We start from the raw sequence: 57,671 nt of genomic DNA, 5'->3' as shown, positions 1-57,671 counted from the left end.
AAGCTGCTTATGAATATACTCAATTGCACCAACATCTAAACCGCGAGTGGGCTGGAATGCAATGATTAGATCGCTGTTTCTATTTAATTCTCTAGCGATAATTGCTTTTTGCTGGTTACCTCCCGATAGGTCGCTAGCTGGCAATGCAGGGCTAGTAGTTCGAATATCGAATTTTTTAATTAAATCTACGGCATGCTTCAAGATTGCTTGATGATTAATGATGCCATGATTAGAGAAGGGACGTTGGTAGTAAGTTTGCAGCGCTAAGTTATCAGCTAATGACATGTGAAGAATTAAGCCATATTTTTGCCGGTCTGCAGGAATATGCGCTACGCCAGCTTCGGTGATTTTGCGAACTTTTTGGTTGGTTAAATTTTGACCATTAATTAAAATTTGCCCTGACTTAACATGGCGTAAACCAGTGATTGCTTCAACCAGTTCATCTTGTCCATTGCCGTCAATTCCGGCTAGCCCTAAAATTTCACCTCCACGGATTGAAAGGGAAAGGTCTTTAACGCTTAAGGCACCGTGATTTCCTTTTACCTGTAAGTTTTTGATTGCTAGAATTTGCTTGCCCAAGTTAGGTGCTGGTTTGGTTAGCTTCATGTTGACATGCCGCCCCACCATTAATTCGGCTAACCGCTCATCACTAACTTGATCAACAGCAAAAGTACCAACATCGTGACCACGTCTGATAACTGTAACTCGATCTGCAACAGCCTTGATTTCTTCTAATTTATGAGTGATCAAAATGATTGATTTGCCTTCTTTAGCTAAATTTTTGAGTACTTTAATAAATTCAGAAATTTCTTGTGGGGTTAAAACAGCAGTTGGTTCATCAAAAATTAAAATATCTGCACCACGATAAAGTACCTTTAGAATCTCAACTCTTTGCTGTTGGGCGACAGTAATGCTAGAGATTTTGGCATCTGGATTAATAGCAAAGCCATATTTTTGTGCAAGAGCTAGGACCTGTTTTCTTGCCTTTTTCAGATCGATAACGGGTCCCTTAGTTGATTCATGTCCTAGAATAATATTTTCTAAAACGGTAAATGAATCCATAAGCATGAAATGCTGGTGTACCATCCCAATGCCTAATTTTTTAGCGACAGTTGGATCTTTAATATTTACTTTTTGATTATTAACCAGAATTTCACCGCTTGTTGGTTCAAGTAAGCCAGATAAAATTCTCATTAAGGTAGATTTACCCGCGCCATTTTCGCCAAGCAAAGCCAAAATTTCACCTTGATAGAGCGTAAGGTTAATATCGTCATTTGCCTTGAAACCATCGAAATCTTTGACAATATGGCGCATCTCGATTACTTTATTTCTCTGTTCTTTCATGTAAATAAATACTTCCTTAATTAACTATAGAAAAACTCTTCGCTAAAAAACGAAGAGTTCTCAAAATACTAAGCAGCTGAATTACTTAGTTGGAGCAGTAGCAACCTTAATCTTGCCATCAATAATTTGTTGACGAGCCTTTTGTACTGCTGCCCAAGTTTTAGCGTTTAAATTACCTTTGGTGATTGAAACCCCATTACCCTTTAAGCTGTAAACTAAGTGCTTACCACCAGGGAATTTACCATTGTAAGCATCATTAGCAATTGACTTAGTAGCAACATCTAAGCCCTTTAAGACGGAAGTTAAAGTGAAGTTCTCTTTCTTACCATCTTTTGACTTGTAGTTACCTAGGTTAGATTGGTCAACGTCAACTCCGATTACCCAAACCTTTTTAGCTGCTGGACGGGCTTGGTTGTAATCTTTTCCTTCTTGGAAAACACCGTTACCTGCGTTACCGGCTGCTTGGTAAATAATATCAGCGCGGTTAGCATACATTGATTGAGCAATTGATTTAGCCTTATCGGTTGAAGTGAAGTTACCGATGTATTGGGTTTGAACTGAAATCTTCTTGTGAAGAGCTTTAGCACCGTCAGCAACACCTTGCTTAAAACCGGCTTCGAATAAATCAATAATAGATGACTTAGCACCGCCAATGAAACCTACTTTGTTGGTTTTAGTGGTGTAAGCTGCGGCCAATCCGCCAAGATAAGAAGCTTGATTGCTTTCAAAGGTGGCAGAAGCGACGTTCTTAATCCCAGAGTCAACGCTATCAATGATAACGAAATTCTTTTTAGGATTCTTCTTGGCTGCTTGCTTGACTGCGTCGGCTAATTGATAGCCAACACCGAAAATGGTTTGGTAGCCGGCTGTAGCGGCTTGATCAAAGTTAGGAGTGAAGTCTGCGGCACTGCTAGACTGGAAGTATTGATAACCACCTTTTCCTTGTTTTAAACCATGTTCCTTGCCGTATGCTTTAAATCCTGACCATGCAGCTTGGTTAAATGAATGATCATCAACACCATTTTCATCTGTGATTAGGGCAATGCCATGTTTAGTATCTTTGTTGGCTGATTGACCAGACTTTTTACCCGAACAAGCAGTTAGAATCAAGCCAACTGATGCTAAAACGACACCAAATGATAAAATTTTCTTGAACTTTACGTTCATTATTTCTGTCCTCCACAATATTAATACCGAACAATTTATAAATAAGTTTATTAATTAATACGTATTTTGTCAACAAAAATATTGATCAGGCAAAAAAATAATTGATTGTAATTATAAAAAAGCAAACTATACTAGTATGCTTTTATTTATTGTTAGGATGAATGGCAACCTTAATTTTGCCTTTTAGGATATTAGCTCTAGCAATTTGGGCATCTTTCCAAGTTGAAGCTGAAATCTGTCCTCGTTCAATAGAAACACCATTGTTTTTAAGCCCATAAACTAAATTTTTACCACCAGGGAATTTATTATTATAAGCTCTATTGGCGATATCTTTAACAGAAACATTTACTCCAGTTATTACTGATGTCAAAACAAAATTAGATTTTTGTCCGCCTTTAGCAGTGTAGTTACCGAGATGAGATTGATCGACATCAACTCCGATTACCCACACTTTATCTTTAGCTGGTCTAGTTTGATTAATGGCTTTAGCTTCTTGGAAAAGACCATCACCAGCACCACCAGCAGCATGGAAGATGATGTCGGCTTTTTTGGTGTACATTGATTGAGCAATTGATTTGGCCTTGTCTGAACTAGTAAAGTTGCCAATATATTGGTTTAAGATAGTAACTTTTTTGTGCATTTTTTTAGCTTGATCTTTAACACCTTGAGTAAATCCGGCATCAAAAAGGTCGACAATATCGCCATGAGCACCGCCGATGAAGCCAACCGTGTTGGTTTTGGTTTCTTTAGCAGCTACGACACCAGCTAAGTAGGAAGCTTGTTCGCTCTTGAAATTAGCTGAGACAACATTCTTTTGTCCCTTGATTACATCGTCAATAATGGCAAAATTCTTTTTAGGATAGCGTTTGGCGGCAGAAGCTACGGCATCTTTTAAACTGTAACCAACGCCAAAGATAGTTTGATAACCAGCTTTAGCTGCCTGATCAAAATTAGGAGTGAAATCAGCAGCACTACTTGATTGAAAATATTGATAACCGTTTCGACCGCGGCTCAAGTTGTGCTCTTTGCCATAACTTTGAAATCCTTCCCAAGCAGATTGGTTAAAAGAGTTATCATTTACACCATTACCGTCAGTAATTAATGCAATAGAGTGCTTGGCATCGCTTGATTTATTATTGCTTGCACCCTGTTTTTTACCAGAGCAGGCGGTTAAAATTGCACCTAAACTCAATGCAAGCACACCAATAGATAGTAATTTTTTGACTTTTTTATTCATAAAATTGATCCTCTCTCCATCAAATGATTTTTAACACAAAACGAGATTAACAATATTTAGTGGCTATGTCAAAATTGACATACAACATAAAGTATTGATATAAAGGGATTCTTAATTGGTATAGAACACGATTATGCATTAGAGAGAGTAAGGATAATGCATAATTAAGTAAAAAAATAATAAAAAATACAATATCTTGTCATATTAGATAAAATATACCTAGATATTGTGTAATAAACTTTTTTGCTGAGAAAAAATCTTAATTATGGTTTAATTGAGTCTAAAGAATTAAGTTGGAGAAATATATGAGAAGAGAAGAAACTAAAAGATTAGCAATTACTGCTGTCTTTGCTGCTTTATTGATTGTACAGACTTTTGTGCCAAATGTTGGCTATGTAAGAATTATCCCGGCTTTGCCAGCTGTAACTACTATTCCAATGACAATTGCCGTCTATGGCACGTTAATGGGACAAAAGGCGGGTCTAGGCTTTGGCTTATTCTGGGGTATTACCAGATTGATTGTTGCATATACTCAACCTGGCGATATGGTCAGCTTAATGTTGTTCCAAAATCCGGTAATTTCATTGGTACCAAGTATTTTGGCTGGCTATTTCCCGGGAATTATTGCGAAGGGTATGAGTAAGACTAAATATGCGAAATTGGGTTATATCATAAGTGGAGCAGTCACTTCGTTAACTAATACCGTGATGGTTATTTTGCTGACGAGTATTTTCTTCATGCATGATCCAGCAAGCTTAACTCATTACCTAGGAAATTACAGTTCAGGTACGCCATTGATTTTAATTTTAATTATGGCACTGGGCATGAACGGTTTAGTAGAAGCAATTTTTACAGCCATTGTCGTTCCAGTAATTGTAACGCCACTTAACTTAGTTATGAAAAAGGCGTAACTAAAAAGTTTAATAAATTAAAAAAAAGCTCCTCAAATGCTTGATAAAACAGGCAATGAGGAGCCTTTTTTAGCTGAATTTTATGTGTTTTTTATCCTGAATTACGTAAACCGGAAGCCACACCGTTGATAGTAATTGGAATAATACTTTGGTAAACACCTTGAATCTCATCTTCACGATCACGCTTGATCATTTCTAATTGGATGTAGTTCAAAATGTTGAAGTAAGGCATTCTGTATTCCAGACTCTTCTTAAGAGTAGGTGCATCTTCGATTAATTCATCATGACCTTCAATTTGTAGGATGACTTTCTTAGTTAGTTCCCATTCTTGATTGATGATATCAAAGACTGATTTAACTTGTTCATCTTCGCAAAGATCCGCATACTGCTTGGCAATTCTCATATTTGATTTAGATAAAACCATATCAACATTGGAAAGCAGGGAGTGGAAGAATGGCCAACCTTGGTACATATTTTGTAATTCCTTCAAGTTGGCTGGATCGGCATCGATAAATGACTTGAAACCAGAACCTACGCCATACCAACCAGGGAACATTACACGGCTTTGTGACCAAGAGAAAACCCAAGGGATGGCTCTTAAGCCAGAAAAGTCAGTGAGTTTCTTTCTTGAAGCTGGACGTGAACCTACGTTAAGACCAGAGATTTCTTTGATTGGAGTTGCTTGGAAGAAGTATTTAAGGAAGTTGGGATTCTCAAATACTAGTTTCCGGTAAACTTCGTTGCTTTTAGCTACGATTTGATCCATTGAAGAACGGAAATCTGCGACATGATCTTCGCTAACGATTTGTTTAGAAGCCATTCGATCGATTGTTGCTGAAGCTAACATTTCTAGGTTGTAGTAGGCGGTGTCTTTATTACCATACTTGTTTTGGATAATTTCACCTTGCTCAGTCATCCGCATCCGATCGTTAATTGACTTGAATGGCTGTGCTGTAATTGCTTCGTATGATGGACCACCACCACGACCAACGGTACCGCCACGGCCATGCATAAAGGTAATCTTGATACCCATTTCTTCACCGATCTTAGTTAGATCCTTTTGAGCTTTATAAAGGTTCCAGCATGAAGCTAAGTAGCCACCGTCCTTATTAGAATCTGAGTAGCCTAACATAACTTCTTGATAATTATTTTGAGAAACAAGCCACTTCTTGACTATATCAAAGCTTAAGAATTCCTTGATTATTTCCCGGGCATTATTCAAGTCTTCAACCGTTTCAAATAGTGGTACCACTTGAATTCGGGCTTTTTGATTATCAAGTAAATCGTATTCCTTTAACATGATTGCTTGTTCTAGCATGTCTGAAACACTCTCAGTGTGAGAAATAATATGTTGCTTGATGACGTCTTCACCCAAACGGTCTTTCAATTGACGAGCAGTCTTGTAGATCTTTAATTCTTTTTGTAGTAACTCAGACTTGGATTTGTTATTGGCGTGTAAGTTACGTGGATCATTGTTCAATTCGTTGAGTAAAAGCTTGATCTTTTTGTCTTCGCTTAAATCGCTATAATTGTCACAAATTCCAGCACTCTTAAGTAGCTCAGCGACACAGGCCTCGTTAACGCTAGAATCTTGACGCATATCAATTGTAGCTAGATGGAAGCCGAAGATGTTGATAGCCTCAAGAATTTGAGTAAAGTAGCTGTCTATTACGGCGTGATCATGGTCTTCTTCAAGTGAATTTTTGATGATTTCTAAGTCGGCTTTAAATTCTTGAGCATTTTGATAACAAGGGATTTTATCAAGATTTTGGAGGTCACGTTTCTTTAAGAAAGTGTTCTTGTTAGTAATATTCAGTAATTTTTGTTCAGTGTGCACTAAACGGCTTTGAATATAGTAGAATGCCCGTCTATATGGCTCGTTAGTTCTGAATGGTGAATCATCATTAGAAAGCTCAGATAGGTGCATTACATCGTCAGATGGCTCCATATAAGAAGTAGACATGGAAATGGCTCTATAAAGCTTATTGATTTGCTTAATGTAATATTCAAAGATTACTTGGCTTTGCAAAGTAGCGCTTAGTTCTAGCGTATCAGCCGTTACATAAGGGTTACCGTCACGGTCGCCGCCGATCCACATTCCCATGGTAATTGGCGTAGCATGACTAGCGTTTAGCCCGTGTTTTTTAGCTAATTCCTTGTAACGACTAGTAAATTTGGTGATTGCAGGGATTAAAGCCTTAGGGTAGTAAGCCAAAACATTGGTAATTTCATTAGCTACCTTTAATTTGTGACCACGAATAATGTCAGTTTGCATCAAAATTTCAATGCAAGCCCGCATTTGTTCAGTCCATTCATCGCGATCAATTGTGCCATTCTTCACATCACGATAATTGCGCAAAAGTTGATGAATTTGATCGGTTAATTCCAAAATGGTTTTTCTTTGTACTTGAGTAGGATGGGCAGTTAAAACGGGTACTACATTTACATGTTCAAGGATTTCTTCGGCATTTTTCTTTTGGGCTACAATGTCAATTGTGTCACTCAATTTACCTAGATAATCTTGATGAGTATTGTTAAGCAAATTAACTTTACTTGCTAGTTCTACATCCTCTGAAATGTTGATCAAGAGTGGGAGAGTAGCAAAATAACGTGCAACAACAATCATTTCGCGATTGTTAAGACTAGCAATTTGCTTTTCAAGTTCTTGATAATCTTTGGCGGCAGAGATTTTAATTAAGTTTTGGATCTTATCGAAAGCTGCTTGACCGATTACTTGCTTAGTTGATTCATTCAGTAAATCAGTTAAAACTTTGCTTTCTTCTGCCACTACATTAACATCGCTGTTATTTTCTAATTTTTTAACAGTCATGGTGAAAAAAGTTCCTTTCTTACTTGTTTTTGCTAAAGCTAAGATACCACATATTTTGCTAAAAATTTAGGTTATTGTGAACAACGTAACAAATTCTTTATTAAATTCATTCACTCCGCAATGCAATTGCAGCATCTTTCTTTGCAGCCATTCGTGCTGGAATATGACCACCTAAGAGGGTGAGGATAGTTGAAATAATGATCAAAACAATAGCAGCAGTAGGATCTAGTTGGGCTACATTTGCCAGATCAGTAATCTTGTAAATGATACTGTTAATTGGGAATGTTAGTAGGTAAGCAATCAGAATGCCTAATACACCAGAGAAAACACCTAGGATGAAGGTTTCGGCATCAAAGACACGAGTAATGTCTTTTTTACGGGCACCTAATGCCTTGAGTACCCCGATTTCCTTAGTTCGCTCAAGTACTGAGGTATAAGTTAAAATACCAATCATAATCATAGATGTGATTAATGAAATACCAGCAAATGCGACAAGGATCGTCGTTATCCCGCTTAAGAGGCCGCCAGTCATTGTGGTAACAGCGTTTGACATGTCAGTATAGAGAATCTTGTCTGATTTTTTCTTCCCTTTGTTCCATTTGTCAAGATAATCAAGTACTTTATCTTTATCATCAAAATTGTTGGGATAAATCATGATGCCAGTAGGGATGCTGGTACCGCCAAGAGTCTGCATTGTAGCTTTCTTTTCATTGGCATTTAGTTTTTGGTTAGTTAATACGCTATGGTTACTCTTCTTTTGTGCCTTTACAATTGCAGAGTTTTTATTTTCATTAATCACGCGTTGTGAAAGTTGATCGCTATAAGCAATTCCAGTTGATAACAAGGCCATTGAATCTTCGTTTTTAGGACGAATGACACCAGCAATCTTTAGCTTGGTTTGAGCACCGTTATACATGGCGTTATTTACCTTTTTAGGAATAAACATGCCAGTTTGCAATTGCTGATAGTAATCATTGTTGGCAACTACACGAAATTGCTTATTTACTAATTGGCCGAATTTGACGTGTTCCTTATTCTTTAAATCGAAACCAAGATTTTTTAAGGCATTGATGTTAACAGTATTTTTATTGTCAGTAACTAAAACCAAGTCGGTTGCCTTAGTAGGCCAAGTGCCTGAGAGCAATTGATAGTTTTGCTTCAAAAATGAGCCTTTCTCTTTATTTAAAGTAGTGGGAAAGACACTTGAACCCAGTCCCATTGAACTCATCGCTTGGGATCTAGCAGCTAGAACAGAATTAGTCTGATCAGGATCCGTATTTGAAAATTGCACGCGTTCAATTTTTCCCTTGTTTTTAGCTAATAAATTCAAGCTTACGCCGCGTTGGTAAGACACGTTATTGGCATAATTAGGATTGATCTTCTTGATGTAGTTAACATACTTTGTGCTAATTTTATTAACGTGTTGGGCCTGTTCGCTTTGGTCTTGTTCTGCCGTTACATAGCCGCGGTTTTTGACATTTTTATCCGATTCTTTACGTGCATTAGCTGAAGTAATGTCAGTTGCGGTCTGTGAAATAGAAATCGGATATTTTGCTAAGGCCTTGCTCATTGTGGTATTGATTTGCTTTTGAAAACCATTAGAGATAGCTAAAACTACGGCAATTGAGATAATCCCGATGCTTGAAGCAAAAGCAGTTAGCAGAGTTCGACCTTTTTTTGTCATAATATTGGTGAAACTCAACTTGATGGCGTTCCAGTAAGACATCTTGGTACGCTTGAGGTTAAATTTGTCTTCTTCCTTATTAGGGCTAAAAGGATCAGAATCATGACGAATCTTACCGTCTTGGAAATTAACGATTCTTGTGGCGTATTCTTTAGCTAATTCAGGATTGTGAGTCACCATAATAACGAGTCGATCTTTAGATAGTTTTTTGATCAACTTCATAATTTGGACAGAAGTCTCAGTATCAAGTGCACCAGTTGGTTCATCACAAAGTAGAATATCAGGGTCGTTGGCAATTGCTCGAGCAATCGCTACTCGTTGCATCTGACCGCCAGACAACTGGTTAGGACGTTTATTTAGATGGTCTTTCAATCCCACTTCTGTTAACGCCGCAATTGCTTTTTCATGGCGCTGTTTTTTAGGCACACCAGACAAATTCATCCCTAGTTCCACATTGGCGATGATCGACAAGTGGGGGATTAGATTATAATTTTGAAAAACAAAACCAACGGTATTGTTGCGGTAAGCATCCCAGTCGGTCTCTTTAAAATTCTTGGTAGATTTGCCGTTGATGATCAAGTCACCTTGGTCGTAACGGTCAAGTCCGCCAATTACGTTTAACATGGTAGTTTTTCCAGAACCACTCGGACCTAAGATAGCGACGAATTCCTGATCACGGAACGAGATTGTAACGTCGTCTAAAGCGTGGGTGATGTTGTCCCCCACCTTATATGACTTAAAAATATGCTTTAGTTGAAGCATTGCATCCCTCTTTTCTAAATTACAGTAAATCTTTCTAATCCTGTCATGACTAAGATAGCTTGCAGGATAAAGAATAAAACGATTAATCCCATGATAACGAAATGACGGCGTTTATGCATGACAAACACACCGGCAAATTCGCGGATAATTGCGTTAGGCAAGTAGTAGAATCTGGTGTAAGCACCGACACCATTGGCTTTTAAACCAACTTCTTTAGCTAAAAGGCCAGCGCGAAAAATGTGGTAGTTATTGCTGAAGAAGCGTGCTTTGAAATGAGTATTACCGAAGTCTTCAGTAGCGATTTTTTTAGAAAAAAGCATATTTTGGTAAGTATTTTTGGACTGGTCTTCTAATAAAATGTGGTCAACGGGGATCCCACGGCGTTGTGCAAAACGAGACATGGCGAGTGCTTCTGAGATCTTCTCATCAGGACCTTGACCACCTGACATGATCAGAATTGGCCGCTTACGTCCCTTTTGGTATTGACGGTTAGAGTATTGAATCGCACGATTAATTCTGGCTGCCAGCAATTTAGACACTTGGTCACCGTTGATCAAGCCAGCTCCCAAAACAATCAAATAGTCTTGATGATAAGTGCGAGGATAGATTTGGTATAGGAGCAAATTTAGTAAAAAATTGTAGAGTACCAATCCTAGGTAGATTGCAATCGCTGGAATTGAAGCTAGGGCTATGCTGAGCCAGCGTGGCAAATATTTACCAGGTCCTAAAATCACGATGATACTAATAATTAAAGCCAAAAATCCAGAAATCAAAGTGAGTAAATTAGGTAGGGTATGGCTTTCATATTTCCAAACGAAATAGGCGTTCCAAAACAGAAAGATCCAAGCAAAAATTAATAGCAATGCAACGCCAAATAATGCAGCTAGAACTAGTAGGTCATAGGCACGTTGCAAGCCGTGACTCGTACTTTTGTGTACCATAACGGTGATCCAAGAGAGCATTGAGACTATAAAGATAGTAAACAAAACGCCATTAATCAAACGTCTTGGTTCGATAAGCCAAGAGATTAAAAAGACAAAAAATATCAGTAACATAAAGACTGAAATGTAGAAGAACTCACCGCGTCTCCCCAAAAAAGCGATGATCTGATTAAGCATAGATAGATACTCCTCCTTAGGTATTTTTTCTTATTTACATTATAATAGAAACAATGATTACTAGTTGAAAGAATCAAGGTGTGAATGAAAAATGAAGAGATTTGGACATTACCTGGGAAATATTGCAGGGGCTGTGTTGGCTTTGGTAATGTATTCTGAATTAGAAGTACTTTACTTTAGACCTCAGCGATTTGATTTCGGGCAATATCGCGTCTTCGTTACGGCGCTTGCTACGGTAATAGTTTTGTTTGCAATTTCCTATATTTATCGCAGGCAATTAAAAGAAGAAAATGATTGGGGCTTTGATGAAACACCACACTGGGACTGGCGCAGAATCGGAATAGCGATGATCGGTTTTGTACTGATTGTAGTAGGTTCGATTGTGATGCTTAATCTAGTTGGTGGCGGCGTTTCAAAGAACCAGGAAAGCTTGAATAAAATAGCGGAATACAATGCAGGTTTATTTAGGATCCTAGTAGTTTTCATCGCGCCATTTTGTGAGGAACATATCTTTAGAGGGATGTTTTTCAATATCTTTTTCACTAAGAAAAATACTAGAAATAAGTGGCTAGGTATTGTTGCAAGCGGATTTTTATTTGGCTATATGCATGATCCGGCATTAAGTAAGTATATCTTAGTATATTGGGTCTTAGGCATGGTTTTAGCTTGGGTCTATATGTCAACCAAGGATTTGCGCTATTCAATTTTGGTGCACATGTGCTATAACGCGTTAGGTTTTATTTAGATATTGAAACAAGTGTTTGGGAAAGAACGGCTTCTCAGACACTTTTTTAATGCTTTTGGACAAAAAATCCCCGCCATCGTTATTATAGCAACACTTTCAGACGACTGAATTATTTTTGAAAAACTTTGAATTATCCCTTGCAATTAATAACATATGTTATACAATAAAGATGCAAGGAATAAGGGAACAAAAAGTTCCAACAAGTTAAGTGATATATAAATTAGAGGTATTCATTATGTTAGTTTCAAAGAATTTAGTTAAAGTTGTTTCAATCGCAGTTGCTTCAATGAGTTTAATGGGTGTTGGTGCTTCAGTTAGTCAAGCAGCTAGTTTTCCTGCTCCAAAGTTAGGTGTTGCCGAAACTATGCCAACTGATCCTGCAATTAAAAAGGGTGACAAGATCTTTGTTACTGTAAAGGACACTAAGAACCAAAAAGTTAATGTTTTGGACGCACAAGGTCACAAGACTAGCCAAAAGGTTTCAATGGGTTCAACTTACACCGTTAAGGATGTTAAGAAAGCTGCTGGCAAGAAGATCGTCAAGATCAACAAGAGTCAATGGTTGAACATCAAAGACGTTGTAAAGGATTAATTAAAAGCTAAAAATTTGTAAGCTTGCATAATGAATACCATGTCAAAAGCCGTGAAAGTAAATTACTTTTACGGTTTTTAATTTTCTTTTTCTGGCCAGATTTGTTGTACGTCTTTAAAAATCTCAAGCCATTTTTGAGCAACTTCCATGCAATTCAGCTGAACTATGGTATCAATCATTGCCAATACAGGCTATGCGTTGAGAGTATGGCAGTAGTCGATAATTTTTTGTAAAAGGGTCAATGTTAAACTAAAGAACATGAGATAGAAGCGAAGTTCTATCTTTTTTAATTCATTAAGAATTTTTTGAGCGTAATCTAGCTTCTTTTTGAAAACTAAGGCAATAACTGTATCAGATAAACCACCTATGAAAATGGTGGTGTTTTCGTTCAAACTTTCTGTAGGATGAAAGTTGTGAATAATTCGCAGAGCAATTTGATAGCCGATTTTAGAATTTAGCAAAAACGGTGAGTTAGCAAAGAGCAAAATATTGTATTTAGACCAAACGGTGTTGTGAAGCAGGTATGAACCGATTCGATTAATGTCTGCAGGTGTTAGATAGTTTTTACAAGTCATGAGAAATAATTGATTGCAGACAAGAATGATGTTTTTGAGTTCGAGAATATTTTTGGTGGCGTGATAATGATTTAGCTGCTCCTGAACAAATTTTTCGAGTACCTTTGTATCATTGTCTTTAATGGCCGTTATAATGTCGTCTGGCAATGTAAATTCTGTTTTCATTGCAGCGTAATGCGTGAATTCGTTAAGCGTAATGTTGATGCGCCTGAGTAATGCAATGGCGGTGCTAAACTCAACTTCTACCTGATTGTTTTCCCAGCGTGATAACTTGGAGATTGAACAAATACCCTTGCAGGCTTCAGTTTGAGTGATTTCTTGATCTTTGCGCAATTGTTTGTAAACTGAACCATATTTGAACATAATTTTTTACCTCGATTTGCAGATCTGCAAATATGTTAGATTTAGGCTTATTATCTTGCGATAATCAAAATACATCAAGTACTTGGAGGAAAAAAGGTAAAAGAAACATGAAAGTAATTATCTTAATCGCAGTTTTAGTGTTAGCAGTGGGAATAGGGGTAATGATTAAAAAAGACACTACAAGTCCGATAGTGCAAAAACAGTTAACAAGCAAAGAGTTTGATCAAATTGAAGTAGATGTTGCTAATGCAAACATTAAAATTCGAAAAAGTGATCGCTATCGTGTAACTTATAACGGTAGAGAAAAATTAATCCCATCAACTAAAATTGAAAATCAAATTTTGAAGGTTGAAAGCAATACAAGCTCAGTAAATATTAATGTGAATATTTTTGATTTATTTAAAAAGAATGCTGTTGTTCCAGCAATTACCATTGAAGTACCAAAAAAGGAACTTGATAAAGTGACGATCGATAGTTCAAACGGTAATGTAACAGTGAAAGATCTTGCTCTTAAGCGAGGTCAAATCGATACTTCGAACGGTAGTGTTGTGGTTAGAAATAGTGTGGCTCAAGGATATGACCTTGATACATCTAATGGACGAATTGCAGTGAATGGACAAGATGAAGGCGACACATATAGCCAAAATGACGTCGGGGATAATGTGCTAGAGATTGATACTTCAAATGGAAATATCACAGTAAATTAGGAATGATAAAAAGCGCAATTTTTGAAGGTTGCGCTTTTTTAATGCTTTTAATCAAGAAGATCTGGCTTATGTTGCTTTGCATATTTGAAAATTAAGTGAGCATTGGAATGCATAAACTTTTCGAAAAACTTGATTTGTTCTTGGCTAAATCCATCATTATTTAGCCATTTATATGTAGGTAAAATAGCTCTTGCTTCATTGAAGCCCCAAACGGCAACATAATAAATCCTCCTCTCGATTTTTACTTAGTTTTAACCAGCTTAAATTTGCAGATCTGCAAATTTTCTGCATTTTTCGTCATTATCCTGCGATACTAGCCTCAAGTAAAATACAGGAGGACAAAAAATGATTTACAAATATTCTTCACATGCAAAATTCATTATGTTAACTATTTTAGGCTTGATTGCTAGTACACAACAAATCATTTTTGCATATATGGTACAGACATTGACCAATGTTGGTACGCAAAGAAGGTTTGGCGATTTAGCACAATTTCTAGTTATTGTTATTGGGGCGTTTATTGCGACTTTTATTGCTTCGCTGATTTTCAATCGGTTAAAAACAAGTGCTATTCAAGAGACTAATACGACGCTGCGAGCTGGTATTTTAAAGGGGATGCTGGGTCAGACTAGCGAAGAAAATACTGCTAGCTTAGGCTTTTTAACTACAGATTTTAAACTGCTGGAAACTAATCGTTTTGATGCCGAAATTGAAATAATGATGCAGGCCTATATGATTGTCTTTGCGCTAGGGTATGCTTTATATGTTAATTGGTTAGTTACATTATTATTTTTAATCGGTTCATGTTTGCCGATGCTGGTTTCTAATTTATTTCAAAAGAAGATTCAAACTACAGCAGAAAATTGGACAACTGCTAATGATAAATATGTTAGTCATATTAAAAACTTTCTGGTTGGTAGCACAACATTAAATTTATACAACAAGCGCGATAATGCGGTTAAGAAAAATCAAGTTTTGATCAATCAATTAGAAGATGCTTTGCGTAAAATGAACTTACTCAATCTAGATACTAGTTCTTGGATTAACTTGATTGCTAGTTTATTTACGTTCTTAACCCCATTCTTAGTGGGAATTTACATGGTGGTTAAGTGTCAAACTACTTTAGGTGCCTTATTTGCAATCGTTCAACTGTCAAATTCATTTCTTAATCCAATTTTGACTATTTTAGAAGATCGAAACAAATTATCAACAACTAAGAAAATTGTCGCTAAGGCAGAAAAATATATTGCCAAGGGCAAGGTTGAAAAGAAAGAGACCAATTATAATTTTGCAAAAATTCAAGTAGAAGATCTTGATCTTACTAGAAAAGGTAAAGAATTAGCTAATCAAATTAACTTTGCAGTTGTAAAAGGTCAAAAAGTTGCAGTTATTGGACCATCTGGTGTAGGTAAATCAACGTTATTACAATTCCTATTAACCGGAAAGCATGGTCATGCCAAGGAAATATTGCTTAACGACAAAAAGCAAAAGCCAGGCTCGTTTACAGATTTATTCGCTTATGCTAGCCAGTCCCCAGTAATTTTTGCCGATACCTTGTGGTTTAATCTCACTTTAGGTGCAAATATTTCCCGGGAAAAGGTGAGCGAGGTGTGCCAAAAATTAGGCTTGGATCAAATTATTGCTGAAAAAGGCTGGGACTATTCCTTGGGTGATAATGCGGATCAATTGTCTGGGGGACAGCTAGCTAGAATCGAACTAGCACGGGCAATTTTGGCTGATAGGTCGGTTTTGCTACTAGATGAAATTAATGCATCCCTTGATAAGAAGACATCAGACCAAATCCATAATTACTTGTTAAACTCAAACCTTACCTTTATTGAAGTAATTCACCACTATGAATCAAATGAGTTGCAGAAGTATGACCAAGTGATCGATTTAGGAAAATTGGGTTAAACAAAAAAGCTCGAAAGAGCTTTTTCATTTGGAATAATGGTATTTTAACTGCCATATTTGTAATTCTGTTGCGGTAACTGAATAAACCATGCGATCTTTATGATTAATTTGTCGAGACCATGCACCACTTAAATTCGCTTTTAGCGGCTCAGGTTTTCCTTTCCCAGTAAAAGGATGGCGTTGGCATTCTTTAATAAAATTATCAATCTTTTGGGAAGTCTTCTTATCCTCTTTTTTCCATTCAAGATATTCATTCCAGGCATTGTAGTTAAAATTAACGTTAAGCTTCGTCATCTTTAGTTAAAGCCTCGAATTCTTCTGGGGTTAAAACTTTATTTCGTTGATCTTGGTTTTCAAATGATTGTTTAGCTTCAGCTAATGCATCGCGGTTAGCTTTAGTTCCTAGAAGATATGAAGTTTCTTGCCATGAATCATATTCTTTTTGAGAAATAATCACAACATTTTTATCTTTGGGACGAGCTACTATAACGGTAGTATCATAGTCATTAATATCATCAGCAATTTTCTTAAAATTATTGCGCAGGTCACGAGCGGTAACAGCTCTAATATTGTTTGGAGTTTGTAACATATTTCTCACCTCTCACTATTGATTTTACCATGTAGACACAATTGCGTCTATGATAAGCCGCTTGTAAAATTAAACTATTAAAAAATCTAGCGAATGCTAGACTTTTTCTACATAAATTCCGTACTATTTTGACTCTTTTTAATAAAGTAATTCAAAATAAATGGTGAAATAACTGTTGTAACGATAATTACTAGGATCAGACTTGAATAAATATCCTCAGGGAAGAGATGGTGGTTAATTCCGATTTGCGCTACAATCAGTGCAACTTCACCACGTGATACCATTCCAGCACCGACGATATTGCCTTCATTCTTATTGAAGCCAAAGATTTCGCTGGAGTATTTTCCGGCCCAGAATTTTGATAAAATAGCTAAAACGGTCATAACGATAATGAACCAGATATCCTTGAAAAAGCTGGCAAAAGTCATTGAAAGACCGATATCAGCGAAGAAGACGGGGATGAAGACAGAGTAGCCGATTGCGGAAACAGAAGAGTGAACTTCTTTGTATTGTGGTGTTTGACGAATTGCTAAACCACCGAAAAATGCACCAACAACAGCTGAAAGACCAACAAAATCAGCGGCCCAAGCCATGGTTAAGGCTAAAACCAATGAACCGATAACGACGGAATAGTCAACGTCGATTTTTTCAGAAGCTTTCATAAAGTATGGCGCAACAAATTTAAAAATCAGCCAAACAACTACGAAGTAAACTACTTCAATCAAGATATTAAGCAAAAAGTTATTAGTTAAGCCGCTCTTGCCACCTTCATGACTGAATGTAGTGAATAGACTCAGAACAACCACGGCTAAGATATCGTCAACTACGGCAGCACCTAAAATGGCTGTGCCGGCACGGGTGTGCAGTTGGTGTGCTTCTTGCAGCACCACAACGGAGATAGAAACGCTAGTTGCTGCAAAGACAATCCCGATAAAGAGTGCTTCAAGAGGGCGCATGCCAAAGAAGTAACTGGCTAAGCCCATGAAAACAACGGGTAGGATAACGCCGACTGTGGCGACAGTAAAGCTTAGCTTGAAGTATTTTTTTAATAAATCTAGATCGCTCTCAAGCCCAGCTAAGAACATCAGCAGAATAACCCCGAACTCGGAGAATAGACTGATGATATCATTTGGCTTAACCCAATTTAAGATAGCTGGTCCCAGTAAAATTCCTGATAATAGTTGTCCAATAACTGCAGGCATATTGAAGCGGGCGAATAATTGCCCCAGCAAAACTGTAGTTAAGAGGATTAAGATAAGTTGTCCTAAAAAATGCATATTTTCCCCTTCTGTAAAAAAACAAAAAACTTTCAAGTGCTTCCTGACCCAAAGAAGCGAATCTTGAAAGTTTTTATTGTGATAAAAACCCAACCGCTAAAAATATTTAGTTAAGTATAATTTTAATAGTTTTTTAACTTAGATGCAAATAGATCTAATATTTAAATTTAGAATCAAAACGTTTATCGGGTAAATCGATGAAGTATTTGTGTCCACCAAGATTTCCTTTAGTTCGATTGTAAAGTTCAATTAAAATATGATAAGTCAATACGTAGCCAGTACAAATAAGTGCAAATAGTATGAAGTAAGCAAATAGGTTTAGACAGAGCAGCACAATGCTAAAGCTAGTCAAGATGATAGTTATAGCAGCTACTAAAATATAAAATCTTTTCCAATTGTTAAATGCAATATGCAGAATAACTAGGATATTTTCTGCAAGACGACTAGCAAAATAAAGACCACTAATGAAACAGATACCAATGCAAAAAGCGATAAAGCTCTGGTGTCTCAAATAGGCTAAAATAGCTGTATTGATTAATGCAAGTACTGTAGAAATAGTCATGGCAAGATAGACCATTTTATCTCGAGCATGGGTTATTAGTAATTCACGATCAAACATGATTCGATCTGCTACCCAATTATATTCATCGATAAAATAATAAAAATTAGCAATAAATCCTAATTCCGTAAAAAATAATAAAAAACCATGCATGATAAGAGAGAAAACTAGGATTAATACACCTAAAATACCTAGCCAGGGAAGGATGCTAGAAATTCGCCGTGAACGAATAAATTTTTTCGTATTGTTCATCAAATCATCCTTCAAATATAATTTATAATTATTTATTCATAATCTCATTTGTTGATCATGATTATACTATGATTTTGTTGAAATACAAGTAATGCATAAAAAAAGCTCCAGAACCAAATCGATTCTGGAGCTTCTTCACATCTAGTCTATTTTTCTTCCAAACCAAATTGCTTATCACTTGGCTTAGTCTTAGCAAGTAAACCTAAGCTGATCGTAATCATGTCGACTACTTCTTGCAAAATAGCGCCCCAGAAGGCTGGGATAACACCAGTGAAGGCAATCAATTCAATGATAATAACGACACCAATTGCAGTTAAAACATCGATATTAGCAACCTTCATTGTGTGTTTAGAAATAGCGACTGCATCGTTAACTTTAGAAATATCGTTAACCATGATAACAGCATCGGCACTTTCACTGGCAGCAGTAGCACCTTTAGCCCCCATGGCAATACCAACATCTGCGGCAGTTAAACTAGGCGCGTCGTTAACACCATCACCAGTCATAACGACAGGACGAAGATCCTTAGGTACATCTTTGATAGCTTGAATTTTTTGTGATGGCAAAAGTTCTGAGCGAACATCAGTAATACCAGCTTCTTTAGCAACTTTTTCAGCAACTTGCTTGTGGTCACCGGTAAGCATCATGATGTCCTCGGCACCTTGACGACGAAGACGAGCGATAGTCTCAGGACTTTCAGGACGCATCTTGTCTTTCAAGGTAATATAACCTGCGAATTTACCGTTGATTGAAATGTAGACGGCAGTTGAAGTAACATCTAATTTTTCATCATCTGGAGCAACGAAAGATAATTTACCTACCTTAACGTGCTTGCCGTCAACATCGCCTTCGACCCCTTGAGCAGTCGTTTCTTTCAAGTTAGTAACTGCATGAATCCAATCCTTATTAGTAGCTTTAACTAAGGAACTGGCAATAACGTGGCTTGATTGTTGTTCAACACTAGCAGCTAAGCTTTGTAATTCTTTTTGATCAACTGAATCATCAGCAGCTACCACTTGGTCAACGATCAATTGGTTTTCAGTCAAGGTACCGGTTTTATCGAAGGCAAAAGTCTTAGCTTTGGCCAACTTTTCAAGTGTTGGACCTGACTTAACGATGATATGGTGAGCTGACATTGAGCTCATTCCTGATACCAAGGCAACAGGAGCTGCAATTAGCAATGGACATGGAGAAGCAACAACCATAACTTCCGCGAATCTTGTTGCATCCCCAGAAACGATCCAAGCAGCACCACCGATAATTAATGAAATGATAGTAAATGGAATAGCATACCGGTCAGCCATTTTAACGAATTTGGCAGGTTGAGCTTGTGAAGATTTAACCAATGCAACAATGGATTGGTATTCTGAATCTTTAGCTGCTTTGGTTACCTCCATTTCAATTGCGACATCCCCATTTACTGATCCAGACATTAGGTTATCGCCTGGCTTTTTAGCTACTGGAACTGATTCACCAGTTAATGAAGATTGGTCGAAGCTTGAAGTGCCCTTAACGATTTGACCATCGACAGGAACTTGTTGACCTGGCTTGATCAAAACAGTATCACCGACCTGCAGGTCATCAACCTTAACTTCGGTGATCTTCCCGTCAACTAACTTGTTGGCGATACGTGGCGTTTTATCAAGTAAAGCCCGTAATTCTTTGTTAGCTTGACCCGTAGCGTAGTCCTCCAGCGTTTCACCACCGGTCATCATTACCAAAATCATCCATTCAGCCCATACATCACCAATCAATATGGTAGAAACAACAGCGATAACAGCCAGGATGTCTACGCCGTAACGGCCTGTCTTCCAATCATGAAAAATTTCCAAGAGTAAAGAAATTGCCATCAAGATACCAATGATATCAATAATGATGGCATGAACTGGAAATTGAAGATTTCCGATTGAGAAGAGGCTCTTTGAATGCAATGCAAATTGGCTAATTAATCCGACTGCACCAGCAATCAAAACGACAATAAACTTCCATTGACGTTTTAAATTTTTCATAATTGCCCTCCCAAAAATACAAACATATCTGTCTACCGCTTAATTCTAACATTCTTTATTGGTCTGGACACAAATAAATGTTGGAGTAAAAAAAGCAGCCTTAAAGGCTGCTTGGAGGTTATTTTATTCGTTTTGTTTCGTAGTGTTTGTCATAAGTGTGAACTACATAGTTAAATGCCTTAATCCATTCGCGTCTAGTAAGTAGTCCCTGAAACACGCCGCGATCATCAACAACGGGCAAGAAAGCATTATTGATTAACAGATGCAGTTGCGTTTCTAGGGTAGTTTCAACGAAGTTTATTTTATCAAACTTAGTTTGCATTACATCTTCGACCTTTAATTTATCCAAAGGGGCAGTGGAAATCTCATCAGTCGTCAGCATCTTGTCCGTAATCATTGCCAAACTAAGCAGGCCAACGACTCGTTTTTCTTTGTCTAAAACTGGAATTTTTGAATATTTAACCTTAGTCAAAATCAAAAAGGCATGATAAAGAGGATTGTCTGCTTGGACAAAGGCAATTCGGCTAGCAGGGATTAAAAATGAACCAGATTTTTCTTCTATTAAATGTTTGATTGATGGTGAAAACATAGCGGCACCTCATTTCTACCTTAATTATACAGAAAAAAGTGCTGAAAAAGGAAAAGGCCCGCAAGTTTTTGCGGACCTTATTAGTTTCATCTACTTTGGAGGAGTAAGAATGAATGAAATAAAAAAGTGGGAGTATTGTAGCAAGTTTCTACCATCTTGCTACGGTTTATATAATACTGGGTAAATGTGAAGTAAAAGTGTTCAATTTATTATGAAAAGGTAAAGATTTGTTTGAGAAGAAGTTAAGGCATAAGAAAAGCTCACGCAACGCACGTGAGCCGAAAGGGATAGATATGAAATTGACTAATTGGAGTAAGTCAATTCTTTTTATTTTCATTATTTACTTGGAGGAGTATGAATGAAAAACAAAAAAGTTGAGTTGTAGTAAGAAATCTTTTCTCCTTACTACACTTAATAGTATAACCTTAAATTGTGAAAAAAGTGTGACGAATGTGCTTTATTTGCAAAAAAAATTATCTTTTTAGTAAAAATTGCTTATAGCAAAGGGCTAAAAGCAAAAAAATAATTATTTTTCGCTATAATTAGGTGCATAGCAAAACAAAAATGAGAAAGGAGTAATCTTTTGAAGAAGTTTGGTAAAAGAACCTTGCGCTTCTTTTTAGTGCTTCTTCTTTTAGCAGGAGTTGGAACAGGAGGCTATTTCGGTTACCAATGGTGGCAGAAGCAGGAGATGATTCGGCAACGGCCAAAGGAAAAACTTGCTAAAGATGGGACAAATACTAGTCCTGCTTGGCATAATTTCTCTAATTATCAAAAGGCATTGCGTGAAAAATATTCCTTTATTAATAAGGTATCTAACTACGTTCCACCACGCACGTGGGATGGAAAAGACTTTGTTTTACCAGGACTGCTGGCGACCAAAAGCTATGATTTTAAAACTAAAAAGGTAAATACAGCTACTGCGATGACACCGCAAGGGATTACTATAGCTGGTAAGTATATTTTGTTAACCGCCTATGATGGGGAACACGAACATGCTTCAGTCGTCTATGTTTTGGACAAAAAGACGGGTAAATATCTCAAGACAATTCAAGTAGCAGGGCGGCCGCACTTAGGTGGCATTGCTTATGATCCGGTTGCTAAAAATATTTGGGTAACTGGATCAATGGGAAAGTCATCGGCGCTAGCTGCTTTTTCGATAGCGGAATTAAAGTCTTACAAAGCCGGTAGCCAAATACCGATTAAATATAAGTATCAAATTGCGATTCCAGCGGTTGAAAAAGCCTCAACTGTAACCTATTATGATGGTCAACTGTTCGTAGGCTTCTTTAACATGTATGGTCGCGGCAAGGTTGCAGCTTATACAATTGCACGTAGCGGTAAAAATCGCGGCTCGATTACTAATAATGAAGTTAAATCCGTTACAGGAACGCTACGCTGGTCCGATCCAACTGGTGAAACGTCAATGGATAAGCAAATTCAGGGGATTGCTATTTATCAAAATAAGATCTTTTTGAGTCAATCTTATGGTAGTGGTGATTCAAAGCTTTATGTTTTTCCCACCTCAGCTTTGAATGCTCTGGACGAAAAAAATGCGGAGTTGGTGATTACCATGCCACCGTATTTAGAACAAATTACTGCTTATAAAGGTCAACTGCTTTGTGTATTTGAATCTGGGTCAAAGATCTATGCTAGACCAGAGATCGTCGTTATGGACCGTATTTTATCGATGAATATAAATGCATTGTTTGGTAACTAATCAAGAAAGGAACAAATAAAGAAAAATGAAGATTGACTACCGGAAAAGAGAGATTTTTCTTTTACGTTTTTCAGGCTGGTTTTGCTTATTTCCAGCAACAACGTATTTGTATTTGTGGCAAAGCACGCATTTAGTCTTTTGTTTAGGCGAAGTAGTTATCATTGCATTATTTGCGGCATTTTTGTTGGCAACCGCGAAAAGTGAGATGTGGGCTAAACCACAAAATGTAATGCGTTTGATGATTTTTGCATTAATTTTTGTGGCAATTATTATCTTTATTCCATTATTTTTTGCTTATCGGGATTGCAAGAGACAACAGTAAAGAAAACGCATTCGCAATTTGAAACAAATAACTGAAGATTTAAGAAAAAGTTTAAATTTGTTAAAATATAAGCTGTTAGTGCATTTGTTGCCACTATTTGTAGTAATATAGGGCAAAGACAAAAGTAAGATTACCTAAGGGAGAAAAAATGAATAAAAAGACGAAGGTTGATTCTCGAGGCAAACGTATTGGTATGTTTGTTTTGAAAACAATTGTTTATTTTGGAATCCTGATGGCTCTTATCTATTTATATGAATATAGTGGACTAACATCTGTTCACTTCATTTATAATGAATTTTAAGGTAGGTGCTATCACATGATTCAAGATGTTATTAAGAAAATTGATGAGATCGCCGCAAACGAACCAGATCGTGTTGTTTACGACTATCTCGGTGAAACTAATACATATGGTGACCTTAAAAAGCGTTCAAATGCGTGGGCACATAAAATTGCTAGCTTAGATATTCCAGAGCATGCTCCAATTATGATTTGGGGCGGACAAACTTTTGAAATGATTGCTAGTTTTCTTGGTTGTGTTAAGTCAGGTCACGCTTATATTCCAATTGCTAGCTATTCTAATGCAGAACGTTTAACGATGATTCAAGACGTTTCTAAGTCACCACTAGTTTTGGAAATTGATCCGTTACCAGAAGTTGATTTAACTGATGTTAAGGTTCTTAAGGCTAGCGAAGTTGAAGACGGCAATTTTAAAGTTGACGAGAAGAACTTCGTTGAAGGTGATGACAACTACTACATTATCTTTACATCAGGTACCACTGGTAAGCCTAAGGGTGTACAAATTAGTCACGACAATTTGCTTAGTTTCGTTAACTGGGAGTTGTCAGACTTTAATTTGCCAGAACATCCAAGTTTCTTGGCACAAGCACCTTACTCATTTGATTTGTCAGTAATGAGTCTTTATCCAGCACTTGTTTCTGCTGGTAAGTTGGTAGTTTTGCCTCATGATGTTACTCAAAACTTTGGTAAATTATTCCAAACTTTGCCAAAGATGCAGTTCAATGTTTGGGTATCAACTCCGTCATTTGCACAGATGTGCTTCTTGGACAAGACTTTTGATGCAGAACACCATCCAGACTTAAGTCATTTCTTGTTCTGTGGTGAAGAATTGCCACACAGTGAAGCTGAGATGCTTAAGAAGAAGTTCCCAGATAGTCATATTTTCAACACCTATGGTCCAACTGAAACAACAGTTGCTGTTACTCAAGTTGAAATTACTGATGAAGTTCTTAAAAAGTATGACCGTTTGCCAATCGGTAAGGTTAAAGAAGACACTAAGATTACAATTGATACTTCTAAGGGTGATAAGCCTGGCGAAGGTGAAATTATCATTAGTGGTCCTAGTGTTTCTAAAGGATATATGAACAATCCTGAAAAAACGGAAGCTGCCTTTTTCCATGAAGATGGTGCTGAGTATCGTAGCTACCGGAGTGGGGATGCTGGTTTCTTTGATGGCGATATGCTATTTTACCGCGGTCGAATTGACTTCCAAATCAAGTTCAACGGCTACAGAATCGAGCTTGAAGAAATCAATTTCTACTTAACTAAGAACAAGTTTGTCCGTTATGGCGTTGCGGCTCCTAAGTACAATAAGGATCATACCGTTAAGCAGATCGTTGCCGAAATCGAATTAAAAGAAGGCGTTCGTCGTCAATATTCTGACGCTGCTTTAACTAAGATGATTCGTGAAGACTTAGCTAAGAATATAATGCCTTACATGATTCCACAACGTTTTGTTTACCAAGATAAATTGCCAATTTCTCAAAATGGTAAGGTAGATATTAAGGCGGTAATTAAGGAGGTTAATAAGTAGTGAATTTTAATTTCATTAACTTACAGCCTTATTCTAATCCGCAATATTTCATCTATTTGATGATCGCATTAATTCCAATTATCATTGGGCTATATTACGGTCATCGGCTCAAGACATATGAAGCAATTTTTTCAATTGTTTTCTTGTTCTTGATTTTTGATGGTGATCACTGGGAGCAAGGGGTTAACTTATTAATCTGGCTGGTTTATGAATTTGCCTTAACCTTTGCTTATCAGTATTATCGTCACCACGGTAAAAATAAGACTTGGATCTTTAGTTTGGCTGTGATTTTGGCAATTATTCCATTAGCCGCAGTTAAATATTTGACCGCTTTTCCTGATAACTCAATTGGCTTTGTCATTGGTTTCTTGGGAATCTCATACGTAACCTTTAAGACAGTACAAGTTATTATGGAAATGCGTGATGGGGCAATTAAGAAGGTAGATCCGATTACTTATGCAAGGTTCTTACTCTTCTTCCCAACTATTTCTTCAGGTCCTATTGACCGTTACCGTAGATTTAAAAAAGATTATGATAAGGTACCTACACGTGATGCATATATTACTGATCTGCAATATGCGGTTAGATACTTGTTCCAAGGCTTTTTATATAAATTCATTATTGGCTGGTTCTTTGGTACTTATTGGTTACCAAAGATCAGTGCCGCTGCTTTAGTCGTTGGGAATGCAAACGGTGGTTTGAAGCTTTCATGGTGGGTACTTGCTTACATGTATTGTTACAGCATGTACTTGTTCTTTGACTTTGCAGGTTATTCATTATTTGCCGTATCAATTTCATACTTCATGGGTATTCATACCCCAATGAACTTCAATAAGCCATTTATTTCTAAGAACATTAAAGATTTCTGGAATCGTTGGCATATGACTTTGTCATTCTGGTTCCGTGACTACATCTATATGCGATTCTCTTTCTTTGCAATGAAGAAAAAATTGTTTAAGAATCGAATTAGATTGTCACAAGTTTCTTACTTCCTGTTGTTCTTAATCCAGGGTTTCTGGCACGGCTTAACGTGGTATTATATTGTTTATGGTATCTTCCACGCTTCAGCTATTTGTATCAACGATATGTGGCTTAGATTTAAGGGAAAGCATAAGAAGCAAATTCCATCTAACAAGTTTACTGAATGGTTCGCCATTTTCTTAACCTTTAACGTAGTTTGCTTCAGTTTCTTGATTTTCTCAGGATTTCTTAGTCAACTATGGTTCGGTTGGAAATAAGCTTATATAATATGGAATGATATTAATTAAGTATTTGTGTTGAATAGAGGTATTAATTATGGACACTAAACAAGGCGTATTAGACATTTTAAACGATTTAACTGGTGAAGATTTATCAGATCAAATGGATGAAAACATCTTTGACAATGGTTTGATGGACTCAATGGCAAGTGTACAAATGCTTTTGAGCTTACAAGAAAAGTTTGATATTGATGTTCCCGTTTCAGAATTCAAGCGTGCTGAATGGGATACTCCAAACAAGATTGTGGCAAAGGTGGACAGCTTAGAAAATGAGTAATAAACGCCGGCTGTGGCAAATCTTTGGCCCAGTTCTTTGCGCTTTTATCCTTTTGTTAGTTGTTTTCCTTATTCCTTGGGAAAGAACTTTTTCTAAGCAAACGATTTACGAGGCTGCAGCTTCACAAAACACAACTGTCTTCAAGGGCAGCACAATGAAGCAGGAAGCTTTTGAAGATGGCTACGTGCCATTCTATGGTTCAAGTGAGTTGTCAAGATTCGACCCACTTCACCCTAGTGTAATTGCGGAAAAGTATCATAGAAACTACCGTCCATTCTTATTAGGTGGACCGGGTAGTCAATCTTTGGCTCAGTTCTTGGGGATGCAAGGAACAGCTAAGCAGCTTAGAAACAAGAAGGCTGTTGTGATCATTTCACCACAATGGTTTACTAAGCGGGGTCAAGATCCTAATGCCTTTGCATTGTATTATTCACCATTGCAAGCATGTAATTTCTTGCTCAGTGCGAAAAATAATAAAACTGATCGTTATGCAGCTAAACGTCTGTTGGAAATGCCAGATGTAAAAGGTGAAATCAAGAATAGTCTGAAGCAAATTGCTCAAGGCAAGAAGTTGACTAGCTTCCAAAAATTTTATTTACAAAACCGTCGTCGAATGTTGCGTAACGAAGATAATTTCTTCAGCTCATTCCAACTACGTGACCGTGTAAATAAGATCCAAAAGAAGGCTAAAGTATTACCTGGGGCATATTCCGTAGCTGCTTTAAATAAAGTAGCTGAGGAACAAGCTGCAGCACATACTACTTCAAATAACTTGGGAATTGACAACACCTTCTATCGGACCCGTTTGCCAAAGAAGGTCTTAAAGCGTTTGAAGGGTAGTCAACGCAACTTTGACTATGTACACTCAGTTGAATATGGTGACTTCCAATTGATGTTGGAACAATTCGCTAAGCAACATACCAATGTTTTGTTCATTATTCCACCAATTAATGGTAAGTGGATGAAGTACACTGGTTTGTCCAACAAGATGTACCAAGAATCAGTTGCCAAGATGGAACACCAGTTAACCAGTCAAGGCTTTGAAAATATTGCAGATCTTTCAAGACGAGGCAATGAAAAGTACTTTATGCAAGATACTATTCACCTAGGCTGGAAAGGCTGGGTTGCAGTTGATCAAGCTGTTCGTCCATTCATGAAGGAACCTAATAAGCGTTATGACTATGATATGTCTAACTACTTCTACTCCAAGAAGTGGCAAAACAAGGATAACGTTAAGCGAGTTGATTTAAGCAATAAAGACCGTTTAAAAGCGGAATAGTGCGCCAGGCTATTGACCATGTGGGCGTTAAAGGCTCAGTTTTAGTAATAAATCATGGCAAAGTTTTGCTTAATTATGCGACGGACAATAAACCTGACACTAGCTATTTGATCAATTCAGTTCAAAAGTCAATGACAGCTGCAATGGTGATGCATGAGGTAGAGAAAGGAAAGTTGAAGCTTAGCGATAAACTTTCAAAATTCTACCCAAATGTAGATGGTGCTAGTTCAGTCAAGATTAGCAACTTAATTGATATGACATCAGGGCTGGATTTGAAAGCTGGTCAACAATTAGGTACGCCTGAGTTTATCTCTGATGAAGAGAATATCAAGCATGATGCACAATATACTGTGTTTGATGCTAGCAAATTAGGTAAGTGGCACTATACTTCAGTAAACTATATTTTCCTTTGTGGAATCTTGTCCAAGCTTGAGAAAAAGTCATACGAGCAATTGTTCCATGACATATATATCAAGCCACTGAATCTAACCCATAGTGAGTTCTTGTGGTCAGACAAGGCTAAGTTATTGGCTAGTCATTGGGTACCAGGCTATGAAATGCGTGAGGGTGAATATGTCAAAGTGAACCATGCTAAAGCCGTTAAGGATGCTCACAATGAGCTGGGTGCTGGTTCAATCGTAATGTCTAACGCAGATTTAGCTAAGACCATGCAGTATATTCTGACTGGCAAGATATTGAGTAACAAGAGTAGAAAGGTCCTATTCAAAGGTCAAGCTCCTAGCTACTACAATGGCGGGCTTTATAATCTTAAGCATTATAAAGCTGCTAATGGTGCTGGTGAAGGGTATTATACCTTTATGCGGGCAACTAAAGATGGCCAGAACATGATCATTTTGCAGGATAATCATACTGCTTCTGGTGAGTTTAAAAAGATTAAAAAGAAGATCAATCGTGCAATGACGATGATGCTTGAATTTTAGTAATGAAGAAGACGAGGTTTAGACCTCGTCTTTTTTATCCGTAAATTTTGGTATCCATTCCGCTAATTCAACCCGTCTTTTTGCTTGTTTTTTAGGTAGTTGAATGCTAAAATCTATCATGTACCGTCGCTATTAGTAGTCATTTTCTCCGGTAGCGAAAATGTTATCTTCTATATGTGGTCAGAGTGGCGGTCAACACTGTGTGAGCCTAGTTCCGATGTTGGTGGAATTAGGCTTTTTTGATGTCCTTTTAATTGATTCTGCCCTGATTTTAGGCGACAATACTCATGATTAGAAAAGTGAGGAGGAGAGAAAATGGCTACTACAAGAAAAGAATTAAAAGAACAAGCTAGAGACCAGTTACGTGGTAACTGGGGCTGGGCAGTTTTGCTGTCATTTGTTGGCTGGCTAATCGTTTATATTTTGACCGATATCGAAAACTTTTTTGAAAAGGGCGAAGATATCGTGTACGGTATTGTCCGCCGCTTCGGTAACAATGCTGAATTGATGTACCTAGACAAAGTAAGAGTTAATCCTTTTGCATGGCTGATTACTTTGGTAGTTTCAGTTGCAATTGGTTTAATCACATGGGGTGTAATTTATACTATCTTGCATTTTAGAGATAGTGGTACTAAGGAAAATGTTCTTTCAGGTATCTTTAGTCCATTTACCAGAAACTTTAAGAGTAACTTTTTAACTTATATTTTGTATGAAATTTTTCTTATTTTGTGGACTTGGTTACTGATTATTCCAGGGCTGATCAAGGCTTATTCATATGCAATGACACCATATATCTTGCGTGACATGCTAGATAGTGGTCATGAGCCGACTGCCACAGAAGCTATCAGTGCCAGCCGTAAGTTGATGGATGGCCATAAGATGGACTTGTTTATTTTTGATTTAAGTTTCATCGGCTGGTGGCTACTTGGTATTATTTCCTGCGGGATCGGTTTATTGTGGGTTAACCCATATTACCGTCAAGCTAAGGCTAACTTCTACCGTAACTTAGCTGGTGAACAATTCGCCAAGTAAAAAATTGGATAAAATAAAATGCATCAGGTAATTTCTACCTGGTGCATTTTTTGATGACTTATTTTGCCTTTTTAGTAAAGGTTAGCTGATCTAATGTATTGATTCTTGGCAATCTTGTAGTATTTCTTACCATTGATAGTTTTCTTCTTGCCATGGGTAGTGATAGAAGTGCCCTTCTTAATAGTCTTGCCTGTACGGTGACCAGCCTTGTTGTATACATGAGCCTTCTTCTTTAATACGCGAGCCTTCTTAGGTGCTTGAGAAACAGCGCTACCTGATGAAGTAAGAGGTAAAACGTTAATGTTACCGTCAACGTTAAGACCACGCCAGTTGTCAGTAAATTGCCAAATTGAAACACCCTTCATTGATGGGAAGTAGTCAAAGTTAGGATTGTCTACTCGACCTGAAACAGCGTATGCAGCAACCCATAATGAGTTAGGGAATTTGTTAACAACAGAGTTAGTGTTAATGTTGTTTCTTAAAACTGATGAACTAGCGTAAAGAAGTGGCTTGTAACCAGCAGCTTTAACCTTGCTCATGAAGGCATTAATTGCATTAGCAGTAGGATTCTTACCACCATAGATATTGTTGCCGTCACCTGACTCATAGTCACATGCAAGGTATGAGCCAGCACCAAGACCAACAGCCTTAGCTGATGCGATTGCGTAGTTGGCTTCATTTTTAGCAGCAGCGCTATTAGCAGAAAATGTAGCAAAGTGGTAGCCCATTGGCATCATATTCTTAGCGCGGGCACTAGCGATTTGAGCACTAGCCTTAGGATTTCTGTAGCTGGTACCTTCACTTACTTTAACAACAGCAAACTTAGCACCGCTTTTAGCGTGAGCTGAAAGATCAGCACTTTGGTAACTAGCAACATCGATTCCGAGTGAGCGAGCAGCAACTGAAGTGGTAGAAGCTTGGACATGTGCTTGTGGTTGCACGATTGCAGCTGCGGCAACGCCAGTAGTTGAAAGCATAGCAACATAAGCTAATTTAGTGATAATCTTTTTCTTGAATGACAACTTAATTCCCCCGATGAATATTCTTAATACATTATTATTTTTGTCTAATTATGACCTTTAACAGAAACATTTTAAGGATAATAATTAAAGAAGGTTAGGTCAAGGGGTCTAACGTAAAATTAAAGGCTGGGTAACAATATAGTAAATAATGTAACTGATTTGTATTATTAGAGCCGAAAAATTTGTTAAAAAAGGGTAACTAGTTGGTACATATTTCCCACAAAGTTATAAAATCCACGTATAATAAGAAGGCACAATGAGAAACTAACGTAGATTTGAGGCTATTCTATTGAATAAAAAAATCCTATCCGGTTCATTTTGGCTATCGTTTGGTAGCATTGTATCTAGAATTCTCGGGGTTGTTTATTTGATTCCTTGGCTAATTATGCTGGGAAGCTACCACAACCAATTAAACGCACAGGCGCTGTTCAATTCGTCATATACGCCGTATGCGCTGTTTTTATCAATTGGGACGGCAGGACTTCCTTCAGTTATTGCCCGGGAAGTATCGCAATTAAATTCGCAAAATAGATATAAAGACAGTTTGTACATTACCAAATTAGGCTTCGCTATTATGCTGGTCATGGGAATAGCGTGTGGTATTTTGCTTTATGTGACGGCACCAATGATTGCCAAAAATAGTCCAGTGGATTCAGTGGCTAGTGCAACAATTTCTATTCGAGTATTAGTGCCAGCCGTAGTAATTCTGCCATCAATGAGTATGGTTCGAGGCTGGTTTCAGGGAAATAATGATATGAAGCCATATGGGATTTCCCAATTATGGGAACAATTTGCTCGAATTTTGTTTATTTTGCTGGCTACTTTGTTGATTATTGAAGTCTTCCATCATGATTACGTAACGGCGGTTTATTTCAGTGTGTTTGGCGCCTGTGTTGGTGCTATAGCTAGTTACCTGTATCTTTTTGCATATATGCGCAAGCAGTGGGGACATTACCGAGAATTAATTGAAAATAGCGAGCCCAGAGCACTTAATAATGTTTCTCGTAGTTTGCTTAACTTATGGTATGCCTCAATTCCGTTTGTTTTGCTGGGATCGTTCATTACTGTTACGCAATTAGTTGATCAACTTTTGTTTAAACAAATCCTGATTAACTTCAGTCATATGAGTAAAAGCTATGTTAGTTACTTGTACACAATTTTCTCGGCTAATCCAAGCAAGATTACCACGGTGATTATTTCACTTGCGACAGCCGTTTCTGAGACTAGTCTGCCGCTTTTAGCAGGGCTTAAGTATAAGGCTAATGATAGTCAAGAAAGCATTAGACAGCTGCTTTTAGAGAACTATAGACTACTATTATTTGTCTTGCTTCCGGTTGTTGCACTTGGTGCTTTTGCGGCTTCTCCAATTTATACGGTCTTGTTCTCACACGATAGTTTAGGTGCGTATTATTTGGTTGAAAATATTGTTCAAAGTTTGTTTGCTGGTTTGGTGATGAATTCATTAACACTGCTTTTAGCTTTGAACATGAACAAACTGGCTGTGATCTATATGGTTGAAGGTGTCTTAGTAAAAATAATTTTGCAAGTACCGATGACTATGTTCATGAATGCGGATGGTGCAATTCTTTCAACTGATATTTCGTTCTTACTGGTAATTTGGCTCAGTTATCACAAGCTTAATAAGACATATGGCGTTAAGATGGGGAGTTTGTTGCCGATCATTGTTTCAAACGAGATTTACATTATCCAGCTCTTTGTTTACCAAATTTTATTTGGCTATCGTTTCAACGACTTAGGCCGTGTTGGTAGTTTTGGTTATTTAGCAATCTTCGGTTTAGTCTTTTTAGGCATTTATGTTTTGCTGGCTAATTGGATGAAAACTTCGGAGACGATTTTTGGTAAAAAGATAGGTTATCGATATTATCGGTATAAGCATTTTGAGTAAAGAAATTATCAATTAGTTGTTTTTATAATAAATTATCTTGTAATGAATACTAAAAGCCACCTGCTGTCAAAACAGATGGCTTTTTCCATGATTAGTTATGTTCTAATAATTTCGATTAATATCACCCATGCTGGAACGCATTGCTTCATCAATATACTTAGAAGCTTCGTTATCAGCTTTATTCAGGGCGTCTTGAACATCTTTGTAGTTCATTTGATTAACAAGGTAGAATCTTAAGGCCTTGTTAACTAACTTATTGAAATCAACATTATTAATTTCATCATATTTTTCGATTAATTTATTAACATCACTGTTTAATTCAAAGTGCTTTCTTGGCATGTTTTTTCCACCCTTTTCTATAGTGATTATTATAGCATAACAGCGCTTAATCAATGGAGGACAAGGCATCTAGCATGTTGATTCGCTTGATCTTGTGATGGACAACAATTGCTAAAATAGCGGTGATAATAGCGGGAATTAGCGCAGAGAAGACGAAGTTCAACGGGTACATATTCGGATCGAACATCGCGACATCTGGTGGCAAACTAGTGATAATAAAGTGGTGTAGCCACCACCCAAAGCCAAAGCCTACGATAATTCCTAGTGCCGATAAGATGATTGTTTCGCGATAAATGTACATCGTTGTTTCATTATCGTAAAATCCTAGCACTTTGATAGTCGATAATTCGCGAATTCTTTCAGCGACATTGATATTAGTTAAGTTATAGATGACTACTAAGGCCAACATCCCTGAAATTAAAATTAGGATTAGAATGACTTCATTTAGACTACCAGTGAAACTGCTCAGCAATTTTCTATTTGATGAAGTTGAGACAACTGTTTCGATTGCGCCTGTTTTGATCATTTTTTGACTAATATGGCTGATATTTCCTGGGGAATGTTTGGCCATGGTTACTAAATAAGCATTAGTAGTAAATTTTTTGCCAGTTGCTTTGGCATATTCAGCTGGGCTCATAAAGATATAGTGACCGAGATACATTTCGCAGATTCCACTAACTTTGAACTTAAGTAGTTTCCCATGTTCATTTTTTAAGGAAATTGTTGAACCTTTATGAGCGTGCAAGATAGTAGCTAATTTTTCTGAAATGACTACACCATTATTTGACAAAACAAGTTTTTTCTTGCTTTGACGTTCTTGCAAATTGATAGATTTGCTAAAGTTTTTAGTTGATTGTGGCGCAATTAGCATTACATTTTCAGTTGCTCCAGTGCTATCAAGGTGTTTAGTCAATTGTTGATATTGTACAGCAGTAGTTTGCGTAACATCATGGCTGGTAAAAATTTTGTTTAATTTTTGTCGCTCAGTCGTGTTAACATGGCGATTTTTCAAAGCGATGACATCATTTTTTTGTACTTCAGAATATTGAATATTGCCAATTCCGTGTAGTGAATCACGAATACCAAATCCCATTACTAGTAATCCAGTACAACCAGCAACGCCTAGGATGGTCATCAGCATTCTGCTCTTATAACGGAAAATATTGCGGGCTGTTACTTTAGCTGAAAAGCTCATGTGCTTCCATAAAAATGGAATATATTCTAGTAAAATACGTGAACCATTTTTAGGTGGTTTAGGTAAAAGTAAAGCTGAAGGCTGTTCACGCAGAGTTTGAGCTAAAGTAATCATTGAAACGACGGTTGTTGCAAGTAGTGCAATCGTCAATGAAATTAATAGTGGTCCCCAAGCAAAATTCAGCTGGTAATCAGTTCCTAAGGTTGAGCTAGCTAAATAGGCCTTGATGATTAAGTTAGGCAAAAAGGTGTAACCTAAGCTAGCCCCCAGAATAACACCTAAAATTGCAGCTGAGGTGCTATAGAGCAAGAACTTAATGGCAATTGCTCCATTACCATAGCCTAGTGCTTTTAGCGTACCAATATTAGTCCGTTCTTCTTCAACAAAACGCATCATTGTAGTTAAGCTGACCAAAGCCGCTACAGCAAACAAGAAAACAGGAAAGACATTAGCCAAAACTTCAACTCGTTCAGAATCTGCTCGATAAGAAGCATAACCCTGACTTTCTTCACGGCTGTTGATTACGTAGTTAGGATAAGCAATTTTAAGCTTGTTTTGTCGTACTTTAATTTGCGCCGGGTTAACTACGATGCCACGTTTAAGTAATTGTTTAGCTGTAGCTTGCCGATATTGCTTTTGATACATGGCCCGATATTTGTCATATTTGTCGGCTCGATTTTGGTTTAAAGCAGTTTGCAATTTGGTTTGATCGTTATAAACACGGTTGCGGTAAGCTATGCTAAAGGGACTTAAATTGGCGGTATTTTTGAAAATGATTCGGGCAATTTGATAAACTGGTGCGGCGAAGGCGTTATGATTAGCAACCGCAATTCCAGTTAAATGGCCACTGCCAATGTTGGTTTGACCGATTTGATTTTTATCTAAGAACTCACTAGTTTTGACGAAGCCAACAATCTTGTAAGTCTTATTTTTTAAAATGCCAGGTTTATTAAAAGTAATGTTTTGCCCCAAGCGATATTTTTTCTGCAATAAATATGACAGTGCAATCTCTGTTTTATTCTTAGGAAAATGACCTTTAATCAATTCATAACTTGAAAGATTATCTGATTGAGAAAAGATGCGGAGCGTATCAGGTTGATTTTTAATTTTAACATCTTGAAAATAGCCGAAGGTAGCTTCTTTTACTTCCGGTAAATTCTGAATAGTAAGGCGATCAGTTGAATTAATGCCATAGTTTGAAGTGACGGTGACGTCAGCTAGGTTATGTTTAGCAAAAAAGTCTGCTCCTGTTGCTCGCATATCAGGACCAGCCATTTTTAAACCTGTAAAGGCAAAAGTCCCCAGTGCAATTAATAGAATAATGGCGATATAACGGCCAAGTGAATGAATGATTGCTTGCCAAGCATCTTTCCATAGAATAGTTTTTTGCATGTCGCCCACCTACCATTCAATTGTACTGATGTCAGCGGGATGTAGATTATGCTGGACTTTTTGAATACTTCCATCGTGAATACGGATGACCTTATCAGCAATTGGGGCAATAGCGGCGTTATGAGTTACAATCAAGACCGTCGAGCCATTTTGCCGGCTCATATTTTGCAAAATTTTTAAAATTCGTTTGCCTGTTTTATAGTCAAGGGCACCGGTTGGTTCATCGCACAAAAGTAAGGCTGGCTTTTTAGCGATGGCTCGGGCAATTGCCACACGTTGCTGCTCACCGCCTGATAGTTGAGCGGGAAAATTGTTTTCTCGTCGCCCTAGGTCAACATACTGCAAGGCATCATCGGCGCTCATCGCATCAGGGACAATTTGAGCAGCTAATTCAACGTTTTCTTTTGCTGTTAAGTTGGGAATCAAATTATAAAATTGAAAAACAAAGCCAACGTCGTTGCGCCGATAGGTAGTTAATTCTTTAGCGTTATATTTTGCAATATTTTTCCCGCTACAATTACATCGCCACTTGTATTTGGCTCCATTCCGCCTAAAATATTAAGCAAAGTAGATTTTCCAGCTCCTGATGAGCCGAGAATAATGACTAGTTCGCCTTTATCGATAGAAAAAGTAATGTTCTTATTGGCATAGATGGTTGTGTCACCAGATTGGTAAATTTTAGTATTATTTTTTAAGTTAATGTAAGCCATCATAATCAGCTTTCTAGTATAGATGTATAATTAATAATTGTTTTAATTAACTTTATTCAATCATATTTATAATAAATAGGTAAAGGAAATACCATGGTAAACAGAATCACAAATATCTTTCTTAAACTAAGAAGATTGGCAATCTTTAGAATTTTTCAGCGAACGTTGGTTATGCTGATGCCGATCGCGGTAATTGGGGCATATTTTAAGTTGTTCAGAGATGCCTTTTTTTCGCCCGATAGTTTTATTTACAATATTTTTAATTTTGATATCACTTTGCCAGATCGTTTTTGGTATGCGGGAGCATTTGTCAGTCGGGGGATGGTTCGGGTAACCTTCGGCTTATTTGGTATTTATGCGGCTTATTTTGCGGCACGTTATACTGCGCGTTTATACCGTAAAGATTCAACCATGGCCGGGATGACGGCTGTCATCGTTATCATGTTTTGTGCTTATGCCAATAATTTAGCTAATAATGCCAGCGATCATTCACCATTTTCTTCCAGTGTTTTAAAAATTAATGCTGTCTTGCTGGCCTTGTTAATTGGCTATGGTGTAGGGCAAATTTTTCATTGGCTAGGAAAGGAACACAAGCCAGTCGATTTTGAACATGCCGCTAGAATTAAGGAAAGAGCCTGGAATGCGTTTATCCCGACAATATTTGCAATTTTTTGTGGGATAGTTCTGGGGATTATAATTTATGAATTTCAAATCAAATTTTTGAATTCTAGTACTTTTAAAGGCCTAGTTACTCAAATACAGGAATCAAATAATATTTTGTTAATAGCTTTACTGACTATCCCAGTCTTTTTACTTAGCTGGATGGGAATAGGTTATCCTCTAGCTTCTTTGTCAACTACTTCTAATAGTATTTCAGCAGCAGCTAACTTAAATTTTGCCTTAAAACATGGGAGTGCTTGGAATGTGCCATATAAGTATTTGGGTAGTTCTTTGTTTTATCCTTATGCAGAAATGGGTGGTGCGAGTATTGTTTTAGCGATGATTGTAATTATCCTAATTTATAGTAAAAATAAGGATAGTGAAAATATTGCCAAGGTTAACCTGCTTCCAGCAGCTTTTGGCTCAACTGGAGGCATGATGGTCGGGATGCCGATTATTTTAAATCCATTGTTACTGCCGGCGATTGTGATTATTCCAATTATTAATATTCTACTAGCCGCTGGAGCAATTTTTTGCCATTTAATTCAACCTTGTGCTTACCCCGTTTTAAGTGGGACACCAGGAATTTTGGTCTCTTTCTTTGGTTCCAATGGTGACTGGAGCAACTTGGTATTTTCTATTTTGTTATTCATTTTAGATATAATAATGTTTATTCCAACTATGAAATTAGGTTTGCGACTTGAAAGGGGACTAAAGGATTATGAAGAAAAGAATGATTAATTTAGTTCAAAATCCTAATTTTAAATGGTTGGCAATCGTCTTAGTCTTATTAGTAGCTTTGGCTGTTCCGGGTTATTCTTGGATGAAGGCTGATAACCACGCTAGAGCTGAAAGACGCAAATCGCTTTTGTCACCAGTAATTATGATTCCAGGTTCTAGTGCAACGACTGAACGTTTTAACCAATTAGTGAAGCAGCTAAATCAGAACACACCGACTAAGCATAGCGTGCTTAAAATTAAAGTTTCAACGAATGGAACGCTATCATATTCAGGCAAAATCAATAAAAACGACAACGAACCTTTCATTATTGTCGGTTTTGAAAATAATCACGATGGTTATAGCAATATTAAGAAGCAAGCCAGCTGGTTTGATCAAGCCTTTTATGCCTTATCAGAGAGCTATAAGTTTAATAATTTTAAAGCCTTTGGGCATTCTAACGGTGGCTTGATCTGGACCTATTGGTTAGAACATTACTACTGTTACTATTCTGATGAAATTAAAATCAAACGTCTGATGACGCTAGGAACGCCATATAATTTTGGTGAAAAAAATATTAATCATAAAACGCAAATGCTAGAAACCTTTATCAAGAACAAAGATAAACTACCGAAAAACTTGATTGTTTATTCCTTATCTGGTGGAAAAAATTATGAGTCTGATGGAATTGTACCAGAAGCTAGCGTAGCAGCCGGAAAATATATTTTTCAGAATCAAGTCAAGAGCTATACTGCAATGACAGTAACGGGTGTAGAAGCGGATCACTCGGATTTACCTCAGAATAAGCAGGTAATCAAAGTAATTAAACAGTATTTGCTTGAGCCGAGAAAGTTGAGCGAACCGCAAAATACTGGACAAGCAAAAGGGCAATAATAGAGGTAGGCAGAAATAGTTTATGGTAATAAACTTATTCTTATCTGTGGAAAACTTCCTTAAAATTCAACAGTTTTAAGCAAAATAATCATCAATTTTTGCCCATCTTAAGAAATTCTTTATAATTTGTGAAGCACTACAAATGTTTATATTACAGCATTTGTGGTGCTTTTTTAATAAAAATCACAAAAAATAAAGAAGATGTGGAAAACTTTTGCTTTTTAGCTTGCAATCTGTGGATAACATGATATACTATTAAATGTAATGAGTTAGCACTCGATAAGCTAGAGTGCTAAAGACGTAAATTTGAGATAGGGAGTGTTGCACATATGGCATACTTTGACAATGACTTTGATAACTTATTTAACGAATTGAACAGCTCATTCTTTAATGATGACTTCGGCACTAGAAGAAATAGCAAAGGCAGTTCAGGTTCAATTCCAATTAATTACTCCAGCAGCATGGGTGCTGCACCACAAACAATTCAACAGAACCCACAACAACCCAATGAAAAGCCAATTGGTGTTGACTTAGTTGAGGAAGCTAAGAACAATAAATTTGACCCAGTAATTGGTCGTGATGAACAGATCGATAACGTAATTGAAATTCTTTCAAGACGTAAGAAGAACAATCCTGTTTTAATCGGACCTGCTGGTGTTGGTAAGACTTCTATTGTAGAAGGTTTAGCTGAAAGAATTGCTTCAGGCAATGTACCAGCTAAAATGGCTAACATGCATATCATTTCAGTAAACATTAATGACATGGTTGCTGGTTCAAGTCTTCGTGGTAGCTTTGAAGAAAGATTAAAGAAGGTTATTGATAAGGCTAAGAGCGATCCTAACATTGTTTTATTCATCGATGAAATTCACAACATCGTTGGTGCTGGTTCTACTGATTCAGAAAACAACAATGGGGATGCAGCTAACATCTTGAAGCCAGCTTTGGCAAGTGGTCAATTGAAATTAATTGGTGCTACTACTACTAGTGAATTCCAAAGAATTGAAAAAGACCCAGCTTTATCACGTAGATTCCAAGCTGTTCAAGTTCCAGAACCATCTACTGATGTAGCTGTTAAGATTTTGGAAGGCTTAAAGAAGAAGTACGAAGACTACCACCACGTAAAATACAGTGACGACAGTCTTAAATTAGCTGTTGAATTATCAGAAAGATACATTCAAGGCCGTTACTTACCAGACAAGGCTATCGACTTGATGGATGAAGCTGGTGCTAAAAAGGCATTGCTTGTACAACCAACTGATGAAAAGAGCTTAAAGAACCAAATCTCAGCTCTTGAAGCTAAGAAGACTGAAGCTGCTAAGGCAGAGGATTACGACAAGGCTTCAGAAATTAAGAGTAAGATTGCTGAACTTGAGAAACAACTTAAGAATGTAGATTCTAAGAATACTCCAGAAGTAACTGAAAAAGACATCTACGCAATTATTGAACAAAAGACTAAGATCCCAATGAGTGAACTCCACGCTGATGAAGCTCAAAAGAACTTGGACTTAGCTAAGAAACTTAAGAAGAATGTTATTGATCAAGACAGAGCTATCGATGTAATTACTGACGCTATTGCTCGTAAGCAAATCTTCAAAGACAGCGACAGACCTACTGGTTCATTCTTACTCACTGGACCTACTGGTGTTGGTAAGACTGAACTTGCTAAACAATTGGCAATTCAATTATTTGGTAACAAGGAACACTTAATCCGTTTGGACATGAGTGAATACCAAGACGAAATGGCAGTTAACAAGTTGATCGGTTCAGCACCTGGCTATGTTGGCTACGGTGAAGGTGGTCAATTAACTGAAAAGGTTCGTCACCAACCATACTCATTGATTTTATTTGATGAGATTGAAAAAGCTAACCCACAAGTCTTCAACGCATTATTGCAAATTATGGATGACGGTCGTTTGACTGACGCACAAGGTAGAACTGTTTCATTCAAGGATACTATCTTGATTATGACTTCAAACGCCGGCTTCTCAGACAAGTTGCTTGAAGATGGCAAGGTTGACCAAGACAAGTTAATCTCAGCCCTTGAAAACTACTTCAGACCTGAATTCTTGAACCGTTTGGACGCAATCGTTCCATTCAACTCACTTACTGAACAAGACATGGGCAAGATCATCAACATTTACTTGAAGAAGATGTCTCATGTTCTTGCTAAGAAGGGTGTAACGGTAGAAGTTTCAGACGAAGCTAAGGCATTCTTGGCAGAAAAGGGCTACGACAAGAAGTTCGGTGCTCGTCCACTTAGAAGAGTAGTTGAACAAAATCTTGAAACTCCAGCTGCTAAGTTGATCCTGAGAAAACCTGAAACTAAGAAGCTTGAATTCACTGCAGATGACAAGCACTTGTACTTAAACGGTGAAGCAATCTTCGATATTTCTCCAAAGATTGAAGAAAAAATTAAGGAAGACAAAACTAAAGCCGAAGATAAAAAATAAGATTAATTAATAGTTAATAAAGAAAAAGAGGATATTTCCTAGGGAATATCCTCTTTTTGTGCAGAAATTGAATTAGTTTTGCATTTCTGCAAAGTTGCTTGATCTGAAATTAAAATAAGAGTATTATAAAAATATAAAAAATAAGATAATTATAAGCTTTTAATTCGGTGAAAAAGTTCAGAAAAATTATGAGATACTTTAGGCAGATTAAGTACCTCAGGTAAGGAAACTATAAACAAAATTAATTCTTCATTATCTTTGTTTAGACGATAATAAAGAAGCTCTTTTAAGGAATTCATTTTGATTTGTAAGTAACTACTTAAGAAGCGGTATTGAATATGATTAAAAAAGATCTTCAATGAGGAATAATTATGAAGCAAAAATTTATATATCTTCGAGATATTTTTAAAGGGCACTCATCTTTGTGGCTAGGCTTAGTTATAGCTAGCGGTTTTACTGGCTTAGATGGCATTATTTCCCCCGCCGTTATGGGAATTCTTACGAATATTTTAACAAAACGTCAATTTAATCGAGTTTGGTTAGTTATTGCACTTTTCTTTGTGGCAATGACATTTACTAATATTGCTTTTTGGTTTTGGCAATATTTTAATTTAAAAATTATTCAAGTTGCTAATACCAAATTGCGTGCAGATGCTTATGATAAGTTTATTACTGCCAGTGATAATCGCGATGAATCGAAAGTAATTTCCTTTATAGATGTAGATGTAAAGCAAATTGAAAATCAGTTTATCAATGCGGTAGTAATGGTAATTTATTGCTTTGAGCAAGCATTGATCACTTTAATCTATATTCTTTATATTAATTCTTGGGTAGCATTGGTTTACCTTGTTTGTGGTTTTTTACCAACGGTTGTTCCCAGGCTTACTAAAAAATGGCTAGAAAAGGGAACCAAGAAGTGGTCCGCTAAATATAAGAAGTACAACTTAGAAGTTTCGGAAGGAGTTAAAGGTTTTCATCTGATTAATAATTATGGCGTTACAGCTAAGATGCAAAAGCTAATTACACATTCGCTTAAGCAAGAAGAAAATGCGTATTTTAAAATGAACTTGCATCAAGAAACTTCACGTTTATTATCAAATACCACTTATGTGATTTCAACAATTATTGCCCTATTAGTTAGTGTGTTGTTTATTATGAATGGTCAAATCACAGTTGGTGCCTTTATTTCGCTATATTTGGCAGCCGATAGGGTAACGAGTCCTATTTTGAGTTCTGTTCAGTTCTTGAATCAGATTAATTCATCCACTCCACTTTTGGAAGCAGAGATTGATAAATCTAAGCAGCAACAAATTAATAATTTAACTTATCAAAATCTATCTAAGGATCTTTTACTTGAATTTGATCACGCTAGTTTTGGGTATGATCATGCATTGATAAAAGATATTAATTTTGCTGTTAAAGGTAATAGTCATGTGATGATTGAGGGACCATCTGGTGTAGGAAAGTCAACAATTTTCAAAACTTTATTAAATGAGATACCACTCTTTTCAGGAGAAATTCTAGTTAATTCTAAGTTAAATGATAATGAATTGAAGCATCAAGTTGGTATCATTAGTCAAGATACGTTTATTTTTTCAAAAAGTTTGCGCTTTAATTTGACATTAGGCGAAGATTTCTCTGATGAAGACATGATTGCAATCTTACGAAAGGTTGAATTGGATAAATTTGCCTCAACAGAAGGACTGGATACTAGATTAGGTGAGAATGGAGTCCATCTTTCTGGAGGTGAAAAGCGTAAAATTGAATTAGCTCGTGCATTATTAAGAAAGAAGACAATTTTATTATTAGATGAGGCCTTGTCGGGATTAGATCATCAAAGTATGCAGACTATATTTCAGTTAATTGTTGATTTCAAAGGTACTGTAATCGACATTGAGCATAATTTAAGTGACGAGTATAAGCAAAAATATGGGCAAATTTTAGAGTTGACTAATTAAGTAGCCCAGTTGCTCTAGCTTTATTGATTTGGCAATTTCTTCATAAAGTTGTAAACTGTGAAAAAAGACAAAATGGAGAAAATTATGACTGAAAAAAAAGAAGAAAAAGAATCATGGGGTAAGTTTTTCCTAGATATCTTAATTATCTGGGGTATTTTATTTGGCGTTTATATGTTGCTCTTCCACTTCGTTTTGAGCAACGATACGGTGTCTGGTCCATCAATGCAACCAACCTTTCAAAATGGTGATCGATTGATTGCGGAACGTCATGCACAAATCAAACGTGGTGAAGTGGTCATTGTTAAAGCCCCAGATGAACCAGGTGCTTTGTACATTAAGCGTGTTATTGGTTTGCCTGGTGAAAAAATCGTCAGCAAAAATAATCAAATCTACATTAATAATAAAAAGATTGCTCAACCTTGGTTGAAACAAGGAACGAAGTTAATTGATAATGGCTCAGATACATTTTATTCTGAGACTCAGAATTTTACTATGCAGTCACTGATGCGGGCGCGGACTTACCAGCAATACTTTACTAGAGCGCAGATTAAATATGTGCAGGATACTGGGCGCATTCCGAAAGGAACATATTTCGTAATGGGTGATCACCGGAGCGTTTCTAAGGATAGCCGTTATATCGGAACCATTAAGCGTAGTAGTATCGTTGGCGTAGTTAAAGTACGTTACTGGCCGTTGAACCAATTTAAAGTTTACTAATAATGAAGATATTCCTAAGGGAATATCTTTTTTAGATAAAAAATAATTGCATGAATTGGCATAAGACTATATAATTCAAAAAAAGCAAACTTGATGGAGCAACATGTTTCATTTAAAAAACATGCCGCTCCATTTTTTATTTTGAGGAAGGTGCGAGTAATTATGGATGAGAAGCCGAGATTAAAACGCGGGCTTAAGAGTCGTCACGTAACAATGATTGCAATAGGGGGAGCCATTGGTACTGGCCTATTCTTAGGTTCTGGTTCAGCCATTCATAGTGCTGGCCCTTCAATTATTTTGTCGTACTTAATCGTAGGGATTATCACCTTTTTTATGATGCGTGCTTTAGGAGAGCTTATTTTAGCCGATCCTGATAGTCATTCATTTTTAGAATCAATCAAAAAATATTTAGGTAAGCGTGCCGAATTTGTAGCGGGCTGGATGTACTGGGCTTGCTGGCTTAGTTTAGCTATGGCTGATTTGACTGCGACAGGAATTTATTTAAGATACTGGTTTCCGTGGCTACCGCAATGGGTTGGCCCTTTAGTAATTGTGATCTTATTGATGTTGATTAACATGGTAAATGTCGGATTATTTGGTGAACTGGAAAGTTGGTTCTCAATGATTAAGGTAATGGCAATTGTAGTCTTAATCATTACCGGTGCTGTAATGTTGTTACTTCATACGCATGTAAAGGGCGGTTATGTTTCACTAACTAATTTAGTTAATCATGGTGGCTTTTTCCCAACTGGGATTTGGGGCTTTCTTTTATCATTTCAAATGGTTGTTTTTGCCTTTGTTGGGGTAGAAATTGTAGGTCAAACTGCTAGTGAAACAGCTAATCCGCAAAAGGATATTCCTAAGGCAATTAACACTTTGCCAGTTAGAATCGGCCTTTTTTATGTGGGCTCAATGTTGGCAATTATGTCTGTTTATCCATGGAATCACATTACAACTACTTCAAGTCCCTTTGTCCAGGTCTTTACCGGCATCGGTGTTACAGCGGCTGCAGGGATTTTAAATTTTGTCGTTTTGACTGCAGCTATGTCAGCGACTAATAGTGCAATCTTTTCAACTAGTCGATCACTTTATTCATTAGCACGTAACGGCCATGCACCTAAAAGACTAGGTGAATTGACCAAAAAAGCAATTCCAATGAACGCTTTGATGACCTCTTCATTAATTTTATTTGTAGTAGTTGCCTTAAACTATTTAATGCCAGCAGAAATATTCTCCGTTGTCTCAACTGTTTCAACAATTTGTTTTGTGATTGTTTGGATCATGATTATGGCAGCACATATTGTTTATCGCAAACAGAATAAGCAGAATTTAGGCAGCTTTAAAATGCCGGGCTACCCAGTAACTAGCTGGCTTACGCTTGCCTTTTACATTGGTATTTTAATCTTATTATTCTTTATCAAATCAACGCAGCTGGCTTTGATTATTTCGATTTTATTTGCAATCTTTTTAGCGATCAGCTACAGTTTTGTTCGAAAAAATGATAAGGTATAGTGATTAAAGATAAATGAGAATAGATATATTTCCTAGGAAATTTTTACAGATGCTAAAGAAAGGAAGTTGGAAATGGCGAAGAAAGCACCTGAATTAAAGCGGTCGATGACAGCCGGACAGATGGAAATGATCTCACTTGGAGGAGCAATTGGTGTTGGACTATTCATGGGGGCTAGCTCAACCATTAAGTGGACCGGTCCTTCAGTACTGCTAGCTTATATTTTTGTTGGGGTTATTTTGTATATCGTAATGCGGGCATTAGGTGAGATGCTTTATGTTGATCCAGGTACTGGTTCTTTTGCAGACTATGCTTCAGAGCATGTGCATCCAATTGCCGGCTATTTAGCCGAATGGGCAAACGTGTTTCAATACATTGTTGTCGGAATTTCTGAGGTGGTGGCAACAACAGAGTATTTGCGCTTTTGGTGGAAAGGCACCTCTGATTGGGCTGCCGGCGTAATTATTATTTTATTTTTGCTGGTGGCTAACTTAGCTAGTGCGAAAGCTTATGCAACCTTGGAATTCTGGTTTGCCATGATCAAGGTTGTAACGATTATCTTAATGATTTTGCTTGGCTTTGCGGTAATTCTATTTGGCTTTGGTAATGGCGGTCATCCAGTAGGCTTTTCTAACTTGTGGAGTCATGGCGGCTTCTTCACTGGTGGTCTCAAGGGCTTCTTTTTCTCAATGGCCATTATTGTTGGTTCTTATGAAGGAATTGAGCTAATTGGGATTTCAGCTGGTGAAGTATCTGATCCGCATAAGGCCATTGTTAAAAGCGTGAAGTCAGTATTGTGGCGGATTTTGATCTTTTATGTTGGGGCAATTTTTGTGATTGTCACAATTTATCCATGGAATAAATTAGATAGCATTGGCTCACCGTTTGTAACGACCTTTGCCAAGGTGGGAATTACCGCGGCAGCTTCAGTAATTAACTTTGTAGTTTTGACTGCAGCTTTGTCCGGTGCAAACTCGGGAATTTATTCATCAAGTCGAATGTTGTATAAATTGGCACACGAAGGTGAAGCACCTAAGACTTTTGGTCACGTATCTAAGAGAATCGTGCCTAGTCATGCGATCATTGGAATTACTAGTGGGATCTTTATTGGTTTCATGCTTAATGTTTTGGCACAATTTTTGAATAAATCACTAGCTAATGTTTTTGTTATTGTTTATAGTTCATCTGTTTTGCCAGGGATGGTTGCATGGTTTGTGATTTTACTAGCAGAGTTGCGTTTTAGAAAAAAGAACCCTGATTTGATGAAGAATCATCCGTTTAAATTGCCACTATATCCATATTCCAACTATTTTGCTTTAATCATGTTGGTTGTGATTGTAATCTTTATGTTTATTAATCCAGAAACGCAAATTTCTGTTGCAGTTGGTGCAGCAGTGTTGATTATTGCGGCACTGATTTATGTGGTTAAGCATCAAAAAGATAAATAAAATTGAGTAGTAGGTAAGAAGCCTGCTGCTTTTTTGATAAGAAAATGATTGGGGACAAAATATGGATAATCCGTTTAATCCTAGCTTTGGCCGAATTCCAGCAGTGTATTTGCAGCGAAAAAAACTAATTGCTGATGTGTCTCAAGGAATAGAGAATTTAAATAGTTCATATACAATTTCGATTGTTTATGGAATGCGTGGAATAGGCAAAACTGTCTTTTTGACAGCAATGGACAGAAAGATTAGTGCATATCCAGATTGGATTGTTGTTAATTTGGCCATGGGGATGAAGTTGTTGCCTTCTTTTATTAATAGCTTATATCTGAATGCAGATTCAAAACTAAAAAAATCATTTAAATCTATTGAAGGACTAAATTTCTCTAATTTTGGATTATCGCTTTCTACAGACATTAGTAAGTTAACATATCAAGATATTTTAACGAACATGTTTGATGAAGTAAGAAAAAATGACGTTAAAGTGTTGATTACCTTAGACGAAGTAAAACTATGTCAGGAGTTGAAAGATTTTGCAAGATGTTATCAATTATTAAATCGGCAGGGTTATCCTATAGCCTTAATGATAGCTGGTCTTTCTGAAAATATCTCTGAATTGAAAAACGAAAATATAACTTCATTCTTACTACGTGGAAAGCGAATAGCTTTATCAGCATTGAATCTCTCACAGGTTGAAGCTAGCTATAGTAAAGTTTTTAAAGAATCAGGTTATCAAGTGTCGAAAAAAATTCTTGAAAAAATGGCGTTGATGACAATGGGCTATTCATATGCCTTTCAGTTGCTAGGTTATTTAGTTTTGAAAGCTGCTAAAAAAAGTAAGGTAATAGATCAAAACACTTTAGAATGTATTAAATCAGAGTACTTATTGGTGCTAAAGCAAAATGTTTATACCAAAGTACTTAGTAGTTTGTCAAAGCAAGACCGAAAATTTGTTTTAGCTATGGCTCAGAGCCCAAAACATTGTGTTTCAATTAAAGAAATTCATGAAAGGTTAAACCGTCCAAGCAATTTTGTTGCTAACTATCGTAGACGCTTGTTAGATGATCAAGTTATCAAATCTACTAATTATGGTGAAGTGGCCTTTACTTTACCGTTTTTCAAGGAATATGTATTACGGCAGTATCGCTTTGAGCAGGGACTAGAATAAGAAATATTCAAAAATTATCGTATTCAATTCAAATCTAATATTGTACTTTTTCAAAGAAATTCTCTATAATATTACATACAAAAAGTAAGCAAAAGGAGGAGCATAAATGACAAAACCAATTATCGGTATCTCAGGTTCTGTAATTATTGACGATGGAGGAATTTTCCCTGGTTATCATCGTAGTTATGTGAACGAAGACTATGTAGATTCAGTAGTTCAAAATGGCGGTGTGCCTTACATTATTCCATTTACTGAAAATGATGAGGTAATTCGTGAACAGCTTAATCATGTTCAAGGCTTGATCTTATCTGGTGGGCATGATGTTGATCCACGTTTTTATGGCGAAGAACCAATGCAAAAGATTGGTGCTACTTGGCCTGAACGCGATCATTTTGATATGCGCTTGTTAAAGTTAGCAGAAGAAAATGGTATTCCGGTACTCGGCATTTGTCGTGGTGCTCAAATTATTAATGTGGCTCATGGCGGTACGCTTTACCAAGATCTTTCATACAGAAAAGAACTTACTTTGAAACACATGCAAGGTCATACGCCAACTTTGCCTACTCATAGTATGGAAGTGGAAGCTGATAGTAAATTGGCTGAAATTTTGGGTAAAACTGAATTTCGCGTTAATTCTTTCCACCATCAATTAATTAAAGACGTTGCACCAGATTTAAAAGCAGTGGCAACAGCTCCTGATGGTGTGGTTGAAGGGCTAGAAAATAAAAAAGGTAATGTCATTGCCGTGCAGTGGCACCCTGAAATGTTGCACCGTAATTCCGATGTAGCGTTTATGAATAACTTATTTAAGTTTGTTGTTGATAATGCAAAGTAAGGAAGCAAATAGATGAATGAAAAAACAGGAGATAAATTAGGCTTTTGGTCAATTGTACTATTAGCAATTAATGCCATTATTGGGTCAGGTATTTTCTTAACACCTGGTAGTGTAGTACAACAAGCCGGTAGTAAAGCCTTAGTTGTATATTTAATTGCGGCAATTTTCGCAGCGATTCTGGCCATTTCGTTTGCGGCAGCTTCAAAGTATGTCACTAAATCTGGTGCTGCCTATGCTTATTCCAAGGCCGCTTTTGGTAAAAAAATTGGCTTTTATATGGGAGTTCTGCGTTACTTCTCAGCCAGTGTAGCTTGGGGCGTAATGGCTGTTGGGGTAATTAAGTCAACTATTTCAATTTTTGGCGGAAATCCCAATAAGGCAATAAATGTCACAATTGGCTTTTTGATCTTGATGGCAATTATTACCGTGATCAACTTGTTTGGTCAAAAAGTAGTTAAGTATGTAATGAATTTAGCCACGATCGGTAAGTTGGCTGCATTGGTGTTAATTATTATTGCTGGGGTGGTTTTGTTAATTACTACTGGTGCATCAAGCAACCTAGGACAAGTAGATCAATTGACTCAGAATGATCAAAAAATTGTGCCAACTTTAACTACAACTACCTTTGTCATGGCAATTGTTTCAGCCTTCTATGCCTTTACCGGCTTTGAATCAGTAGCTTCTGGTTCAGAAGATATGAAGAACCCTGAAAAGAACTTGCCACGAGCAATTCCATTGGCAATCTTAATTATTGCGGTTGTCTATATCGGCGTTGTAGCGGTAGCGATGGTACTTAATCCACGCGCTTTAATGACGACTAAGCAAGTTGTAGCGATTGCGGCTATTTTTAATAATGAAATCTTACGTGATGTGATCTTAGTTGGTGCCTTGGTTTCAATGTTTGGGATCAACGTAGCTTCCAGCTTTAATGCTCCACGTATTCTGGAAGCTATGGCTCGAGAGGGTCAGATGTCACAAGCATTGACGAAGAGAACAAAGAATAACTTTCCAATTAGAACTTTCTTTATTTCGGTTGGCTTGGCAATTTTGATTCCGATGGCCTTTGAATACAATATGGTCAACTTGATTACTTTAAGCGCGATGGTTAGATTCTTGGGTTTTATCGTTGTGCCAATTGCGGTTATTCAGTTCTACCGCGGTAAAGGTACTGAGAAACAAGATATTCTTAATGCGGATAAGAATGTTTGGACTGATGTAGTTGTACCGATTCTTTCAATTATCTTAGTTATCTTCTTGCTGGTTGAATATAACTGGAAGGCACAATTTGGCGTGGCTAATAATGCAGGTCAAGTTATTGGCGTTAATTGGTACGCTATTGCGATGATGATCTTTGGCTTTGTATTGTTGCCATTGATTATGGCTTGGATTTCTAGAAGAGAACGGAGATAAGAATGATTAAGTAAGAATATCTTACATTTTTGATATGATGATATGAACCAAAAATGTAAGATGTATTATTTTTATTACCATCTTTCGATATTCTATCGGAGTATGGTTTTTTAGTACTGTTTTATGATTATGGTAGTGAATATGTTCTTTAAATTGTTTGCTCTAATTCATTCATAGTCTTAAATGTATTTTCAAAAACATCTTTCTTTTAAGAATGTTAAAGCGTATTACATTAAATCAGTTAATCGTCATGTATGACATAGATTGAATAATGCCATGATTTTTAGGCTACTTTGAAAAGTAGTGTGCTGATATATTGCTCATCAGGATAAATCTATTAAGTGTAAGATGCTTCTGATAGGCTAAATTCAGTATATTTATTACTTGTAAGACTGGATACCAATTTGATGTGGTTTAATGCATAAGTAATGATAAGTGATGGTCGGAATTTCTTTCTCATTAGGATAAAATTCAGTAGTATTCAAGTAGTACCAAAAAGCTAGTTGTAATGGAACTAGTCCATATAAAGAATAGCAAGTGTGTGGAGAGGTAATTGGAAGAAAGATGCAACTACATTATTAGATTTGCATTGAAAGATAGGCTCTTGACAATAGATAGTTCTTCATATATCGCATATTTAGTAAAAAATATGATATATGCAGCTTGTATTAAATTATAATTAATACTTGACAAACTTACATGATAGAATTATTATATTTTTAATCTAAGACATATGAAAGGAGACAAAATCATGGATGATTCTATCAATTTAAGTAGTTACAAAGATTCTTTTAACGTTTCTAAGAGAGAATATTCTCAATTAGGTGGTGCTAGAAGTAATAAAACTCGTTTTTCTTACAGAACAGCGGATGATGGTGAAAACTTATTTGGAATTGAGATGGTGCACCATCATGGTGGTGGTCATGGTGGTTCTCATGGCGGCGGCGGTGGTTTTCATGTAGTCGTTGCTTGCTGTGTCTCAGTATCAACTGGTGCAGCTGGGTTAAGAAAAAGAAAACGTAAATAGAGGAGGAAAATAGTTGTCAGCCTTGTAAGGCTGACAACTATTTTAATAAATACTATGAGTTTTATATTAAAAACCAAAGCTTTTGTAAGATTTTATGCTGAGTTAGCTGTTGATAATAAGATCAGCTTGCTTTTTACACTTTTATTCCCAGCAATTTATCAATTGCTCAATTCTGGAACGGGTACAATTACTAATAACAACGATTTTATACAAGTGTGTTTACCAATGATTGCATATATTATTGTAGCAACAGCCTTAAATGGCGTAACTATGTCTATTATTTCAACTAGAAATAGTGGGTATATAAAAGCATATTATTATGCTAGCGGTAGTAGGTGGGCTATCTATTTAGCAAATTTATTTGTTCAATTAGCTATAGTTTTATTAGAGAACATAATTTTTATAATAGCATTAATGATATTATATAGGTTCTTTTCTCTTACACTGTTAGCCACTTTTGTTTTGATGACTTTAATTTCATTTCCTTTTATTGCATTAGAATTCAATATTCTGTTTTTGCTTAGAATAAGGGCATCAGATATGTCTATTTTAGCAACTGCATTATTATTAGGGCTTTTATTTTTATTTAATGTTCCTATACCCAACTTTCTAAGAATTATAGCTGAAATTAATCCTTATATGTTCGTAAGTTCCGTTTTACATGAGTTATTACGGCCTAATATTGTCGTTCTTTTTAATGTAATATTCGATTGTATAATATTTGGTTTAGTTGGATTTATTGGGTTTCAGTTTTTTGATCTACAAAATAGGGGGATTAAGAATTGACGATTGAATTAAAAAACATAACGACCGGTTATTCTAAAAATAATGTTTTTGAGAATTTTTCAGGAAAAATTTCTTGTAATAATTTAATTGTTTTAATGGGAAAAAATGGTGTTGGAAAAAGCACATTATTAGATGTTATTAGTGGATTAAAAAAAATAGATTCAGGCTCTTTATATGGAATTCCCTCTACTAAAGAAATCATGTATATGTTTCAATCTACTCCCTTTTATTCAGATGTTAAGGTTAAACAAATGATAGATATGTACAAAAGTTTTGGGAAAACTACTAGCTTCGAAAAATATAAAATTATAAAAATAAAAAATTTTTTCGATGAAAATATTAATCCATTGTTAAACCAATCTCTGGGGGATTTATCTGGAGGCGAAGCAAAACTAGTGTTTACATATGCATCTGCAATGGTGCCTAAATCACTATATTTATTTGACGAGCCACTTTCTGGAGTTGATCCAGAAAATCGAATTAAAATTATTAAGTTATTGGAAGAACTTGGACGAAAAGTACCGGTTATTATTACTTCACATGAAATTTTACCATTTAAAAATATTAATTGTACTTTAAAGTATTTATCGGCCCACAGATTTATTTTTTCTGGTAGTTATGCTCAGTTGACTAAAAAATATGGTGCAACGCCTGAAGAGGCATTTCTTAATTTAACTCAAGAAATGAGAAAGGAAAATAAAGGATATGAATAAGAATATTACATACAGAGTTGCTCAGTTCGCTATATATGAATTAGATAATCAATCATGGGTGCTACAAACAACAGAGCGTATTAATATTATTAAAAATATTAAATTAGTACATTTTTTGAAAAAAATTATGTACAGAAGATATATCACTGCTGATATATTACTTCAATTAAAAGAAAAATATGAAGATATTTTTGATGATATCGTTAAATATCTTCAAGAGAATGAAATACTATTACCGTTAAAGAATCTAAATTTTAATCTACAATCTACACTGTTAGTTACTAATAGCAAAAAAATTTATAATTTTTTTAACAATCATTATTTCGATCAGACTATATTATTACGAAACTTAAAAAATATTGATTTAAAAAATACTTTAGTAGTAGTTATTTTAAATCCTTATAATCCTGAAATAGTTCGAAAAATATATAAAAAAATCTCTAATAATAATTTCCTAATATTGGGATATTTTTATAATTTTAATTTTTATTTGGATAATATTTATCACCCTGAATTGGAATTACCTGATCATTTTGATCATATAAAGTACATTCAAACAAAAATATATTCAGATCAAACAAGTTATACTTATCAAGATTTAGTTGACATTATTTTTGAAAAAGATCCTAATTTCGGACTCATTTATCCAATTTCTTGGGTAGATTTAATTATGATATCAAATTTAGTTTTGGAAAGAGTGTTAACTATTTTTGATTTAGATGAAGATACTAATTTATACATGACTAAAGAAATACTTAAGATGGAAGAGTTAAATATGAAGACGCATAAAAAAATGGAAGATTTTGCTGAATTTTGGGAGATGGGTTAATTGAAAGATAATAAGGATTCGTTTTCTTGGCAAGATAGTTTGGTTGATTGGCCTGATTACACGGGAAATAGTTTTCCAATTACTACGTTTAGAGAAGTAAGCAAATTTGATTTGTTAAGCTCGTCTACAGCATTATGTGGAAATGAAAAAAGCTATCTAGATGATGAAATGCTTTCTTGGCTAAGACATGCGGAAAGAAATAGCAGAATACCTCAAAATTTTGAAGAGAAGATAAATTTAAAAAGTAATAATTTGGATAGAAAAAAATGTTCTTATAGATCTTTTAAAAATAAAAAAATTGCTTATGATGATTTCTCTTCACTAATGTATAAAGCTTATGGTTACGATGAACAAAATAATACTAGAGGTTATGGATCAGGAGGAGGACTATATCCGATTAATGTGATAATCTTTGTACTTGAAGATAATGCCATTGAAGACTTAAAAAGAGGAGTATATTATTTTTATCCCTTAAAAAATTGTATTTATCGTCTGAATTCATTTAATGGTATTTCAAGCAATAAACTGAATATGGCCTTGTATCCAAATAGAAAAAAGCCATATTCTAATATTGCTATTGGTTATGCTGCTGATCTTAGAAAATGTATTAGAAAGTATCAATATCTTGGCTACAAAAATGCATTAATTGAAATAGGATTAATGATACAGGCATTAAAGACTGCTTTACCTCAAAATATGGGAGAATTTAGCTGTCAAGATTTTAATAATAGATTGTTAACTACTATAGCTGATTTAGATAAAAGAAATGCTCCTATAGAAATAATACAGTGGATAGGAAGAATAGATTAACATGTTAAATTTTTATATTTCCGCATCGCAAACATATAATCTGTTTAAAGAAGATTATATATATTCACGTGCTACTTTTAATTCAATATTGGTTAATAATATGCTCAGTCCTAATGGGGGGAATGCTATTTCAAGAAAGTCGAATTTCTCATTGGCTAAAGCTATTTCAGAAGCTTGCGAACGACATGCTTTAGTTATTCCAACGACTAATCCTCCAAAAAAGTATGTTTCGTATGATGTAATAACGAACAAGATTAAATATGTTTCGGGTTATAAGATAGGTTATAATTATCAGGCTGATTCAACTGGCACTGCTACACATTTAAATATGTTTAGTGCTATTGAACACTCAATTGGAGAACTTATTGAAAAAAATGCCTTATTAAGAATGTGGTATAAGAATGATATTAAAAACATATCTACTATGGGTTGGCAACCCAATAATAGGAAAACTATTTTTTTATTGAATAGTTTCTTTTTTCCATATTATGTTGTTTTGGCTGCGTATAAAGATGAAAATCAATATTGGCATTGTGGGTTAGGAAGCTCTTTAAAAAGCGTGGACATCGCTAAGCAAAAAGCATATGAAGAATTGAATTTGATGTGGTTTCAGAATAATATAGATAGAGTTAATGTTAGTTTATCAAAAAAGTATAATAAAACTTTGTATTGGAAGTGGAATTCAGAACAAATTCAGCATATGGATATGCTATCTTCAATAAGTCACGTTAGGAGGAATAAGTGTTCCGGTCATGATCCGAAAAATATTCATGAATTGGGGTTACTGCTTTCTTGTACATTTAAACACATGTACGTAGTATTAATTACAGATGACTTATTTAACAAGCCTTTATTGACTGCTAGGTGTTTTAGTGATGAATTAATATCCTGCGTTGTCCCCAAATTTCAATTATTGAAATTAATTTCTAATAATTCAATTAATTTTATAAGTTTAAAAGATGTAAAAAATAAGGTAGATTGTCCAATAGTTTAAAATTATGTCAGAATTAATAAAAAATCTTAGAATTTCAAATTCTATTTTTGAAAAAGATACAAGTACAATAAAAATTGATGGCTTTTTTAACGCTTTACTTGGTGTGGCTAATAAACTTACTTTATCTGATTGCTTAAAGTCTGGAATGGGTGAATTTACAGAAAGGTATATTGAATTACATCCATCTAATAAGTTAAAAAAAGTTGCTGCTTTAAACATCGTTGATAATAAAATCAATTTTATTGATCCTCAGAAAGTATATTTATTAAGAGATACGGAGAATTATAATATTAATTCTTTTATTGACTCAAGTGGAACAGCTTACTTTACTAACGTGGAAGATGCGATTAAGAAAGCTTTCTTTGAATTTATAGAACGACAAAGCTTGGTTTATTCGTTTTTACGGGAATGGCCAGGTAAAAAAATTAATAAGAGAGTTATCCACAATCAATTAAAGCCGTATTCTAAATTTAAATTTTCTTATTTAATGATAAATGATATCTCAATAATAAAGGATATATATGTTATTCTTTTTGTGGGTATAAATAGAAATTCATATAATGTAGGTTTGGGAACGGATTTTAATTTGCTAACAGCTATAAATAATGCTTTAGCAGAAGGGATGGGGAATAGTCCTTTTTATGTTTCAGATAATGAAATAAAGAAGAGAAATAAATTATTAAATACTTTAGATTATCACTTAAAGTATACTGATTTACAAAGCATTGAGTCTTATTCGATGATATTTTCAAATTGGTTAACTCCTAGATATATATTGAAAAAGTTTAATTATTTAAATAAAGCTAGTGTGCAGGAAAATAAAAAGAAAGACCCGTATGTTTCTTTAAGTATAATAGAAAAAATAAAAAGAATTTCTATGGAAAATTCAATAAAACCCTATCTTACATTTTTAAATGGTAAATCTGAAAATATAAGGGGTATAGTTATGCATTTTTCTGCTAAAGAAGCATATCCTCATATTTTTACTCCATTTATAAATCCAAATAATTATAAAATTTCTTATCTTTTGCATTCAAATAATAATTTTCCAAATAAATATAAATATTTACCGTTTCCTTAAGGCGATTATACTAAAAGAAATCTAGTGTTAGATAGTAATTTAACTGAATGATTGTCTGGCACTTTTATTTTTGCTTTAAAATGAATGCACATAATCATTGGATGGTTTGATTGACCTAATACTTTGGAATAAACAGGAGTAGAGACATTTTTATTGTTTTCAACTATACCCCGAGCATTTCCGCTTGATGCTGTCACTTTGAATAAATAGATTTCAATAAAATTATTGACCAAAGTATTTTAGTTCCTGATGAATTTTCATCAGGAATTGATAAAACTACTTTGAAGAAAATTGAAAATAAACTGTTGGATTTACAGACAACGATTTTGTACATTACTCATGTTTTAGATGATAATCTTAATGACAGGTTTGATGAAGTAATAAAATTAGAATGATGTTATGAATAAAATAAAGAAGATATTATTTGCCACATTAATCCTAGTGATAATTTGCTTTTGGCTTCAGAAAATAACTCATAAAAACGGTAATTTTTGGAGTATTATTCCAATTTATTGGGCTAGTTCAGCAGCCTATCAATTTCAAATGCATGCCAATGTATCCAAAAAAGCAAAATCGATAGTTAATTTTACTCTGACAATCTTAGCAGTAGGATTATTAGGAATATTTATTTATGTTTTACTTCATAGCTAAAAAAGCTGTTAGGCATAACAAACCTAACAGCTTTTTCAATACATCAATACGCGTGATGCTAGTTAAATCGTTCTAGACAATAAGCAATATTTGAAGCAAGAATTGCTACTTCAAGCCGTTCCTGAAAGCCTGTCAGACTTCTGGCCCGATTGTTTTCTGCATTGTAATAGGCTAACAATGAAAAGTCACTTTCAATAGTTCTTCTAATTGCCATTAATTCATGATCATTATGCTCTTTGGCTCCCTTCATATTTTTTCTGTATGGTGTCCAAAGAGTATAGCCCAGCTTTTTCAGCTTATCATACAGTTGTTTTCCTAAATATCCTTCATCACCCAAAATATATTTTTGCTTAAGATCTGTATTTAGTATTAATTCTAATGCTTCTTTAGCATCGTGCACAGAAGCCGAGACTGTAAAATAGTTTGTGTAAGGATGAATGATTCCTTAAATTTATTTCTTTAAACATTAGAAAAAGGAGTTCCTTTCTCGTATGATTGGTTTGAACAAAAAAACACATACAGAAAGAAGAACTCCTTCATGAATGATTTTACCAAAGATTTTGCTCAAG

General features: G+C 35.9%; 48 protein-coding genes, 2 pseudogenes and 1 other annotated feature (1 of these 51 running past the window's edge). Of the genes and pseudogenes, 32 read left to right on the top strand and 18 right to left on the bottom strand.

What is annotated here, in order from left to right; all coding sequences use genetic code 11:
- The 3 genes from CP366_RS03020 to CP366_RS03010 all read right to left on the bottom strand — a co-directional run.
- Nucleotides 1-1,344 carry the 5' portion of an ABC transporter ATP-binding protein gene (locus CP366_RS03020; RefSeq protein WP_023487779.1) on the bottom strand. The gene continues 195 nt to the left of window position 1, outside the view, so the window shows 1,344 of its 1,539 coding nt (coding positions 1-1,344); the start codon lies at nucleotides 1,342-1,344; its stop codon lies off the left edge, out of view.
- Nucleotides 1,345-1,425: 81 nt separating this feature from the next.
- On the bottom strand, nucleotides 1,426-2,511 hold the full coding sequence (locus CP366_RS03015; protein ID WP_013087069.1) for a BMP family protein: 1,086 nt from the start codon (nucleotides 2,509-2,511) through the stop codon (nucleotides 1,426-1,428).
- Between the two features lie 142 nt (nucleotides 2,512-2,653).
- Nucleotides 2,654-3,748 (bottom strand): BMP family protein, encoded by a 1,095-nt coding sequence (locus tag CP366_RS03010; RefSeq protein WP_089147896.1) that lies wholly within the window; start codon nucleotides 3,746-3,748, stop codon nucleotides 2,654-2,656.
- A 305-nt stretch (nucleotides 3,749-4,053) separates the two neighbouring features.
- Between CP366_RS03010 and CP366_RS03005 the strand changes: the two genes are divergently transcribed.
- Nucleotides 4,054-4,659 carry an ECF transporter S component gene (locus CP366_RS03005; RefSeq protein WP_005719951.1) on the top strand — a complete coding sequence of 202 codons (606 nt, stop codon included), beginning with the start codon at nucleotides 4,054-4,056 and terminating at the stop codon, nucleotides 4,657-4,659.
- Between the two features lie 91 nt (nucleotides 4,660-4,750).
- On the opposite strand, the gene ppc is transcribed toward CP366_RS03005, so the two are convergent.
- The 3 genes from ppc to CP366_RS02990 all read right to left on the bottom strand — a co-directional run bounded on the left by ppc (nucleotide 4,751) and on the right by CP366_RS02990 (nucleotide 11,053).
- Nucleotides 4,751-7,489, bottom strand: a complete 2,739-nt coding sequence (ppc, locus tag CP366_RS03000) for a phosphoenolpyruvate carboxylase (protein WP_089147895.1) — start codon at nucleotides 7,487-7,489, stop codon at nucleotides 4,751-4,753.
- 106 nt (nucleotides 7,490-7,595) lie between these two features.
- Nucleotides 7,596-9,935, bottom strand: coding sequence for an ATP-binding cassette domain-containing protein (locus tag CP366_RS02995; RefSeq protein ID WP_057726918.1), 2,340 nt, complete (start codon nucleotides 9,933-9,935; stop codon nucleotides 7,596-7,598).
- 14 nt (nucleotides 9,936-9,949) lie between these two features.
- Nucleotides 9,950-11,053, bottom strand: coding sequence for a YdcF family protein (locus CP366_RS02990; protein WP_089145293.1), 1,104 nt, complete (start codon nucleotides 11,051-11,053; stop codon nucleotides 9,950-9,952).
- Between the two features lie 91 nt (nucleotides 11,054-11,144).
- Between CP366_RS02990 and CP366_RS02985 the strand changes: the two genes are divergently transcribed.
- Nucleotides 11,145-11,798 carry a CPBP family intramembrane glutamic endopeptidase gene (locus CP366_RS02985; RefSeq protein WP_061205046.1) on the top strand — a complete coding sequence of 218 codons (654 nt, stop codon included), beginning with the start codon at nucleotides 11,145-11,147 and terminating at the stop codon, nucleotides 11,796-11,798.
- 235 nt (nucleotides 11,799-12,033) lie between these two features.
- Nucleotides 12,034-12,390, top strand: coding sequence for a hypothetical protein (locus CP366_RS02980; protein WP_013087062.1), 357 nt, complete (start codon nucleotides 12,034-12,036; stop codon nucleotides 12,388-12,390).
- Nucleotides 12,391-12,581: 191 nt separating this feature from the next.
- On the opposite strand, the gene CP366_RS02975 is transcribed toward CP366_RS02980, so the two are convergent.
- The gene (locus tag CP366_RS02975; protein WP_233197963.1) at nucleotides 12,582-13,328 is read right to left on the bottom strand and encodes a helix-turn-helix domain-containing protein; all 747 of its coding nucleotides are present in this window, start codon (nucleotides 13,326-13,328) and stop codon (nucleotides 12,582-12,584) included.
- A gap of 107 nt (nucleotides 13,329-13,435) precedes the next feature.
- Here CP366_RS02975 and CP366_RS02970 point away from each other — a divergent pair, with 107 nt between their 5' ends.
- Both CP366_RS02970 and CP366_RS02965 read left to right on the top strand, forming a co-directional pair.
- Nucleotides 13,436-14,035, top strand: coding sequence for a DUF4097 family beta strand repeat-containing protein (locus CP366_RS02970; RefSeq protein WP_233197962.1), 600 nt, complete (start codon nucleotides 13,436-13,438; stop codon nucleotides 14,033-14,035).
- Between the two features lie 345 nt (nucleotides 14,036-14,380).
- A complete protein-coding gene (locus tag CP366_RS02965; RefSeq protein WP_098043576.1) occupies nucleotides 14,381-15,949 on the top strand; it encodes an ABC transporter ATP-binding protein in 1,569 nt (522 codons plus the stop codon).
- A gap of 24 nt (nucleotides 15,950-15,973) precedes the next feature.
- Here CP366_RS02965 and CP366_RS02960 read toward each other — a convergent pair whose 3' ends face one another.
- The 6 genes from CP366_RS02960 to cbpB all read right to left on the bottom strand — a co-directional run bounded on the left by CP366_RS02960 (nucleotide 15,974) and on the right by cbpB (nucleotide 21,224).
- A complete protein-coding gene (locus CP366_RS02960) occupies nucleotides 15,974-16,243 on the bottom strand; it encodes a Txe/YoeB family addiction module toxin (protein WP_089143204.1) in 270 nt (89 codons plus the stop codon).
- Entirely contained in the window at nucleotides 16,230-16,538 is a 309-nt protein-coding gene (locus CP366_RS02955) for a type II toxin-antitoxin system Phd/YefM family antitoxin (RefSeq protein WP_005719967.1), read from the bottom strand. Before CP366_RS02955 ends, CP366_RS02960 begins: the two co-directional genes overlap by 14 nt.
- A 107-nt stretch (nucleotides 16,539-16,645) precedes the next feature.
- A complete protein-coding gene (locus CP366_RS02950; RefSeq protein WP_005721869.1) occupies nucleotides 16,646-17,815 on the bottom strand; it encodes a cation:proton antiporter in 1,170 nt (389 codons plus the stop codon).
- 38 nt (nucleotides 17,816-17,853) lie between these two features.
- Nucleotides 17,854-17,910, bottom strand: a sequence feature (sodium ion sensor (DUF1646 type); this cis-regulatory element may regulate processes involved in with the transportation of sodium ions).
- A gap of 59 nt (nucleotides 17,911-17,969) precedes the next feature.
- Nucleotides 17,970-18,626 (bottom strand): hypothetical protein, encoded by a 657-nt coding sequence (locus tag CP366_RS02940; RefSeq protein ID WP_060461825.1) that lies wholly within the window; start codon nucleotides 18,624-18,626, stop codon nucleotides 17,970-17,972.
- A gap of 146 nt (nucleotides 18,627-18,772) precedes the next feature.
- Nucleotides 18,773-20,635, bottom strand: coding sequence for a heavy metal translocating P-type ATPase (locus CP366_RS02935; RefSeq protein WP_089143205.1), 1,863 nt, complete (start codon nucleotides 20,633-20,635; stop codon nucleotides 18,773-18,775).
- Between the two features lie 118 nt (nucleotides 20,636-20,753).
- Nucleotides 20,754-21,224 (bottom strand): cyclic-di-AMP-binding protein CbpB, encoded by a 471-nt coding sequence (gene cbpB, locus CP366_RS02930; RefSeq protein WP_013087056.1) that lies wholly within the window; start codon nucleotides 21,222-21,224, stop codon nucleotides 20,754-20,756.
- 583 nt (nucleotides 21,225-21,807) lie between these two features.
- On the opposite strand from cbpB, the gene CP366_RS02920 reads away from it, so the two are divergent.
- The 9 genes from CP366_RS02920 (at nucleotide 21,808) to CP366_RS02880 (ending at nucleotide 29,885) form a co-directional block, all read left to right on the top strand.
- Entirely contained in the window at nucleotides 21,808-22,944 is a 1,137-nt protein-coding gene (locus tag CP366_RS02920) for a YncE family protein (RefSeq protein WP_013087055.1), read from the top strand.
- Between the two features lie 25 nt (nucleotides 22,945-22,969).
- Entirely contained in the window at nucleotides 22,970-23,266 is a 297-nt protein-coding gene (locus CP366_RS02915) for a hypothetical protein (RefSeq protein WP_013087054.1), read from the top strand.
- Nucleotides 23,267-23,414: 148 nt separating this feature from the next.
- Nucleotides 23,415-23,567 carry a teichoic acid D-Ala incorporation-associated protein DltX gene (locus CP366_RS02910; protein WP_054832847.1) on the top strand — a complete coding sequence of 51 codons (153 nt, stop codon included), beginning with the start codon at nucleotides 23,415-23,417 and terminating at the stop codon, nucleotides 23,565-23,567.
- A gap of 15 nt (nucleotides 23,568-23,582) precedes the next feature.
- Nucleotides 23,583-25,097, top strand: a complete 1,515-nt coding sequence (gene dltA, locus CP366_RS02905; RefSeq protein WP_089147892.1) for a D-alanine--poly(phosphoribitol) ligase subunit DltA — start codon at nucleotides 23,583-23,585, stop codon at nucleotides 25,095-25,097.
- Nucleotides 25,097-26,335, top strand: a complete 1,239-nt coding sequence (gene dltB, locus CP366_RS02900; protein WP_089147891.1) for a D-alanyl-lipoteichoic acid biosynthesis protein DltB — start codon at nucleotides 25,097-25,099, stop codon at nucleotides 26,333-26,335. Before dltA ends, dltB begins: the two co-directional genes overlap by 1 nt.
- Before the next feature lie 58 nt (nucleotides 26,336-26,393).
- Nucleotides 26,394-26,633 carry a D-alanine--poly(phosphoribitol) ligase subunit DltC gene (gene dltC, locus CP366_RS02895; RefSeq protein ID WP_089143209.1) on the top strand — a complete coding sequence of 80 codons (240 nt, stop codon included), beginning with the start codon at nucleotides 26,394-26,396 and terminating at the stop codon, nucleotides 26,631-26,633.
- Nucleotides 26,626-27,912 (top strand): D-alanyl-lipoteichoic acid biosynthesis protein DltD, encoded by a 1,287-nt coding sequence (dltD, locus tag CP366_RS02890; protein WP_089145286.1) that lies wholly within the window; start codon nucleotides 26,626-26,628, stop codon nucleotides 27,910-27,912. Before dltC ends, dltD begins: the two co-directional genes overlap by 8 nt.
- Nucleotides 27,912-28,853 (top strand): serine hydrolase, encoded by a 942-nt coding sequence (locus CP366_RS02885; RefSeq protein ID WP_089143211.1) that lies wholly within the window; start codon nucleotides 27,912-27,914, stop codon nucleotides 28,851-28,853. Before dltD ends, CP366_RS02885 begins: the two co-directional genes overlap by 1 nt.
- A 315-nt stretch (nucleotides 28,854-29,168) precedes the next feature.
- Nucleotides 29,169-29,885, top strand: a complete 717-nt coding sequence (locus CP366_RS02880) for a DUF975 family protein (protein WP_060464163.1) — start codon at nucleotides 29,169-29,171, stop codon at nucleotides 29,883-29,885.
- Between the two features lie 71 nt (nucleotides 29,886-29,956).
- Here CP366_RS02880 and CP366_RS02875 read toward each other — a convergent pair whose 3' ends face one another.
- Nucleotides 29,957-30,907, bottom strand: a complete 951-nt coding sequence (locus tag CP366_RS02875; protein WP_005719986.1) for a GH25 family lysozyme — start codon at nucleotides 30,905-30,907, stop codon at nucleotides 29,957-29,959.
- 289 nt (nucleotides 30,908-31,196) lie between these two features.
- Here CP366_RS02875 and CP366_RS02870 point away from each other — a divergent pair, with 289 nt between their 5' ends.
- Nucleotides 31,197-32,813, top strand: coding sequence for a polysaccharide biosynthesis protein (locus CP366_RS02870; RefSeq protein WP_089147890.1), 1,617 nt, complete (start codon nucleotides 31,197-31,199; stop codon nucleotides 32,811-32,813).
- 102 nt (nucleotides 32,814-32,915) lie between these two features.
- On the opposite strand, the gene CP366_RS02865 is transcribed toward CP366_RS02870, so the two are convergent.
- The 3 genes and pseudogenes from CP366_RS02865 to CP366_RS02855 all read right to left on the bottom strand — a co-directional run bounded on the left by CP366_RS02865 (nucleotide 32,916) and on the right by CP366_RS02855 (nucleotide 36,449).
- Complete coding sequence (locus tag CP366_RS02865; protein WP_005721863.1) at nucleotides 32,916-33,152, bottom strand: hypothetical protein; 237 nt, start codon at nucleotides 33,150-33,152, stop codon at nucleotides 32,916-32,918.
- A 46-nt stretch (nucleotides 33,153-33,198) separates the two neighbouring features.
- On the bottom strand, nucleotides 33,199-35,739 hold the full coding sequence (locus CP366_RS02860) for an ABC transporter permease (protein ID WP_180707117.1): 2,541 nt from the start codon (nucleotides 35,737-35,739) through the stop codon (nucleotides 33,199-33,201).
- A 9-nt stretch (nucleotides 35,740-35,748) separates the two neighbouring features.
- Nucleotides 35,749-36,449 (bottom strand): annotated as a pseudogene (locus tag CP366_RS02855) (ABC transporter ATP-binding protein).
- Nucleotides 36,450-36,542: 93 nt separating this feature from the next.
- Between CP366_RS02855 and CP366_RS02850 the strand changes: the two are divergent.
- The 17 genes from CP366_RS02850 (at nucleotide 36,543) to CP366_RS02770 (ending at nucleotide 56,451) form a co-directional block, all read left to right on the top strand.
- Nucleotides 36,543-37,850: a PTS sugar transporter subunit IIC gene (locus tag CP366_RS02850; RefSeq protein ID WP_089143215.1), complete on the top strand. Its 1,308-nt coding sequence runs from the start codon at nucleotides 36,543-36,545 to the stop codon at nucleotides 37,848-37,850.
- Complete coding sequence (locus tag CP366_RS02845; RefSeq protein ID WP_057726678.1) at nucleotides 37,831-38,721, top strand: alpha/beta hydrolase; 891 nt, start codon at nucleotides 37,831-37,833, stop codon at nucleotides 38,719-38,721. The genes CP366_RS02850 and CP366_RS02845 overlap by 20 nt, the downstream gene beginning before the upstream one ends.
- Before the next feature lie 329 nt (nucleotides 38,722-39,050).
- Entirely contained in the window at nucleotides 39,051-41,171 is a 2,121-nt protein-coding gene (locus CP366_RS02840) for an ATP-dependent Clp protease ATP-binding subunit (protein WP_089147888.1), read from the top strand.
- A 371-nt stretch (nucleotides 41,172-41,542) separates the two neighbouring features.
- On the top strand, nucleotides 41,543-43,129 hold the full coding sequence (locus tag CP366_RS02835; RefSeq protein ID WP_089147887.1) for an ABC transporter ATP-binding protein: 1,587 nt from the start codon (nucleotides 41,543-41,545) through the stop codon (nucleotides 43,127-43,129).
- Nucleotides 43,130-43,213: 84 nt separating this feature from the next.
- Nucleotides 43,214-43,846, top strand: a complete 633-nt coding sequence (gene lepB, locus CP366_RS02830) for a signal peptidase I (RefSeq protein WP_089145715.1) — start codon at nucleotides 43,214-43,216, stop codon at nucleotides 43,844-43,846.
- Nucleotides 43,847-44,008: 162 nt separating this feature from the next.
- Nucleotides 44,009-45,358, top strand: coding sequence for an amino acid permease (locus CP366_RS02825; protein ID WP_005721860.1), 1,350 nt, complete (start codon nucleotides 44,009-44,011; stop codon nucleotides 45,356-45,358).
- Nucleotides 45,359-45,430: 72 nt separating this feature from the next.
- The gene (locus CP366_RS02820) at nucleotides 45,431-46,804 is read left to right on the top strand and encodes an amino acid permease (protein WP_089145714.1); all 1,374 of its coding nucleotides are present in this window, start codon (nucleotides 45,431-45,433) and stop codon (nucleotides 46,802-46,804) included.
- 61 nt (nucleotides 46,805-46,865) lie between these two features.
- Nucleotides 46,866-47,966, top strand: coding sequence for a hypothetical protein (locus CP366_RS02815; RefSeq protein ID WP_057726674.1), 1,101 nt, complete (start codon nucleotides 46,866-46,868; stop codon nucleotides 47,964-47,966).
- 106 nt (nucleotides 47,967-48,072) lie between these two features.
- Entirely contained in the window at nucleotides 48,073-48,801 is a 729-nt protein-coding gene (locus CP366_RS02810) for a gamma-glutamyl-gamma-aminobutyrate hydrolase family protein (protein WP_005723688.1), read from the top strand.
- A 12-nt stretch (nucleotides 48,802-48,813) separates the two neighbouring features.
- The gene (locus CP366_RS02805; RefSeq protein WP_089145713.1) at nucleotides 48,814-50,211 is read left to right on the top strand and encodes an APC family permease; all 1,398 of its coding nucleotides are present in this window, start codon (nucleotides 48,814-48,816) and stop codon (nucleotides 50,209-50,211) included.
- 751 nt (nucleotides 50,212-50,962) lie between these two features.
- The gene (locus tag CP366_RS02800) at nucleotides 50,963-51,238 is read left to right on the top strand and encodes a hypothetical protein (RefSeq protein ID WP_013087037.1); all 276 of its coding nucleotides are present in this window, start codon (nucleotides 50,963-50,965) and stop codon (nucleotides 51,236-51,238) included.
- Nucleotides 51,239-51,292: 54 nt separating this feature from the next.
- A complete protein-coding gene (locus CP366_RS02795; RefSeq protein WP_013087036.1) occupies nucleotides 51,293-52,024 on the top strand; it encodes a hypothetical protein in 732 nt (243 codons plus the stop codon).
- Entirely contained in the window at nucleotides 52,021-52,737 is a 717-nt protein-coding gene (locus CP366_RS02790; protein ID WP_013087035.1) for an AAA family ATPase, read from the top strand. Before CP366_RS02795 ends, CP366_RS02790 begins: the two co-directional genes overlap by 4 nt.
- Nucleotides 52,730-53,566: an McbB family protein gene (locus CP366_RS02785; protein WP_089145712.1), complete on the top strand. Its 837-nt coding sequence runs from the start codon at nucleotides 52,730-52,732 to the stop codon at nucleotides 53,564-53,566. Before CP366_RS02790 ends, CP366_RS02785 begins: the two co-directional genes overlap by 8 nt.
- Complete coding sequence (locus CP366_RS02780; RefSeq protein WP_089145711.1) at nucleotides 53,567-54,376, top strand: hypothetical protein; 810 nt, start codon at nucleotides 53,567-53,569, stop codon at nucleotides 54,374-54,376.
- A 1-nt stretch (nucleotide 54,377) separates the two neighbouring features.
- A complete protein-coding gene (locus CP366_RS02775; protein WP_013087031.1) occupies nucleotides 54,378-55,370 on the top strand; it encodes a hypothetical protein in 993 nt (330 codons plus the stop codon).
- Nucleotides 55,371-55,374: 4 nt separating this feature from the next.
- A complete protein-coding gene (locus CP366_RS02770) occupies nucleotides 55,375-56,451 on the top strand; it encodes a YcaO-like family protein (protein WP_013087030.1) in 1,077 nt (358 codons plus the stop codon).
- A 709-nt stretch (nucleotides 56,452-57,160) separates the two neighbouring features.
- On the opposite strand, the pseudogene CP366_RS02760 reads toward CP366_RS02770, so the two are convergent.
- Nucleotides 57,161-57,514: pseudogene (locus CP366_RS02760) on the bottom strand (transposase); the annotation flags it as partial.
- Between the last annotated feature and the right edge of the window lie 157 nt (nucleotides 57,515-57,671).

The organism is Lactobacillus sp. UMNPBX15 (genome assembly GCF_002553785.1).
In the GTDB taxonomy this organism is placed as follows: Bacteria; Bacillota; Bacilli; order Lactobacillales; family Lactobacillaceae; genus Lactobacillus; species Lactobacillus crispatus.
This window is presented reverse-complemented; position numbering and strand designations above follow the sequence as displayed.

Excerpts from the sequence above, each read along its gene's own strand:
- CP366_RS03015 (WP_013087069.1), bottom strand. The coding sequence starts at position 2,511 with ATGAACGTAAAGTTCAAGAAAATTTTATCATTTGGTGTCGTTTTAGCA.
- CP366_RS03010 (WP_089147896.1), bottom strand. The coding sequence starts at position 3,748 with ATGAATAAAAAAGTCAAAAAATTACTATCTATTGGTGTGCTTGCATTG.
- CP366_RS03005 (WP_005719951.1), top strand. The coding sequence starts at position 4,054 with ATGAGAAGAGAAGAAACTAAAAGATTAGCAATTACTGCTGTCTTTGCT.
- ppc (WP_089147895.1), bottom strand. The coding sequence starts at position 7,489 with ATGACTGTTAAAAAATTAGAAAATAACAGCGATGTTAATGTAGTGGCA.
- CP366_RS02995 (WP_057726918.1), bottom strand. The coding sequence starts at position 9,935 with ATGCTTCAACTAAAGCATATTTTTAAGTCATATAAGGTGGGGGACAAC.
- CP366_RS02990 (WP_089145293.1), bottom strand. The coding sequence starts at position 11,053 with ATGCTTAATCAGATCATCGCTTTTTTGGGGAGACGCGGTGAGTTCTTC.
- CP366_RS02985 (WP_061205046.1), top strand. The coding sequence starts at position 11,145 with ATGAAGAGATTTGGACATTACCTGGGAAATATTGCAGGGGCTGTGTTG.
- CP366_RS02980 (WP_013087062.1), top strand. The coding sequence starts at position 12,034 with ATGTTAGTTTCAAAGAATTTAGTTAAAGTTGTTTCAATCGCAGTTGCT.
- CP366_RS02975 (WP_233197963.1), bottom strand. The coding sequence starts at position 13,328 with ATGTTCAAATATGGTTCAGTTTACAAACAATTGCGCAAAGATCAAGAA.
- CP366_RS02970 (WP_233197962.1), top strand. The coding sequence starts at position 13,436 with ATGAAAGTAATTATCTTAATCGCAGTTTTAGTGTTAGCAGTGGGAATA.
- CP366_RS02965 (WP_098043576.1), top strand. The coding sequence starts at position 14,381 with ATGATTTACAAATATTCTTCACATGCAAAATTCATTATGTTAACTATT.
- CP366_RS02960 (WP_089143204.1), bottom strand. The coding sequence starts at position 16,243 with ATGACGAAGCTTAACGTTAATTTTAACTACAATGCCTGGAATGAATAT.
- CP366_RS02955 (WP_005719967.1), bottom strand. The coding sequence starts at position 16,538 with ATGTTACAAACTCCAAACAATATTAGAGCTGTTACCGCTCGTGACCTG.
- CP366_RS02950 (WP_005721869.1), bottom strand. The coding sequence starts at position 17,815 with ATGCATTTTTTAGGACAACTTATCTTAATCCTCTTAACTACAGTTTTG.
- CP366_RS02940 (WP_060461825.1), bottom strand. The coding sequence starts at position 18,626 with ATGAACAATACGAAAAAATTTATTCGTTCACGGCGAATTTCTAGCATC.
- CP366_RS02935 (WP_089143205.1), bottom strand. The coding sequence starts at position 20,635 with ATGAAAAATTTAAAACGTCAATGGAAGTTTATTGTCGTTTTGATTGCT.
- cbpB (WP_013087056.1), bottom strand. The coding sequence starts at position 21,224 with ATGTTTTCACCATCAATCAAACATTTAATAGAAGAAAAATCTGGTTCA.
- CP366_RS02915 (WP_013087054.1), top strand. The coding sequence starts at position 22,970 with ATGAAGATTGACTACCGGAAAAGAGAGATTTTTCTTTTACGTTTTTCA.
- CP366_RS02910 (WP_054832847.1), top strand. The coding sequence starts at position 23,415 with ATGAATAAAAAGACGAAGGTTGATTCTCGAGGCAAACGTATTGGTATG.
- dltA (WP_089147892.1), top strand. The coding sequence starts at position 23,583 with ATGATTCAAGATGTTATTAAGAAAATTGATGAGATCGCCGCAAACGAA.
- dltC (WP_089143209.1), top strand. The coding sequence starts at position 26,394 with ATGGACACTAAACAAGGCGTATTAGACATTTTAAACGATTTAACTGGT.
- dltD (WP_089145286.1), top strand. The coding sequence starts at position 26,626 with ATGAGTAATAAACGCCGGCTGTGGCAAATCTTTGGCCCAGTTCTTTGC.
- CP366_RS02880 (WP_060464163.1), top strand. The coding sequence starts at position 29,169 with ATGGCTACTACAAGAAAAGAATTAAAAGAACAAGCTAGAGACCAGTTA.
- CP366_RS02865 (WP_005721863.1), bottom strand. The coding sequence starts at position 33,152 with ATGCCAAGAAAGCACTTTGAATTAAACAGTGATGTTAATAAATTAATC.
- CP366_RS02860 (WP_180707117.1), bottom strand. The coding sequence starts at position 35,739 with ATGCAAAAAACTATTCTATGGAAAGATGCTTGGCAAGCAATCATTCAT.
- CP366_RS02850 (WP_089143215.1), top strand. The coding sequence starts at position 36,543 with ATGGTAAACAGAATCACAAATATCTTTCTTAAACTAAGAAGATTGGCA.
- CP366_RS02845 (WP_057726678.1), top strand. The coding sequence starts at position 37,831 with ATGAAGAAAAGAATGATTAATTTAGTTCAAAATCCTAATTTTAAATGG.
- CP366_RS02840 (WP_089147888.1), top strand. The coding sequence starts at position 39,051 with ATGGCATACTTTGACAATGACTTTGATAACTTATTTAACGAATTGAAC.
- CP366_RS02835 (WP_089147887.1), top strand. The coding sequence starts at position 41,543 with ATGAAGCAAAAATTTATATATCTTCGAGATATTTTTAAAGGGCACTCA.
- lepB (WP_089145715.1), top strand. The coding sequence starts at position 43,214 with ATGACTGAAAAAAAAGAAGAAAAAGAATCATGGGGTAAGTTTTTCCTA.
- CP366_RS02825 (WP_005721860.1), top strand. The coding sequence starts at position 44,009 with ATGGATGAGAAGCCGAGATTAAAACGCGGGCTTAAGAGTCGTCACGTA.
- CP366_RS02820 (WP_089145714.1), top strand. The coding sequence starts at position 45,431 with ATGGCGAAGAAAGCACCTGAATTAAAGCGGTCGATGACAGCCGGACAG.
- CP366_RS02815 (WP_057726674.1), top strand. The coding sequence starts at position 46,866 with ATGGATAATCCGTTTAATCCTAGCTTTGGCCGAATTCCAGCAGTGTAT.
- CP366_RS02810 (WP_005723688.1), top strand. The coding sequence starts at position 48,073 with ATGACAAAACCAATTATCGGTATCTCAGGTTCTGTAATTATTGACGAT.
- CP366_RS02805 (WP_089145713.1), top strand. The coding sequence starts at position 48,814 with ATGAATGAAAAAACAGGAGATAAATTAGGCTTTTGGTCAATTGTACTA.
- CP366_RS02800 (WP_013087037.1), top strand. The coding sequence starts at position 50,963 with ATGGATGATTCTATCAATTTAAGTAGTTACAAAGATTCTTTTAACGTT.
- CP366_RS02795 (WP_013087036.1), top strand. The coding sequence starts at position 51,293 with ATGAGTTTTATATTAAAAACCAAAGCTTTTGTAAGATTTTATGCTGAG.
- CP366_RS02785 (WP_089145712.1), top strand. The coding sequence starts at position 52,730 with ATGAATAAGAATATTACATACAGAGTTGCTCAGTTCGCTATATATGAA.
- CP366_RS02775 (WP_013087031.1), top strand. The coding sequence starts at position 54,378 with ATGTTAAATTTTTATATTTCCGCATCGCAAACATATAATCTGTTTAAA.
- CP366_RS02770 (WP_013087030.1), top strand. The coding sequence starts at position 55,375 with ATGTCAGAATTAATAAAAAATCTTAGAATTTCAAATTCTATTTTTGAA.